Source organism: Marinobacter sp., from assembly GCF_041984545.1.
Classification (GTDB): domain Bacteria; phylum Pseudomonadota; class Gammaproteobacteria; order Pseudomonadales; family Oleiphilaceae; genus Marinobacter.
In genome coordinates this window covers 1-57,485 of sequence record NZ_JBHIXV010000005.1, presented here as the reverse complement: position 1 = coordinate 57,485, position 57,485 = coordinate 1, and the positions used below count along the sequence as shown (strand labels likewise).

Annotated in this window: 49 protein-coding genes and 1 tRNA gene (1 of these 50 running past the window's edge); 37 read left to right on the top strand and 13 right to left on the bottom strand. The window is 59.9% G+C overall.

The window, feature by feature from the left end:
- From ACFC20_RS03625 to ACFC20_RS03530, 20 genes are all read left to right on the top strand, one after another.
- Nucleotides 1–302: the 3' portion of a hypothetical protein gene (locus tag ACFC20_RS03625; protein WP_375191808.1), read on the top strand. It extends 43 nt beyond the left edge of the window; only the last 302 of its 345 coding nucleotides appear in the window; its start codon lies beyond the left edge, outside the window; the stop codon is at nt 300–302.
- Between the two features lie 209 nt (nt 303–511).
- Nucleotides 512–1,012: a DUF1441 family protein gene (locus ACFC20_RS03620; protein WP_375191807.1), complete on the top strand. Its 501-nt coding sequence runs from the start codon at nt 512–514 to the stop codon at nt 1,010–1,012.
- Nucleotides 1,009–3,063, top strand: coding sequence for a phage terminase large subunit family protein (locus ACFC20_RS03615; protein ID WP_375191806.1), 2,055 nt, complete (start codon nt 1,009–1,011; stop codon nt 3,061–3,063). The genes ACFC20_RS03620 and ACFC20_RS03615 overlap by 4 nt, the downstream gene beginning before the upstream one ends.
- Complete coding sequence (locus ACFC20_RS03610) at nt 3,063–3,272, top strand: phage head-tail joining protein (RefSeq protein WP_375191805.1); 210 nt, start codon at nt 3,063–3,065, stop codon at nt 3,270–3,272. The genes ACFC20_RS03615 and ACFC20_RS03610 overlap by 1 nt, the downstream gene beginning before the upstream one ends.
- Before the next feature lies 1 nt (nt 3,273).
- The gene (locus ACFC20_RS03605) at nt 3,274–4,713 is read left to right on the top strand and encodes a phage portal protein (protein WP_375191804.1); all 1,440 of its coding nucleotides are present in this window, start codon (nt 3,274–3,276) and stop codon (nt 4,711–4,713) included.
- A gap of 3 nt (nt 4,714–4,716) precedes the next feature.
- Complete coding sequence (locus ACFC20_RS03600; RefSeq protein WP_375183485.1) at nt 4,717–5,787, top strand: head maturation protease, ClpP-related; 1,071 nt, start codon at nt 4,717–4,719, stop codon at nt 5,785–5,787.
- A gap of 15 nt (nt 5,788–5,802) precedes the next feature.
- The gene (locus tag ACFC20_RS03595; protein WP_375183484.1) at nt 5,803–6,138 is read left to right on the top strand and encodes a head decoration protein; all 336 of its coding nucleotides are present in this window, start codon (nt 5,803–5,805) and stop codon (nt 6,136–6,138) included.
- A gap of 43 nt (nt 6,139–6,181) precedes the next feature.
- Entirely contained in the window at nt 6,182–7,177 is a 996-nt protein-coding gene (locus ACFC20_RS03590) for a major capsid protein (RefSeq protein ID WP_375191803.1), read from the top strand.
- 58 nt (nt 7,178–7,235) lie between these two features.
- Nucleotides 7,236–7,547 (top strand): hypothetical protein, encoded by a 312-nt coding sequence (locus ACFC20_RS03585; protein WP_375183482.1) that lies wholly within the window; start codon nt 7,236–7,238, stop codon nt 7,545–7,547.
- A complete protein-coding gene (locus tag ACFC20_RS03580; RefSeq protein WP_375191802.1) occupies nt 7,544–8,119 on the top strand; it encodes a hypothetical protein in 576 nt (191 codons plus the stop codon). Before ACFC20_RS03585 ends, ACFC20_RS03580 begins: the two co-directional genes overlap by 4 nt.
- Nucleotides 8,119–8,553, top strand: coding sequence for a hypothetical protein (locus ACFC20_RS03575; RefSeq protein ID WP_375191801.1), 435 nt, complete (start codon nt 8,119–8,121; stop codon nt 8,551–8,553). Before ACFC20_RS03580 ends, ACFC20_RS03575 begins: the two co-directional genes overlap by 1 nt.
- Before the next feature lie 105 nt (nt 8,554–8,658).
- The gene (locus ACFC20_RS03570) at nt 8,659–9,642 is read left to right on the top strand and encodes a hypothetical protein (protein WP_375191800.1); all 984 of its coding nucleotides are present in this window, start codon (nt 8,659–8,661) and stop codon (nt 9,640–9,642) included.
- A complete protein-coding gene (locus tag ACFC20_RS03565; protein ID WP_375191799.1) occupies nt 9,642–10,106 on the top strand; it encodes a hypothetical protein in 465 nt (154 codons plus the stop codon). The genes ACFC20_RS03570 and ACFC20_RS03565 overlap by 1 nt, the downstream gene beginning before the upstream one ends.
- A 191-nt stretch (nt 10,107–10,297) precedes the next feature.
- Nucleotides 10,298–10,696 carry a DUF4124 domain-containing protein gene (locus ACFC20_RS03560; RefSeq protein ID WP_375191798.1) on the top strand — a complete coding sequence of 133 codons (399 nt, stop codon included), beginning with the start codon at nt 10,298–10,300 and terminating at the stop codon, nt 10,694–10,696.
- 57 nt (nt 10,697–10,753) lie between these two features.
- Nucleotides 10,754–13,498, top strand: coding sequence for a phage tail tape measure protein (locus ACFC20_RS03555; protein WP_375191797.1), 2,745 nt, complete (start codon nt 10,754–10,756; stop codon nt 13,496–13,498).
- Nucleotides 13,498–13,848 (top strand): hypothetical protein, encoded by a 351-nt coding sequence (locus ACFC20_RS03550; protein WP_375191796.1) that lies wholly within the window; start codon nt 13,498–13,500, stop codon nt 13,846–13,848. Before ACFC20_RS03555 ends, ACFC20_RS03550 begins: the two co-directional genes overlap by 1 nt.
- The gene (locus ACFC20_RS03545) at nt 13,845–14,249 is read left to right on the top strand and encodes a hypothetical protein (protein WP_375191795.1); all 405 of its coding nucleotides are present in this window, start codon (nt 13,845–13,847) and stop codon (nt 14,247–14,249) included. The genes ACFC20_RS03550 and ACFC20_RS03545 overlap by 4 nt, the downstream gene beginning before the upstream one ends.
- Entirely contained in the window at nt 14,249–15,778 is a 1,530-nt protein-coding gene (locus tag ACFC20_RS03540; RefSeq protein ID WP_375191794.1) for an RCC1 domain-containing protein, read from the top strand. Before ACFC20_RS03545 ends, ACFC20_RS03540 begins: the two co-directional genes overlap by 1 nt.
- Nucleotides 15,778–18,531: a hypothetical protein gene (locus ACFC20_RS03535; RefSeq protein WP_375191793.1), complete on the top strand. Its 2,754-nt coding sequence runs from the start codon at nt 15,778–15,780 to the stop codon at nt 18,529–18,531. The genes ACFC20_RS03540 and ACFC20_RS03535 overlap by 1 nt, the downstream gene beginning before the upstream one ends.
- Before the next feature lie 368 nt (nt 18,532–18,899).
- The gene (locus ACFC20_RS03530; RefSeq protein WP_375191792.1) at nt 18,900–19,334 is read left to right on the top strand and encodes a hypothetical protein; all 435 of its coding nucleotides are present in this window, start codon (nt 18,900–18,902) and stop codon (nt 19,332–19,334) included.
- Nucleotides 19,335–19,776: 442 nt separating this feature from the next.
- Here ACFC20_RS03530 and ACFC20_RS03525 read toward each other — a convergent pair.
- From ACFC20_RS03525 to ACFC20_RS03500, 6 genes are all read right to left on the bottom strand, one after another.
- Nucleotides 19,777–19,853 (bottom strand) — tRNA-Val (locus ACFC20_RS03525).
- 55 nt (nt 19,854–19,908) lie between these two features.
- Complete coding sequence (locus ACFC20_RS03520) at nt 19,909–20,859, bottom strand: DMT family transporter (RefSeq protein ID WP_375191791.1); 951 nt, start codon at nt 20,857–20,859, stop codon at nt 19,909–19,911.
- A 136-nt stretch (nt 20,860–20,995) separates the two neighbouring features.
- Nucleotides 20,996–22,084: a hypothetical protein gene (locus tag ACFC20_RS03515; RefSeq protein WP_375191790.1), complete on the bottom strand. Its 1,089-nt coding sequence runs from the start codon at nt 22,082–22,084 to the stop codon at nt 20,996–20,998.
- A 100-nt stretch (nt 22,085–22,184) separates the two neighbouring features.
- Nucleotides 22,185–23,255 (bottom strand): hypothetical protein, encoded by a 1,071-nt coding sequence (locus ACFC20_RS03510; RefSeq protein ID WP_375191789.1) that lies wholly within the window; start codon nt 23,253–23,255, stop codon nt 22,185–22,187.
- Nucleotides 23,256–23,409: 154 nt separating this feature from the next.
- Complete coding sequence (locus ACFC20_RS03505; protein ID WP_375191788.1) at nt 23,410–24,030, bottom strand: YceI family protein; 621 nt, start codon at nt 24,028–24,030, stop codon at nt 23,410–23,412.
- Nucleotides 24,017–24,772, bottom strand: coding sequence for a CDP-alcohol phosphatidyltransferase family protein (locus ACFC20_RS03500; protein ID WP_375191787.1), 756 nt, complete (start codon nt 24,770–24,772; stop codon nt 24,017–24,019). Before ACFC20_RS03500 ends, ACFC20_RS03505 begins: the two co-directional genes overlap by 14 nt.
- 186 nt (nt 24,773–24,958) lie before the next feature.
- Between ACFC20_RS03500 and ACFC20_RS03495 the strand changes: the two genes are divergently transcribed.
- Genes ACFC20_RS03495 through ACFC20_RS03480 form a run of 4 tightly spaced genes read left to right on the top strand, consistent with a single transcriptional unit; the run spans nt 24,959 to nt 29,312 of the window.
- Entirely contained in the window at nt 24,959–25,981 is a 1,023-nt protein-coding gene (locus tag ACFC20_RS03495) for a zinc-binding alcohol dehydrogenase (protein ID WP_375191786.1), read from the top strand.
- A gap of 34 nt (nt 25,982–26,015) precedes the next feature.
- Nucleotides 26,016–26,414: a 6-pyruvoyl tetrahydropterin synthase family protein gene (locus ACFC20_RS03490; RefSeq protein ID WP_375191785.1), complete on the top strand. Its 399-nt coding sequence runs from the start codon at nt 26,016–26,018 to the stop codon at nt 26,412–26,414.
- Complete coding sequence (locus ACFC20_RS03485; RefSeq protein WP_375191784.1) at nt 26,401–28,365, top strand: glycosyltransferase; 1,965 nt, start codon at nt 26,401–26,403, stop codon at nt 28,363–28,365. Before ACFC20_RS03490 ends, ACFC20_RS03485 begins: the two co-directional genes overlap by 14 nt.
- A complete protein-coding gene (locus tag ACFC20_RS03480) occupies nt 28,362–29,312 on the top strand; it encodes a lysylphosphatidylglycerol synthase transmembrane domain-containing protein (protein WP_375191783.1) in 951 nt (316 codons plus the stop codon). Before ACFC20_RS03485 ends, ACFC20_RS03480 begins: the two co-directional genes overlap by 4 nt.
- Here the strand turns inward: ACFC20_RS03480 and ACFC20_RS03475 are convergent.
- Entirely contained in the window at nt 29,301–30,170 is an 870-nt protein-coding gene (locus ACFC20_RS03475) for a RibD family protein (protein ID WP_375191782.1), read from the bottom strand. The two genes, ACFC20_RS03480 and ACFC20_RS03475, sit on opposite strands and share 12 nt — an antisense overlap.
- A gap of 152 nt (nt 30,171–30,322) precedes the next feature.
- Here ACFC20_RS03475 and ACFC20_RS03470 point away from each other — a divergent pair, with 152 nt between their 5' ends.
- On the top strand, nt 30,323–30,559 hold the full coding sequence (locus tag ACFC20_RS03470) for a hypothetical protein (RefSeq protein WP_375191781.1): 237 nt from the start codon (nt 30,323–30,325) through the stop codon (nt 30,557–30,559).
- A 14-nt stretch (nt 30,560–30,573) separates the two neighbouring features.
- Here ACFC20_RS03470 and galU read toward each other — a convergent pair whose 3' ends face one another.
- Nucleotides 30,574–31,413 (bottom strand): UTP--glucose-1-phosphate uridylyltransferase GalU, encoded by an 840-nt coding sequence (gene galU, locus ACFC20_RS03465; protein WP_091985747.1) that lies wholly within the window; start codon nt 31,411–31,413, stop codon nt 30,574–30,576.
- A gap of 348 nt (nt 31,414–31,761) precedes the next feature.
- Between galU and ACFC20_RS03460 the strand changes: the two genes are divergently transcribed.
- The 12 genes from ACFC20_RS03460 to ACFC20_RS03405 all read left to right on the top strand — a co-directional run bounded on the left by ACFC20_RS03460 (nt 31,762) and on the right by ACFC20_RS03405 (nt 47,823).
- Nucleotides 31,762–32,895 carry a ShlB/FhaC/HecB family hemolysin secretion/activation protein gene (locus tag ACFC20_RS03460; RefSeq protein ID WP_375191780.1) on the top strand — a complete coding sequence of 378 codons (1,134 nt, stop codon included), beginning with the start codon at nt 31,762–31,764 and terminating at the stop codon, nt 32,893–32,895.
- A gap of 118 nt (nt 32,896–33,013) precedes the next feature.
- On the top strand, nt 33,014–34,561 hold the full coding sequence (locus ACFC20_RS03455; protein ID WP_375191779.1) for a glucan biosynthesis protein: 1,548 nt from the start codon (nt 33,014–33,016) through the stop codon (nt 34,559–34,561).
- A gap of 19 nt (nt 34,562–34,580) precedes the next feature.
- Nucleotides 34,581–34,865, top strand: coding sequence for a hypothetical protein (locus ACFC20_RS03450; RefSeq protein ID WP_375191778.1), 285 nt, complete (start codon nt 34,581–34,583; stop codon nt 34,863–34,865).
- Nucleotides 34,858–36,999: a glucans biosynthesis glucosyltransferase MdoH gene (mdoH, locus tag ACFC20_RS03445; protein ID WP_375191777.1), complete on the top strand. Its 2,142-nt coding sequence runs from the start codon at nt 34,858–34,860 to the stop codon at nt 36,997–36,999. Before ACFC20_RS03450 ends, mdoH begins: the two co-directional genes overlap by 8 nt.
- Before the next feature lie 32 nt (nt 37,000–37,031).
- Nucleotides 37,032–38,627, top strand: coding sequence for a glucan biosynthesis protein (locus ACFC20_RS03440; protein WP_375191776.1), 1,596 nt, complete (start codon nt 37,032–37,034; stop codon nt 38,625–38,627).
- 110 nt (nt 38,628–38,737) lie between these two features.
- On the top strand, nt 38,738–39,418 hold the full coding sequence (locus tag ACFC20_RS03435; protein WP_091985734.1) for a GntR family transcriptional regulator: 681 nt from the start codon (nt 38,738–38,740) through the stop codon (nt 39,416–39,418).
- A gap of 18 nt (nt 39,419–39,436) precedes the next feature.
- Nucleotides 39,437–40,324 carry a methylisocitrate lyase gene (gene prpB / locus ACFC20_RS03430; RefSeq protein ID WP_375191775.1) on the top strand — a complete coding sequence of 296 codons (888 nt, stop codon included), beginning with the start codon at nt 39,437–39,439 and terminating at the stop codon, nt 40,322–40,324.
- Nucleotides 40,325–40,448: 124 nt separating this feature from the next.
- Complete coding sequence (prpC, locus tag ACFC20_RS03425) at nt 40,449–41,579, top strand: 2-methylcitrate synthase (protein ID WP_375191774.1); 1,131 nt, start codon at nt 40,449–40,451, stop codon at nt 41,577–41,579.
- Between the two features lie 141 nt (nt 41,580–41,720).
- Complete coding sequence (acnD, locus tag ACFC20_RS03420) at nt 41,721–44,318, top strand: Fe/S-dependent 2-methylisocitrate dehydratase AcnD (protein WP_375191773.1); 2,598 nt, start codon at nt 41,721–41,723, stop codon at nt 44,316–44,318.
- Nucleotides 44,315–45,484 carry a 2-methylaconitate cis-trans isomerase PrpF gene (gene prpF / locus ACFC20_RS03415; RefSeq protein ID WP_375191772.1) on the top strand — a complete coding sequence of 390 codons (1,170 nt, stop codon included), beginning with the start codon at nt 44,315–44,317 and terminating at the stop codon, nt 45,482–45,484. The genes acnD and prpF overlap by 4 nt, the downstream gene beginning before the upstream one ends.
- Before the next feature lie 166 nt (nt 45,485–45,650).
- Complete coding sequence (locus tag ACFC20_RS03410) at nt 45,651–46,301, top strand: PEP-CTERM sorting domain-containing protein (protein ID WP_375191771.1); 651 nt, start codon at nt 45,651–45,653, stop codon at nt 46,299–46,301.
- A 268-nt stretch (nt 46,302–46,569) separates the two neighbouring features.
- A complete protein-coding gene (locus tag ACFC20_RS03405) occupies nt 46,570–47,823 on the top strand; it encodes an IS256 family transposase (RefSeq protein ID WP_375191770.1) in 1,254 nt (417 codons plus the stop codon).
- Here ACFC20_RS03405 and ACFC20_RS03400 read toward each other — a convergent pair.
- The 5 genes from ACFC20_RS03400 to ACFC20_RS03380 all read right to left on the bottom strand — a co-directional run bounded on the left by ACFC20_RS03400 (nt 47,738) and on the right by ACFC20_RS03380 (nt 57,315).
- A complete protein-coding gene (locus ACFC20_RS03400; RefSeq protein ID WP_375191769.1) occupies nt 47,738–48,835 on the bottom strand; it encodes a restriction endonuclease subunit S in 1,098 nt (365 codons plus the stop codon). The genes ACFC20_RS03405 and ACFC20_RS03400 overlap by 86 nt on opposite strands.
- Nucleotides 48,832–50,496: an N-6 DNA methylase gene (locus tag ACFC20_RS03395; protein WP_375191768.1), complete on the bottom strand. Its 1,665-nt coding sequence runs from the start codon at nt 50,494–50,496 to the stop codon at nt 48,832–48,834. The genes ACFC20_RS03400 and ACFC20_RS03395 overlap by 4 nt, the downstream gene beginning before the upstream one ends.
- 8 nt (nt 50,497–50,504) lie before the next feature.
- Nucleotides 50,505–51,632 carry a Fic family protein gene (locus ACFC20_RS03390; protein WP_375191767.1) on the bottom strand — a complete coding sequence of 376 codons (1,128 nt, stop codon included), beginning with the start codon at nt 51,630–51,632 and terminating at the stop codon, nt 50,505–50,507.
- Between the two features lie 222 nt (nt 51,633–51,854).
- Complete coding sequence (gene hsdR, locus ACFC20_RS03385; protein WP_375191766.1) at nt 51,855–55,382, bottom strand: type I restriction-modification system endonuclease; 3,528 nt, start codon at nt 55,380–55,382, stop codon at nt 51,855–51,857.
- A 91-nt stretch (nt 55,383–55,473) separates the two neighbouring features.
- Nucleotides 55,474–57,315 (bottom strand): response regulator, encoded by a 1,842-nt coding sequence (locus ACFC20_RS03380; RefSeq protein ID WP_375191765.1) that lies wholly within the window; start codon nt 57,313–57,315, stop codon nt 55,474–55,476.
- Between the last annotated feature and the right edge of the window lie 170 nt (nt 57,316–57,485).

Sequence of the window (57,485 nt, the reverse complement as noted above, 5' to 3'; positions counted from 1 at the left end):
TCAAGGATAACGCTCACGCCCGCCAGCACTACCTCCACAGCGAGACAGTGAACGGTACGGGCGAATGGCTGATCATCCCGGCGGGCCTTGAGGAAGTGTTCGTTTCGGTAGAGCCGAGCGCTGGTTCGGCCCGTGTTGAGTACACCCAGGCGCCGGTCTCTGACCTGGATGCTGGAAGCCCGGCAGCCAAGCCTTGGGATCATGGCGACGTGACAGCTTACAAGGGATCGGTGATGCCGGCCGTGGTAACCGCTATTCGCTGTTTCAGTACGGCTCCCACCACCTTCAAGGTGACAGCGTGATCCACTTTCGATTGGCCGAAATGACGGAACCCCGAAAACAGCCGGGGACCCTGGGCCGGCCGCTAGCCCGCGGGGGCGGCGCATCCACGCGGTTTTTGTAAAATTTTTGGCGCTATATGGGGCCTCACCAGAGCCCCCTTATTCCGCCAGCAAAAACAATTACTTGAATCTGATTCATCTGGTTATTAGAGGCAACGAGAGAGAACGATGTGGCGGGCGAAGTCAACAGCATTGCTGATGCGCACAATTGGTCGATCAGCCAGATTGCTCGTGCGTTCGGCATGGACCGCAAGACCGTCGCTCGCCGTCTCGAAGATGCCCGGATCACACCAGGTGGAAAGCGCAACGGTTACCCGACCTACGCTCTGAAGGATGTAGGGCCAGCCCTTTTCTCAGAGCACGTTCTGTTTGACCCGGAGGATGATCCCTCCACTCTCCCGCCTTCGGATCGGAAGGCCTGGTATCAGTCCGAGAACGAACGGGTGAAGCTCGAGAAGGAGCTTCGCCAGTTGATCGCGGCTGAAGAAGTTCACCTGGAAATGAGCAAGCTGGCCAAGGCGGTGACGACCACGCTGGACAGCCTGCCGGATATTCTCGAAAGGGATTGCGACCTGACACCCGAAGCGATCGCCCGGGTGCAGGACAGCGTTGATGCTCTCCGCGAGCAGATGTACCTGCGAATAGTTCAAGACGAGGACGACGAAGAGTGAGTTCACTGGCCTGCGCATCACAGATCAAGCGCCAGGTCGCCGAGCTCATCAAACCGCCCCGCCGCATCAATGTCAGCGATGCTGCTGTTGAGTACATGAAGGTGGTGGACGGCGGCGGCAAGATCGACCAGTTCCGCAAGGACCTGACCCCGTACATGAACCGGCCGATGGACTGTCTGTCCAGCCGGATGTACGACGCGGTGATCTTCGTCGGCCCGGCCCGGTCCGGCAAAACCAACTGCCTGCTGGATGGCTGGGTTGCCTACGTGGTGAGCTGCGACCCGGGCGACATGCTGATCGTGCAGATCAGTGAGGAAAAGGCCCGGGAGTACAGCAAAAAGCGGATCGACCGGATGCTCCGCAGCTCTCCGAAGCTGGCGGATCTGATGAGCCCTCACGGCCACGACAACAACGTCCACGACAAGACGTTCAAGGCCGGCAACTACCTGGGCATCAAGTGGCCAACGGTCAACGTCCTCTCCAGTTCTGATTACCGGTTCGTGGCGCTGACCGATTACGACCGCCTGGACGAAGACCTCAACGGAGAGGGGGACCCGTTCAGCCTGGCCTCAAAGCGGACCCAGACCTTCATGTCCTCCGGCATGACTCTGGTGGAAACCTCCCCGGGCTGGGAGATTACCGACGCCGACTGGAAGCCGGATCCCGACCGGCCGCACCTGGCGCCACCCACGAAAGGAGCGCTGGCGCTTTACAACCTCGGCACCCGGGAGCGGTTGTACTGGCAGTGCACCAGCTGCGACGAGTGGTTCCAGCCGGTGCTGGAGAACTTCAACCTCGATGCGGCCAAGCCGTTCTGCCCGCACTGCGGGGTTCTCGCCGAGGGCAAGCGCCAGTTGAACGCCACGGCCCAGTGGATTCCGGAAGGGTGCAGCCTGACGGCGGAAGGCGAGCTGATTGGCGAGCCCCGGCAAACCCGGATTGCTTCGTTCTGGATGGAAGGGCCCGCTGCCACGTTCCAAACCTGGGAGAGCCTGGCGGCGAAGCTGCGACAGGCCGAGGAAGTCTACGAGCAGACCCGCTCACAGGAGAAACTGAAAACCACTATCAACACCGACTGGGGCCGACCGTACCAATATCGGAAAGCCGAGAACGTCCGGAGTGTCGAGGCCATCCAGCAGCGTGCTGAAGGTCTTGGTGAAAGGGTTGTCCCGGAGGGTGTTCGCTGCCTGTTCGCCGCGGTGGATGTGCAGGGCGGTAAGAAGCGGCGCTTCGTTATCCAGGTAGTCGGTTACGGCGAGCGCGGTGAGCGGTGGTTGATCGACCGCTTCAGCCTCCGCAAGTCCGACCGGAAGAATGAGGACGGTGAGCTCTGCCGCATTGACCCGGTCGGGCACATCGAAGACTGGGAACTGCTGATCACCCACGTCATCACCCGCAAGTATCCGCTGGCGGACGAAAGCGGCCGCGAGATGCCGGTGCTGCTGACCGCCATCGACTCCGGTGGTGAGGGTGAGAAGGGCGGTGGCGCCAGTGTCACGGAGAACGCCTACCAGTTCTACCGAACCCTGAAGCGTCAGGGCCTGCACCGGAAGGTGATGCTGGTGAAGGGTGGCAGCTCCAGGAGTGCGCCCCGGATGCGGGAGACCTTCCCGGACAACACCGGCCGGAAGGATCGGCACACCAGTGCGAAGGGTGACATTCCGCTGCACGTTCTGAACACCAACTTGATCAAGGACACGATCAGCAACGCCCTGGAGCGTGAAGAGCCTGGACCCAATTACTGCCACTTCCCGGACTGGCTCGGTGATTGGTTCTTCGAGGAGCTGACCTACGAGCAACGGCTCGACAACGGCAAGTGGGAGAAGCCGGGCAAGGGGCCCAACGAGGCCTTCGACCTGTTCGTTTACGTGGATGTGGCCGCCACCAAGAAGGGCTACGACAAGATCAACTGGGCATCGCCCCCGCCGTGGGCCCGGGACTGGGATAGCAACTCCGAGATCCAGGCAGACGGCGAACGCTCAACCTCTCGCAAATCAACAGTGCCTCCGGCTCAACGCCAGAAGCGGCGCTCCCGAATCAGGTTCCAGTGATGGCATTTACCCAAGACGATCTGACTGCGATCAACGACGCGATTGCGACCGGCGAGCTGGAGGTGCAGTTTGCGGACGGCAAGCGTGTGCGGTACCGCTCGATCAATGAGCTGATGAAGGCCAAGCAGCACATCGAGGATTCAATCTCGTCGGCCTCCGGCAAAGCGCCGAAGCGCGGCCTGCGCCTGAACGTGTGCAAGGGGGTTTAAGGTGGAGAAACCGAGAATCCGTGTTCGGGCCGGTGAGGTTCCGAAGTTCAAGGCTCAGGCCTATGAGGGCGCGACCCATGGCCGCCGTGCTACTGGATGGAACGCCCCGGCCACTGGCCCTAACCGGGCGCTGAACAGCTCCCTGTCTACGCTGCGCAATCGGGCCCGGCAGGCTTTCCGCAACAACCCCTGGCTTGAGCGTGGCATCAGCCGGAACGTGGCCAACGAAATCGGCACCGGCATCACGCCCCTGTTCGAGTCCAGCAACGATGCGTTCAACGAATCGCTGGCGGATCTCTGGACACCGTGGACCGGCATGGCCTGCCCGGATGGAACGCTCGACTTCTACGGCATGCTGGCTCAGGCCTGCCGCAGCCGCCGCAGTGCGGGTGAAGTATTCATCCGGCTTCGCTCCCGGCCCGCCTCCTTTGGCATGGCCGTCCCGATCCAGCTGCAGGTGATCGAGCCAGACCACGTTCCGGAAACCCTGAACCGCACCCGGCGCAACGGCAACCGGATAATCGCCGGCATCGAGTTCAACAAGCGTGGCCAGCGGGTGGCGTACTGGATGTACCCGGAGCACCCACAGGACACCGATGGCATGTCCATGGCGACCAAGCCAATCCGGATCCCGGCCAACCAGGTGATTCACCACTACCTGCCACTCCGGCCCGGCCAGGTCCGGGGCGAGCCCGATGTGGTGCAGGCTCTGTTGCGGGCCAAGACCTACGACAGCTACGAAGACAGCGAGCTGGTGCGCAAGGAAACCCGCGCTCCGTTCACCGGCTTCCTGCAGAAGGAATACTCCGGCGATGCCGACTGGAAGTTCGACCCGATCACCGGCGAGCCGGTGGACGAGGACGACCCGCTTCCGGAGATCAACGCCCAACCCGGCACCGTTCTGACCGGTGCGGCCGGTGAGAAGCTGACCCTGTTCGATGGCGACAACACCGGTGCCGGGTATTCCGACTTCCAGCGCCAGCAGCTGCTGGCGGTTGCCGCCGGAACCAAGTCGCTCTACGAGCTGATGACCGGCGACTGGAAGAACATGAACGACCGGGTGTACCGGGCAATGATCAACGAGTATCGCCGCGAGATCGAGATGGCCCAGGACCACCTGGCAATCCATCAGGTGTGCGAGCGGGTTGGCTTCTGGTTCACCGATGCCGCCGTTCTTTCCGGTGCCGTTCGCGCTCCTGGCTACGCCGACCGGTATGACGACTACAACAAACGTGACTGGCGCACCCAGCGCTGGCCGCACATCCACCCAGAGCAGGACGTGAATGCCGTGGTCAAGGAAATCGAGAACGACCTCGAAAGCCTTGATGCCGCCAACGCCAAACGTGGCTACCGAGGCAAGGACATTCAGCAAGCCAACGTCAACGCCCGCAAACGCAAATCAGACATGCTCCGTGAGGCGGAGCTCACCGAAGAGGAATAACCCATGACATGGTTTACAGCACAGGCTTCCGGAGACCGGACGGCCAAGGTGGTTATTGACCGCGCCATCGGTTCGGACTGGGCTCCGGACTGGGTGGCAGACTTCACCGGCGAGCAGCCCGCCCGCGAATTCATCGAAGCCGTGGACGCTCTCGGTGAACTGGATCGGATCGACCTGGAGCTGAACAGCCCCGGCGGTGATGTGGCCTCGGGCGTTCGGATCATGAACTACCTGAAGAACCACCAGGCCGAGGTGCACGTTCGCGTGACCGGCATGGCCGCCAGTATCGCCACCGTGATCATGCTCGGCGGTGACACCCGCACCATGGGTGTCGGTACCAGCATCATGACTCACCGGGCCTCAACCTTGATGCTCGGTTTCTATAACCGCAAAGAGCTGGAGGAGCACGCAACCGGAATCGCTGCGATTGATAACGCCATCGTTGATGCCTACGTGGCCACCACCGGCAAAACTGCCGACGAGATCAACGCTCTGCTTGATCGTGGTGACGTGTACATGGGCGCCGACGAGGCCATCGAGTGGGGCTTCGCCACCGACAAGGACGCCAAGCTCAAGGCCGTTGCCTCTGCCGATCCCGCCCAGTTCCGTCAGCAGATCGAGATGCAGGGCAAGATCCGCGCCGCTGAAGCAGAGGCTGCCAGCTACAAGGCCAAGCTCGAAGCCCAGCAGAAGTCCATGGAAGAGCTGCGAAGCGAACTGGAAGCACTGAAGAATCCAGCCGCTGCCTCCGCCGACGAGGTAATCGCCCTTTGTTCCGAGGCGGGCTTCGATGCCATGGCCGTGGCTCTGGCGAAAGAGAAGCTGCCCATGGCAACCGTTCAATCCCGACTGAAGTTCGCTGCCGAGGTGAAAGATATTGCCGCGGCTGGCGGACTGGATGCCGATGTGCTGATGAAGCACGTCTCCAACCCAACCCAGATGCTTCGGACTGCGATCGCCGAGGTGAAAGCCCTGACCGATCAGGATCTGGAGCATCATCACCAGCCCGGCCCGGGCAACGAAAAACGGCCTGACGGTAAGAAGGCCTATTCGCAACTCAACAATCGAGCGTAACCCTGGAGGTTAACCATGAAAACTGAAGCAACCCGTGCCGGTGAATTTCTGGTCTCAGAAGCCAACGGCAAGCGTTCCCGCGAATCCATCACCGTGACCGGTGGCCCGTACCCGGCCGGCCAGGTGCTGGGCAAGATCACTGCTTCCGGTAAGTACACCGCATATACCCCGGCCGCCACTAATGGCACCGAGGCAGCCGCCGGCGTGCTGTGGGATGCCGCTGACGGCTCAGCAGCCGATGTGAGCGCAGTCGCCATCGTCCGCGATGCAGAAATCGACGCTGCGACCATCACCGGTGCCGATGCCGACGCAATCACCGATCTGGCCGCTCTGGGCATCATCGCCCGGTAATCCCGGCTACCACTGAATTCAACCTGAGATCAGGAGAAACAACATGGCTTCTATGGATATTTTCAACGATGACGCATTCTCGCTGTCCAGCCTGACTGCGGCCATCAACGAGACCCCTTATGTTCCGGGCCGCCTCGGCGCCCTTGGCCTGTTCGAGCAGGAAGGGATTAACACCACTCACCTGAGCATCGAAAAAGACGGTGCCACCCTGGCACTGGTGCCGGCTGCCGACCGTGGCGCACCAGGTCTGCAAGTTGGTCGTGATCGTCGAAAGATGATCCCGTTCGAAACCCTGCACCTGCCTCAGGAATCCACCATCATGGCTGACGAAATCCAGGGCCTGCGCGCCTTTGGTGCGGAGTCAGAGGTGGAGGCGGTGGCCAACTACGTGGCCCTGCGCCAAGCCAAGCACCGGCGCCAGCTCGACGCCACCATGGAGCACCTGAAGGTAGGTGCGGTGAAGGGCATCATCATGGATTCGGATGGCACCACGCCACTGGTAAATACCTTCACGTCCTTCGGCATCAGCCAGACTACCCACAGTCTGGTGCTGGGCACCGCCTCCACCAAGGTGCGCAACAAGGTGCTGGAGCTGCTGGACAAGATCGAAGACCAGCTGGCGGGAGTATCCTTCACTGGCGTTCGTGTTATCTGCGGTCGCACTTACTTCAAAAACCTGGTTGGTCATGACAGCGTGCAGAAGGCCTATGAGCGTTACCAGGATGGTGCAAAAAACCGGGATGATGTTCGTGGTGGCTTTGAATTTGGTGATGTAATTTTCGAGCAATATCGCGGCCAAGTTGGCGGTGTGAAGTATGTTGCTGATGATGAGGCCTACGCCATTCCGGAAGGTGTGCCCGATCTGTTCATCGGTCGCTTTGCACCTGCCAACTACATGGAGACTGTTGGCACCAACGGCCTGCCGTACTACACGAAGATCGAGCCGCTGCCCATGAACAAGGGTGTGATGGCGGAATCGCAGTCCAACCCGATCTTCCTGTGTACCCGCCCCAACGCAGTGGTCAAGCTCACCGGCTGATCTCTGCAAATCCAAGCGGCCCCATCCCGGGGCCGCTTCAGTTTGTGGAGATTGACCTATGAGTGAGCGAACGTTCAAGCGGTCGGCCCGGCGGCTGATCGAAACCCAGGGTGTGCCCTGCACCCTGACTCGCCACGAAGGCGACGAAGTTGTTCCCGATCTCTACGTCCACCTGTCCCGGGACGTGGAATTCGTGTCCGCCGGGGAGACCCAGACCAGCGGTGTGCGCACCGAGGCGGAAATGCTGACCGAGGATGTGGGCACCCTGAAGAAGCGGGATGTGATCGAGGTCGGGGTAGAGCAGTGGCGGGTGGAGAGCAAGCTGGCCAATGACGGTTACACAGTGCGCGTGGTGGTGATCGAGGTATGAGCCAGACCTATGCCCGGGTAGACCCGGCGAGCCTGAAAGACGTTCTCAATCTGCTGCAGGCATACCGTGAAGGTGGCAAGAAAGCGCTCCAGCGATCCGTGAACCATGGCGCCAGGCAGGGCCGGAAGATCTCGGTTGATGAGATGGCCCGGAAAGTGGCCCTCAAGAAGAAGGTCATTCGCGCACACACCTCCATGTACTTCGCCAGCCTGAGCAACCTCAGCGCCAAGCTGGTGATCAAGGGCAAGCCGGTTCCACTGATCGAGTATGGCGCCCGCCAGACCAAGAAGGGCGTTACCTTCAAAATCTGGAAGGACAGTAAGCGGGAGCGTTACCGGCACGCCTTCATTGCCCAGGTCACCGGCGCCCAGGCCAAAGGTGTCTATGAACGTGATATTGGTGCCTCAGACTACAACGGCAGAACGCCCCTTCGGGCCAAACGTGGCCCGGCCGTGCCCAACGTCTACGACAAGACCCCAGGCCTCGCGAAAAAAGCGGAGGAGCTGGCGGCCAACGAAATGCTGAAAGAGCTTGACCGCCAGATCGGGCTGATTGAACGAGGATTCTTCTGATGGACACCATTCGCGAACAGGTGGTGAAGGCCATCGTTGCCCGGCTCGATAGCCTCACCACCGGAGACGTTTACCGCAGGGAGCAGTATGAGGACGAATCCGTCTTTGTGTGCGTCTGGGACGGCGAGCACCAGACGGAGAAAACGCAGTACGGCAAATCCCGCCACACCATGCAGGTGGTTATCGAGTACCTGAAGAGTGAAGCGGCAGAGCCGTATGCGGAGGCCGCGAACGCCATGTATGGCGAAGTGGTTCAGAAGGTCTTCAGAGACCTGTCCAACACCCCGGACCCAACCCTGGGTGGGCTGGCGGTATCCATGATGGAAACCGATACGCTGATCCTGACCCCGGATTCCGGCATGAAGATCATCGGCTGCTCGGTGACCATGGATGTGATTTTCGAAACCGACAATGGCGACCCTTTCAGCCAGTAACCCCAACCACAGACGACAAACCAGCACGCCAATGAGCGGGCTTTTTTGTGCCTGACATTTGAAAACCGCCCTGACTGGGCAACCCATGCCGAAGAGGAATGAACCATGGCAAACGCTGAAAATGCAAAGATCCAATACGAGGGCGGCCAGAGTCAGTCACCAATGGCTGCGCTGACCGATTCCGGAGACGCAACAACCTTCGAGTCCAACGCATCCCTGTGGTCCCGGCGTACCGGCTTTGAGCCTGTTGTCCGCCCGGATGGCCTGATCACTGGTGGCACCATTGTCCCGGCCGCTGCTGGCAGCGACAACACCGTGGACGTGTCCGCCGGTACCGCCTACGTCGGAGGCCAGGCAGTGTCGTTTTCCGCTGAAACCGGTCTGACCTGTGCGCGGGCTGTGTCCAGCAATACCCACATCATCCACTCCATCACCGTGGATGCGACCGGCACCGTGGCCACCACCGCCGGCACCGGCGGCACGTCGTTCAGTGAGACTCGCGGTGGCGCTGGCGGACCGCCCTTGATTGCTGCAACCAAGATCGAGATCGGCCAGGTTCGCCTGCAAGGCACCACAGCAGCCCCGGTCACGGATGCCAACATCTTCCAGGTGGTTGGTGTTCACCAGGAGCGCTACGATTTCCCGATCTACGAAGTGGACTACCGGAATGGCAACGTGGTGTTCAACTCCGCACTGCAGTCGATCCACACTGGAAACGTGCCGAAGAAGGTGTTCGCCAGCTTCGCTGAGCCGATCTTCGCGGACGTTCCTCGGGGTTCCGATTTCGTGCCGTCCGAGACCTCGCACTCTGTGAGCTCCACCCAGATCTACGGCACCACCCTGGGCTCCACCAGTTCCACGCTGAACCAGGCGACCTTTACCGCCTACCTGAACGACGGTATCAGTGATGGCCTGGTGAAACTGAAGAACGAGATCCTGTGGTTCAAGTTCTTCCCCAACAAGTTCCAGGGTGGCTACATCCTGGAGCAGGGCAAGTTCGGCATCAGCCGTACCTTCCCGGCTGGCGACGAGATTCAGGCGGCTTGCACCATCTCGCCGGAATCCGCAGGCGTTGAGGTCACGGCGTAATGCTGGACCTCAAGAAGTTCCAGAATGCAGAGTTTGTCCCGCGTGAAACGGAAGTCACGCTGGAGGCTCTGGCCGAAGCCGGTTTCGGTGATGGTGTCGTGAAAGTGCGCGGGCTCACCGCGCACGAGCTGGCCACCGCGGAAGAGTCGGCGTCCAAGGGTAAGCTGCTGTCGGATCTCGTGGAGCGCCTTTCGGGTGCCGGCAAGGAAAAGGTCGGGGCCCTGATGGACGGCATTGGCTACCATCAGGATGTTCCGGCCGCTCTGGCCAAACGCCTTGAGCACGTCCGCTTGGCCACCGTCGAGCCGAAGCTGGAGCTGGCGGACGTTGCCAAACTGGCCGAGGCTTTCCCGATTGAGTTCAGCATTCTGGCCAACAAAGTCATGGAACTGACCGGGAAAGGCCAGCAGGCCCAGGTAAAGCGAAAGCCCTCTGGCGGCAAAGCGACATCCAAGCCAGCCTAGCCCTGGCCGATCGCAAGGGCCGGTATCTTTACGAGACCCGGCCCGATGTGTTTCCAGAGGGCTATCTCACCGAGGCTGAAATGAATCTGTGGGCCATGTGGTACAGGCGGAAGTGACTTCCCCTGTTATGGGGACGTGTAGTCGCCTCGCTTTGTGCTACATTCGATCAGGTACATGACAAGGAGGTAACCATGCGCCTGATTCTGATTTTTCTCACAGCCCTTTCATTCCCCGCATTCAGCCAGGTCTACAAGTGGACCGACGAAAACGGCGTTACCCATTTCGGCAACCAACCACCCCCAGGTGAGCAGGAAGAGGTACACATTCGGGAGAGCAAGACCGGCCCGATGATTACCGACCGTCAGCGGCTGATGATGGAACAACGTGATGCCCGCCGGACCTACCGCTCGGAACAGAGCAGCTACGACAGTGACGTGGACTATGTGTGTACCGGCGCCCGAAACCGAGTGAAGAACTGGGAAGAGCGCTGGGATATTGCCAAACGGCAGGGCTACAGCGTCAGTGAAAAGCAGTATTTCGACCAGCGCATCCGGGAGGCCGAACGCCACCGAGATAACGTCTGTCGGTAAACAAACGAATTCCACAGAACCCCGCTCCGGCGGGGTTTTTTATTGCCCGGAGAAAACATGGCCGATAAGCAGAAAACGGTTGAGATCATCTTCGGTGGCGTTGACCGCACCGGTGGTGCCATTACCTCAGTCGGTCGCAACCTCGACAGCCTGTCTGGTCGGGTAGGGGATCTCACCGGCCCGCTGGCAAACATCACCGACAGCATCATCAAGCTGGACACGGCCCTGGCCGCGGCCGCCATTGGTGTGACCGGCTACGCGATCAAGATCGCTGATGACTTCGATACGGCCTTCGGTGAAATTGCCACCCTTATCGGGCAGCCCGCGGATAACCTCCGCGACTTCCAAGCCCAGATCCTCGAATACTCGGAACGATCTACCGCTTCGCTGGATCAGATCACCAGCGCCACCTACGGTGCCATCTCTGCGGGGGTGGATTACCGCAACTCCCTTGAGCTGATCGCCGCCGCTGAGCAGCTTTCCCTGGCTGGCCGCGCCGATCTGGGCGCTACCACCACGGCCCTCGTCAGCACGCTCAACGCCTTTGGCGCTGAGGCCAGCCAGGCTGGCGACTACGCTGACGATTTCTTCACCATCGTGCAGCTGGGCCAAACCACCATCCCTGAGCTGTCATCCACCATTGGTCGCCTTGCACCGATCGCAGCCGCCGCCGGGCTCAGCTTTGAGGAGATGGGCGCCGCCATCGCGACCATCACGGCAGAGACCGGTACCAATACGGCCGAGGCCATCACCGGCATTCGCGCTGCAATCAACTCTCTCCTGAAGCCCTCGAAAGAAGCGTCTGATCTGGCCGCCGAACTGGGTATTGAGTTCAACGCCGCCGCCCTTGAAAGTAAGGGTTTCTCCGGCGTCTTGACGGACGTGGCGGAAGCCACTGACGGCAACACCGAGCTGATGGCCAAGCTGTTCGGCTCGGTGGAAGCGCTGGCGCCGGTGCTTGCCCTGACCGGTAACGCCTCCGAAAAATTCGCTCAGAACCTGGACGCCTTTAAGGATAATGCCGGCGCTGCCGAGACTGCATCGAAAGAGCTGACTGAAACGCTGGCTGCCCTTGGCCAGACCCTGCAGAACAACCTGAATTCTGCGTTGATTGGCCTCGGATCCAACCTTACCGACGAAACCCGCTCCATCGTCCAGTCCATCACCAGCATCTTTAATTCCCTTGGTTCCGAGATCCGCCTCGAGGACGGCGTCTTCGCGCCCATCCTGAATGGTCTGGAAGGGCTCGCTCAGAGCATCGACGAAAAGCTCTCGGTCATCGCCGCGAACTTTCCCAAGGCTTTGTCGGGCATTGACCTGAACGAACTGCTTTCTGCCTTTGGCGATCTGGGTGACGAACTGGGCGACCTGTTCACAGGGCTCTTCGGCGACGTGGATCTCTCCACCGTCGAGGGGCTGGAGGATGTGCTGCAGAAAGTGGTTGATGCATTCACCGCGTTGGTGAATGTGTCTGCTGGTATCGCCAATGGTCTGGAGCCGCTGTTCATTGCGATCGGTGAGGGCATTGAGCAGTTCCAGTCGCTGGACGAGGAAACCAAAAAGACCGCCGGCGAAATCCTCGGCCTGGCCAAAACCATCAATACGGTGCTGCCGGCCGTTGGTGGTCTGGCTGGCGGACTGGAATCTATCGGCGGCGGTCTTACGGCACTGGCTGGTGCCCAGGGCTTCAAGGCTGTCATCGGCAACCTGAACACAATTAAGAGCATCGCCTCATCCACGGTAGGAAAGGGCGGCCTGCTCGGCCTGGCACTGACCGGCGGCTACGCCCTTGGCTCCTTCATCAACGACTACTTCGAGGAGGAGCTGAACGCTCTGAATCAGAAGCTGTTCGAGTATTTCAACGCAGACGAACTGCAGGAGATTGCCCAGGCTTTCGCGCCCCTGACCGGTGAGGCGAAGAAGCTGGCGGAGGAAACCAACGAGCTTCGCAAGATCAGCCAGCGCTACCAGGAGATGAATCAAGCCCTTGGTCAGACCATGGGCTACACCACCGAGATTACCGAGGAGCAGCGGCAAGAACTGAACCGGTATGCCCAGCAGCTGGTGGACAACGCCAACAAAACGGAACAGTTCACCGGCGCCCAGCGGGAAGTAACCAACGCGCTGGACGAACTGAACCAGAGCGTAGAGGCCAGCGGCGGCGCCCTGGGTAACGTCTCGAAAACCACCGAGCAGCTGGCGGCCAACAACAAGTCACTGCAACTGGGCTACGACGAGACCACCGGGAAGATCAACAGCTTCTCCGGCACCATCGTCAACAGCAACAAGGCCCTGGACGAGGCTGCGAAGAAAACCGAGGAAGTCGTCAAGCAAACCGAGGAGTACCAGCTGAAACTGCTGGAGCTCAACAGCAACGAGCGCATCAAGCTCATTGAGGCGAAGGTCTCGCTCGACATTGCCGAGGTGGAGGCTGGGGCTGACCGTATCGAGGCCATCGCCAAGACGATCAGCGAGACGTTCAGCAACTCCGGTGACGTGATTGCAGACCTGTTCGGCGGCTTCGATGACGCTTCCCGATCTACCCAGATTGAACTTTCCAAGCAGATCCGAGAGGAAAGGGAGCTTCGCCAGCAGGCCCTGGACGACCAGAGCAAGCTCACCCAGGCCGAGGTCGATTACATCAAGGAGAAAACCAGGCAGTTGGCCCGGGGCGATGCCCTGATCAAGGTGGACGGCGCCGGTCTTCAGCCCCACCTGGAGGCATTCATGTTCGAGATTCTGAGAGAGATTCAGGTTCGCATGAGTGCGAATGGTGAAGAAATGCTACTGAGGCTGAACTGATGCTGACCATCAATGCCCCGATCTTTGATATCGACGGTCACGAAACCATCGACTCTCCAGAGTTGCCCGGCCTCTCAGACTTCAGTCGGCGAGTGACGCGGACCCCCACCCTCGATGGTGGGGCAGCCATTAACGATTTCGGGTACTCGGATGCTGACCGGGTCCTCGACATTGAATGGGTGCCGCGCAGCCAGCGACAGACAGACAACCTCGCCCGCATGGTCAGGACCTACGGCCGACTCATTGTCTCCTGCAAGGAGGGCTGCTTCCTCGGAGCGCCCGAATCCTTCTCCCCCGGTGATGACACCACCCAGATCCGCATTCTTGTTGAGAGGCGATTGGACCAATGAAGATTCAAACCGCTCTGCGTTCAACCATGGCGCAGGCCATGATTGCTGCCATGGCCAACGGCACCTTGGCCAGCCCGAAACTGGAAATCTACTCCGGATCGATCCCGGCCACGATGGGTGGATCGATCACGGACACGCTGCTCACCGAGCACACACTGACCAACACCGTCGCCACAGAATCAAACGGCCTCATTACCTTCGAGGCCATTGGTGAGGATCTGTCGGTTAATGCCACCGGCACGGCCGGCTGGGCACGGATCATTGATCGGGATGGCGCGGAAGTTATCTACCTCACCGTGAGCGCCACCGGCGGATCCGGGGAGTTGAGACTTAATACGGTGAACCTTGATGCCGGCAGTTCGGTGACTATTACCAGTGGCGTAATCACAGCGGGTGCCTGATGGCTGAACTCAGCGGTTTTAAATCAGCGACCCTCACAGCAAACGGAGGAGCTTGCGCAGCGGTAAGCACCGCCAATGAGGTTGTCACCTGGGGCGACCCTCCGTCAGGTCAGCCGGCCCTGACAGACGCAGTATCCATCCAGACCAACTACTTTGCGATGGTCGCGCTGAAGTCAGACCGCACCGTGGTTGCCTGGGGTAGTAGTAGCTATGGGCTGCTCACGATCCCAGCTGGGCTCTCGGACGTTGTCCAGATTGCGCTGGGAGATAACCACTGCCTGGCACTGAAGGCAGATGGGACAGTTGTCGGGTGGGGGCGTGACGACAGCGGCCAGGCAAGCCCACCCGGCGGACTTACTGATGTTGTCCAGGTCGTTGCCGCCGGCAACGCCTCGATGGCGCTGAAGTCTGACGGCTCGATCGTTACCTGGGGGTCAAATTCAAACTTCCAGCTGATTGTGCCCTCTGGCATCGGCCCCGCGAAACAGATCGCCCTTGGCAATGAGCATGGGATGGCGCTGCTGGTCGATGGTACTGTCGAGGTGTGGGGCATCGGCAGTCAGGGCCAGAACTCTGTGCCGGCGTCTGTATCGTCTCCGGATGCTATTGCCGCAGGGCGCTACTACTGCATGGCGCTGCAGAACGGCGGAGTCATCTACTGGGGCAGCACATCCTATGGCCTGAATTCGCCGCCGGCTTCTACCACCTCTGGTGTGGTCGCAATCGCCAACTGCCCGAACGCCAGCCAGGCGATGTGCCTTCTGGATGATGGTACACCGGTTGTTTGGGGGCAGGATATTGCTGGTGAAACGTCGCCGCCCGCCGGGCTGACTGCACTCGCCCCCGGCGTTCCTCCAACCGAAGGCACCATCACCGCCTCCGTTCCGTTCTCGGCCTTATTTCAGGGTGAGCAGGTACAGAACCCCGGGGAGATTACAGCAAGTGTAGACTTCACGGCCTCCTTCACCGGGTTCGACAACTGGATTGATCGCCTCGACCCGATACAGTTGCAGGAGCTGTACTTGCTCACCATCACCGGGGCAGCCAACGGGCTGAACGACCTGGATCTGAGCATCTCCAGCTGGCAGGCCACGAACCAGGCAGGCACTCGGCAATCCTATTTGCAGGCGGTTATTCCGGCAGCGGTGGATCTCATAGACGAGATTGAGGCCCGGCAGGACGGTGAGCTCATCCTGAAGAAAGGCTTTCGGTTCTCTGACGGAACGGTCCGGGCCGAGGAGATCCTGCGTTCCAACTTCGACACCTTTCGATACGATCGGGGCCCCAGCTCCTTCTCTGTGACGGTATCTGGATACCTGGGCGGCAAGCAGTCGCAGAACGCTTCCCGCACTCTGAAAGGCGTTCGCTCCATCAATCTCACCAACGGCAAATACCGGGTAAGGGCTGACATTGATCTGTTCCTGCAGCCGGGCATGACCGTGACGGCGGACAACGTCACTTTAAAAGCCGACTTCATCAATTACTACGTGAGTGATGCGGACAAATTCTGTGAGGTAAGTGAGCGGTAATGGCCAAGGGAGAGATCGTTGAACACATCGGCGATGGCCAGTACCGGGTCTCGTTGAAGTATGGCACTGAGCGAATCCAGCAGGAACTGGAGCAGATCGACGAGCGCATTGCCGAGCTGGCGGTCATTGTTCCACAGAAGAAACTGGCCCTCTTGCAAGCCGATGCGGCGGTGGACGATGTGGCGGATGCCATTGATTCGCTGATCCCGGACTACCAGGCAGGCGTAAATGGCGCCGCCGATCAGATCCGGCTACTTCAGATCGACCTCATGGAACTGCAGGGCGAACGGGCAAAGGCGAACCGGGCCGCCAAGGATGCGATTGCCGAAGACCTGGCGCTGAAAAAGCGCAGGACGCAGATTGAGCGCGTGCCCACGGAAAAGGAAATCACCGCCTGGTGCGCCGACTTTGTGACCGACGCCACCGGTGAGGTTGGTCTGATTGAAGTGAACGACGAGAGCGACAACAACCTCATCATTCACCCGTCGTTCGATGGCAGTGGCAAGTACAATCCCAGCCGTGATGGTCAGTTGGTTCCCCGGGCGGCACAGACCGGTGCCCAGCTTTGGTTCAATGCTGCAATCCTTCCCGCTGTCCAGAAGTGGCAGCCGGGCTACCGCGTTGGAACAATCACCCGGATTGAGGGTGAGACCTGCAACCTGTCACTGGACCCAGCCCAGAGTTCGGAGCAGGGGCTCGATATCAACCAGACCCTTGTGCTCGAGAAGGTTCCTGTCCAGTACATGGATTGCGACGTAGTTGCCTTCGAGTTGGGTGACCGGGTACTGGTGCGCTGGTTTCAATCCGGTCCGCAGGTGATCGGCTTTGAGAGCAACCCGAAGCCCTGCACCCAATCCGGATTCTACTTTCTCCCGACCCTGGCCCTGGGCAACAACAGCTTCACCCAGTATGGCGAACCGTTCCTGGATGGAGCCGGTACCGAAATCAACCCTCCACTTGGAACTGAGGGCGGCATCAACCCTGCATGGACTCTGGTGCCTGCATTCCGGGAGGAGCCGTACACGATCGCCAAGGGCATCGAGAACTACCTGACGGGTAACCGCAATTATCTTGGCCCGACTCCGGAGCTGATTGTGTCGTGGGACGGCCCGCCATCTCGGTTCTTTGATCCGAAAAACGAAGTGAACCTCGGCACCGGCTGGCGGAGCAGCTGGGTGCGCGGGTCCGTGGTTTACCACAAGCTCAACGTTCTGGTGGATCTCGGCGACTACACGGAGACGGATGGATTTCAGAAGGTGGCCGGCGCGGCCATCCGAAGAGTGTCCGGCGGCCTCGAGCTGCTGGTTATGGGCAAGACTCCGCAGAGCCAGGGCGAGGCGTACAAACTCTTCAAGTTCAACCTGGCACAGGACAAGACCGTCAATGGGCTGCCCGACGTAGGCCCGGAGATCGATCTGGCCGACGACCTTGCGGGCGTGACCGACTGGTACTTCAACCACGACGCCAACAGGGCGGTGCTGACCGTTCGCCATTACGCCACGGAGCTGGAGCCAGATCCGGATGGCTCTCGTGTTTATCTGTATGAGTGGTCCGAGGTTGGCGGATTCACCAGCCAGCTTATCTACGACAAGGATGCCGAGCCCCGGCCATATCGTGTTGACCAGGTGAACGAATACCTCATGAAGGACCCGGGAGTGGTTGGACTCACGAGGAAGTACACCCGCGATGCCACGAACCAGGGCGCCTCGGACGAGGTTGATATTCCGATCTACGTTGAATACGTGGGCAACCAGAAGGTTACCGCCTACCACCGCATCCCCGCCAAGACGTTCGGCACCTCCCTCCAATACGACCAGAGCTTCTACGACCAGGAGTACCCGCACCCGTGCGCCGGAGAACCCATCCCGAATGGAGGAGGCGCCACGTATCCAGCTACCTTTGTGGATGAGGGCGATCAAGACCAGACGATCGACTACGTGATTTCTGAGGGCTCCAGCAGTTTCGAGAGAATCGTGGACAGCAACGGCGTGACCCTGGCTGAGATCCCGGTCATCGAATACAACAACCGCACGAGCAATACCTTTCAGCACAATCGCAATGTGAGCCTGGAGCTGGCGTGTGGCAGCCTCATCATCGAGGAGAACAACTACACTGTGACGCTCTCGCAAGAGGAAGTGTGGCGGTCGGACCTTGGCCGGTTTGATGAGTTCTCAATCGACCTGCGTTCTCGGTTCGTTGTTGCCGGCTATGAGGTTTCAACGCTGCGGCGAGAGGGCGTGAGGACTGGGCAGAACACTGGCGACGATATCCAGTTTGATCCCGGCGCCCCACCGTTTGACCCTGGGTACCTGGAGGTTACCTGTAGCCTGGCGGAAACCAGGGTGCAGAAGTTCGTGTCGGTCTTCCTTAATGGCACGCTGAAGAAGTCTGTGCAGCTCGAGGATACCACCGACGCACTCAGCCCCCAATTCAGGCTTCAGGGCGATGCTGTCGTCATCCCAGGCACGGACCTCGATTCCCAGATTTCCTCGGGCACCATTACGGACCAGGAAGGGCCGACCACCATCTACTTCAGCTATCCGACTGCCACCACAATGATTGCGGGCCTGCGGCTGGCGGACTGTGCCGCGGTCACGATCGGCAACCGAACGGCGGTATCGACGCTGCTCGTCTCCAATCTGTACCCGATGTTCTCCTACCAGACCCTGGACGAGCTGGGTGATGTGGTGACGGAGCTGTTCCAGCGACCGGCCGATTCCCTCTATTCAATGCACAGACTCTCAGCCTTCTGAATGTTGCACCTGCCGTAAGCTCCAGGTCCGGGGCGCTGGCAGGACTTTGCACTTTCAGAATTCGTGATAATTTGGCTGTGAATGAGGGTTCGTTGCGCGCTGGCGGATCTGGCGGTGGTAAGCTGATTTGGTGGATTTCAGAAAGAGGGTAAGCTGATTTGAAAAAAAGTTTTCAAAAAGACTTTAAAAGCTCGCATTTCTGGTTATTGCTTCAAACAAGTGGGGGCAAGAAGGGATGTAAACAGTGTATCTAAATTACGATTTCGGGAAAGCGAACTATAATCCGGAAGGAGCAGGCGACCCCACTGCCATGGGGCCGCCTGTGGAATGCACTTTAATCGACGGGTATCAACTAAAGGAGGTCCTACATGACCCTACCTAAGCCTATCACAGAAATTACACCTTGCAAGGTGTACGAACCCTTTGACATTGGCCTGGGTGATTTCGGTTTACCGAAGCTTGTACCTGAGTCATCAATGATCCGCTGCCGAGCTGATCTCTCGTTTACCGGATATGTGCCCGGTGAAGAGCGCCTGGTCGGCTGGTTGCCGGTCAGAGTTCCGGACCAATCCGGTAGCTGGTTAAAGGAATCTCAGTACGGCGAAGCCCATGGTCACGAGCTTGTAAGGCTTGCGGCCAACGACGAGGAAGAGTGCTTCAGAGCTATTGTGCATGCAATAACCAGTGAAAACTGGGACGGTTCGAGGGGCGCAGAAGCGGGTGTTGCCAGAGTGATTGCGACGTTCGCGGTGTTGGGAATCATATCATCTATCCGGAACAAGCATCGTGATGAAGACTTGTAGAGCCCGCCGGATCGTTTGAGAAGAGAGCAGGGGGCCAGGAGTAAACGCCCCCTGCTATCAACCCCGGTTGGATTGGCCGGGCATTTCCGCTCGCTTCCTTGCTGGCGGAGTCAGGTGCATTCTACCGATTGGCCTGGCCCCGTATGTCAGATAAGGCTCACACCCCTGTGCGATATGGATTAGGGAAGCGTGAGACTGCAGGGCCGATAGGCGGAAAATCAGAATTGGGACAAAGTTGGGACACAAAAAAATCAGCGACCCGTAGGTGGCTGATTCTGTTGCTGCGAATTGGTCGGGACGGCAGGATTTGAACCTGCGCCAGACACGAAAAAGCCGCCCGGAGGCGGCTCATTCTGGATACTGTATAGCCTGATTATTTTGCCAATTTATTGCCAAAATTTTGCCAAGGCTTTTGCAGGATCAGCGTAAGATGCTGATTTATTGGTAGGACCACGCGGATTCGAACCGCGGACCTCTACCATGTCAAGGTAGCGCTCTAACCAACTGAGCTATGGTCCTGTGTCCTGCAACGGGGACGCAATATACTGATTCCCTGGGGGCTGGTCAACCTCTTTTAAGCGGTTTTCCGGTTCCTCAACTGCGCTTTGAGCGCCTTGCTCAGCACCGCCCAGCGGTTGACGATCAGTGCCGCAAAAATGAGTCCGCAGCCGCCCAGCTGTATGGCTGTCATGGACTCGCCGAACCAGGCAGCAGCGAACAGCGCCACCCACACCGGTTCCAGCACCAGGATCACTACACCGTGGCTGTTGGCCGAGAGGCTCTGAGCCAGGGTTTGCAGCAGAAAGCGACCGGCGGTACCGATCACGGCGCTGGCGGCCACCCACCACACCAGTATCGGAGTAAGGTTGCCCAGTGTGGGCTGCCAGGGTTCCAGCAACAGGGATTCCACGAGTGTCAGCACGCCCACGGTCAGCAGGGCAATGGCGGTCAGGGGCAGGGCTGGTACCCGGTGTTTTTCCACGGTTTTGCCCAGGCGGTTCACGACGGTTCGCTGGTTTGCGGCCCGGGTATTGAGGTTGAAGTAAAGGGCAAAAATGCTGGCCGCAAGCACAAAGAAAATCTGACCGGCTTCAGGCCGGAAGCCGTTCTCCAGCGATAGCAGGGCCAGGCCCGCAACCGCAATGGGGATTGCCAGCCAGGTGCTTGGTGGCTGGGCTTCGCGGAAAACAAGGCGGGCAATGATGGGCACAATCACCACGCCGAGGCTGGTGAGAAAGGCGCCTTCGCCAAGGCTGGTGCCATGAACCAGCCCCATGACCCAGCAGGTCATGGCGGTGCCGAATACCAGGCCAACGCCAACACTGCGGCGGAGCTGATCCAGGCTGAGTTTCATCAGCGAACGCCGTGCAAAGAAGGCCAGTACCGCACCGGCAATCAGGAAGCGGGCGGCCATGAACATGAGCGGGGGCATCAGCAGCACTGCTTCCTTGGAAAACATCCAGCTGATGGCTGCAAACAGGGTAACCACCAGCAACAGAAGATCGGATTTGTGGGAGTCAGACATGGTATTGCGCCCGCCGGCATTGGCTCAGTCAATCGGGAAAGCGCACCAATGTATAGTTTGCGAACTAAAAAGAAAAGATGGGTAGAACTACCGAGGAGTGGGTGGGCTCGTCCCTGAGCCGCACTTGCGCAGAGCTTCAGTTGTTGAGGGTGGTGTAAACCAGGCTGGACATGTCGGTCTGGTCGGAGCCCGGTACTTCAATGTACTGATCACCGGAACCCCACCACTGCCACCAGGCCCGCTGGTTGTAGGTGCGGCTGGCGAAGTCGACCCGCAAACCGCCCAGGGTGGTGTTGTTGACCACGGGCACCGAAATATTGCCGGTTTCCGAGCCAAGCACCCCGCTGTGGCTTGCGCCCTCGTTCATCAGGATCGGGTAGTGGTTGTAGTAAAGGGCATCCGGGCCGTTCTGGCTGGTGACCTTACCCGCAAGGCTGATGCTGTTGGAGCACGAATCGATGCCCGCAGCCGATGTGGCGCCGCAGGCCGAGTGGGTGGGCACCACGCCGTCATCGGTGCCTTCGATGAATGGCTTGGTGATGCCGCCGTAAGAGGAACCGCCGGCCACGAACCGTAGTCTGGGGATGTTGTTGGGGCTGACGGCAAGGTTGCGGGCGGCGTTGGTTTGCAGGTCGTTCACCACGCCGAGTTTGCCCGGTTCCGGCTCAATGCCGGTAAACGCCTCCACCGCGGCGCGCAAGGGCCAGTTGTACCAGCTGTCGTTGTAGGCCAGGCTCATGGCGAGGTTGGCGAGCTCGGTTCCGCCACCGGCGCCGGAGTAGTCCAGGGCCGCCAGGATCTTCAGCGGCGGCAGGCCTTCGGCCTGAAGCCAGCGCGCCTGGTTTTCCAGCAGGTAGCGCGTTACCAGGTCGCCCGTGGAGTGGGACACCACCAGGCACCAGTTATTGCACAGGCCCTGCTGGCTGATCTGGCGCAACTGCTGGTAGGCCTGCTGGGCGATACCGCCCTCGACCCGACCGTTACTGCCCCAGTCGATACGCGCTTCGGAGCGCGATAGCCAGAAGGTTCGCCAATAGTCTTCACCGGCACTCTTTACTTCCTGCAGGTTGGCGGGTGGATTGGCCAGGTCTTCCTGCTGGAAGCCGTGTACCAGGATGACATTATGCCCGGCCAGCTGGGCCTGGGCGGTACCGGCAAACAGGCTGCCGGTGATGGCGACCGCCAGGGCGGTCTTACAGGCACTTCCGATTGTTGTTGATTTCATGCTTGCTCCGTCTTCGCTGATTATTGTTGTTTCAAGACGTTTCACCGCCTTCATGGCGGTACTTCCCGGCGTCAGCCGGCTCAGGGCCGGAGCCCTGTTATCAGAACTTGTCGGCCAGCTGCCTGAGCAGCGCTGCCCGTTGTTCCGATTCGGGATTCGCCGCCGGCGTATCGGTAAGCCGGTCCAGATCCGGCGGCGTGAAGGTGTAGCCCTCGTCGGGCCCGTAAGCGTAATGGGTGCGGTCGCCGGGTTTTGCCGGTAACTGGCGAATCTGAAGGTGCCTGAGCTGGAGCTGTCCATTGAAATTACGGTTGGCCAGCACCGTGCCGTGGGCCCGGAGCTCGATAACATCGCTGGTGCTGTCCAGGCGTTTCTCGGCCTGGAGTTGCGCAACCGGTTGTTGTCCCGCCCAGAGCTGGGCAGAAAGAGCGTAATAGCCGGGTTCCTCTGGTGCGAAATTGACCGGTATCACCAGGTTGTTATTGCTCAGGTAAGAATCGCCCAGACCCTCGAAATCACCCAGGTCAGGCTCAATGGTAAGTGCAGAGGCGTGGCGCACCGGCCGGCCGTCCACGCTGGCCTCCACAATAAGACGGTATTCGCCGGGCTCGGCATTGGCGGTCAGGATCCCCTCGTAATAGCCGGGGGAGCCGGCTTCCTCCAGGCGCGTACTGACAACCGCATCCCGGCTTTGTGGTGTTTCCAGGGTTGCTTCCATGGTATTTCCGACCACCTGGGAGCCCTCAATGGCGGCGGCCACCAGGATGGTGTCTCCACGGGTGTAGCGAAACTTTTCAAGGGTGACCGTGAATCGTCCATCACCCGGCAGTGGCAGGGTTATGGGTTCATAGTGGTTAGCCCGGTAGCCACGGGCCTGGGCCGGGCTGAGGGGGATCGACCAGTCCGGATAACGGCTGGCCTGTTCGTACTGATCGGCGACGCTCGCGAGCATGAAGACCAGGGCATTGTCGGAGGGCGGCTTGGGTGAGGTCGCTTCGGGCGACTTCCGGCTTTCTGCCGTCGTGGTGGAATCAGGCGTGGGCGCCGGTGAGCTGCCAGCCAGGCTGCGCAGCCATTGGAATTCAGAGCGGTTCTCGGCAGACAGAAAATAACCGGTGCCAATAACCGTCGTCAGTATGAGGACTGGAATCAGTAGTGCCTTACCGGGCATGCGGCAGGTCCCTGTCTTGTTCTTGTTTCCTTAACCATAACGGGAATACTGCCGCACCCCAAAAATCCGGGCCGCTTTTGTAACAAAATGTTTCCAGGGTGTGCGCTGGGTCACATCGCAGACATCAAGAGACTCTGTTGATCTGAACGCCTGTTCAGAAAAGACCGCCGGATTCGCGAATGGCCTCGAACCCGAATCTCAGCGTCACCTCATCGCCCACCATGGCCTGGTCAATCCCGTAGGTCATACCCCATTCGCTGCGCTTGAGTGTCGTGGAGGCGCTGATGCCCAGGGTGTACTCCTCATGCCCGAAGGGATAGACAGCGCTCTTGTTGAGGGTCACGTCCAGCACCACGGGTCGGGTCTGGCCGAGCATTTCGAGGTCGCCGGTCACCTTGCCGGTATTTTCTCCGGTAGTTTCAAACCCGGTCACCGTGTAAGTGATTTCCGGGTACTCCTCACTGTTGAGGAAGTCTTCATTGCGCACGTGTTCGTCCCGCTTCTTGTGATTGGTGAACACGCTGTCGCTCTGGAACACCAGTTGACCAGACTTCAGCTCCCGGGCTTCCTCGTCGTAAACGAACTGGCCTTCAACCTCACGAAACATGCCCATCACCGGCGCGTAACCGATGTGCATGATTTCGAACACAATGGAGAAGTGTTCGTCGTCCACGATAAATTTTCGGGGTTCGGCCATCGCCCCGGTGCTGATCGCCAGCGCGGCGGGCAGGGCAACGAGGGTTCTGGTCAGCGTTCCGGTGTTAACAGCTGTCATGGCAATGTCTCCTTTGGTAGAGCCAGCGAATGTCCAGGGAAAAGGACCACGCCAGCAGTGCCAGGGCAGTGGCCAGTGTGGTGCTGGCAAACAGGGGTGTGGCCGGTGGCAGGATCGCCACAAGCAGGGTGACGATCTGCCAAACGCAGATCGTTTTGCGTCGGAAACTCTCGGGCAGGGGCTGGTTCATCCAGGGCAGTACCAGGCTGGCGGCGACGAAACCATAGCGCATCAGGCCGAGAGCCAGGACCCAGACGCCGGCTTTTCCGAGCGCCAGAACCGCAACGCATAGCCCGAGAATGAACAGCGCATCCAGCTCCATGTCAAAACGGGCGCCGAACTCGCTTTGCGAACCGGTAGCTCTGGCCACCTTGCCGTCCACGCCGTCCAGCAGCAAAGCCAGCAATGCCACCACGGAGTACAGCCAGAGCCCGCCTGTACTCCCGTTTTCGCCGTTCAGGTTTCCTGCGTAGGGAGCCAGCGCAACCAGCGTTATTACCAGTGTGCTCCGCAGAAGGGTTGCGCGATTGGCCCAACCGAAATCCCGGCCCCGGGGCCACGCGAAGCCGGCGCAGGCGCAAACGAGCAGATACAGAATGGCGGCCAGGGCGATAAACGTCAGCGGCGGCTGGGCCAGCCAGCCAGTCAGAAGGCATAGCAACGCCAGCAATCCGCCTGCCCAGGCAAGATCGAACCCCAGCGAAAGGCGGCCTGGGGAGGTGTGCCCATTAGAATCCATCATCAGGCTCCAGCGTATACATTGGCAGCCAGCGCGGCCTTGAGCCGCGCTGCCACGCCCCGAATACAAAGACTATAGTAGTCGGGAGGGTGTGAACATTTACGAGAAAAGACCGCGTTCAGACCGTCGGCTTCGACGCCCTTTCCCAGGCGCCGCGGAGCGAACAGGGAGCGGGTAGCAAACAAGGAGATGGCAGTGCCAAAGGAAGCCGGAGCAACGAGTTCGCCATGTGAGGCCAGGGCCTGGTGGGTGACCAGTCCCGGAAAGGGCGAAATTCTGGAAACGTCATTGGCCGGAGGCAGTCGTGAGAGCCGCGGCGACTGGGTAACGGTCCAGGCACTGTATTCCGGGATCAGTCGGGGCACTGAATCGCTGGTATTCCATGGGCGCGTGCCGAAAACCGAGCATGAGCGTATGCGGGCGCCTTTTCAGGAAGGTGAGTTCCCGGGACCCGTCAAATACGGCTATGCAAGCGTTGGAAATGTGATTGAAGGACCGGCAGAACTGGTGGGGAAGACGGTTTTCTGCCTGCACCCCCACCAGGACCGTTACCAGGTTCCAGAGTCAGCGGTGACGCCTCTGCCCGAGGATCTGCCGCCGGGGCGGGCGGTGCTCGCGGCCAACATGGAGACTGCCGTGAATGGTCTCTGGGACGGTCTGCCAGGAGTGGGGGACAGGGTTGCCGTCGTTGGCCTGGGCGTTGTCGGGCTCCTGGTGGCCTGGCTGGCCAGCCGGATTCCCGGCACCCGGGTAATCGCTATCGACACCAACCCCTCCCGGGCGTGGGTGGCGGAGCAACTCGGCCTCGACTTCAGCGACGGCACAGAACCACTGCCGGACGATCACGATCTGGTCATCCACGCCAGCGGCCATCCCTCCGGCCTGGAGACTTCTCTGGCGCTTGCCGGCGCGGAGGCAACCATCGTGGAGATGAGCTGGTACGGCGATCAGCCGGTCCCGGCGCCCCTGGGCGCGGCCTTTCATCCCCGGCGCCTGACACTCAAATCCAGCCAGGTGGGGCAGTTGGCAGCGGCCCGACGGCCCCGCTGGGATCATGGCAAACGGCTGGCCCTGGCCTTGAGCCTGCTGCGTGACGAATCCCTGGATTGCCTGATCACCGGTGAAACCCCGTTTGAAGATTTGCCCCAGGCCATGAACCGCATTCTGATTGATGGCAGGGATACGCTCTGCCATCGCATTGTCTACGCCTAGACAACCAACCACTGCTCACTGCTAAGGAGAGACCATGTTCGGCCTGACCGTCCGTGACCACATGATGATTGCTCACAGCTTCAACGGCGAGGTCTTCGGGCCCGCGCAGAAACTTCATGGGGCAACCTACGTAGTCGACGTAACCTTTGAGCGGCATCAACTGGACGAGGACGACCTGATCGTGGATATCGGGCTGGCATCGGAAGTGCTTAAAGACATTCTCTCGGAATTCAATATGAAGAATCTCGATGAGATTCCGGAGCTGGCGGGGCGCAATACCACCACGGAATTCATGGCCAGGATGGTGTTCGATCGCGTGGCCCGGGCCATTCACGAGGGTCGTCTTGGCGAAACCGGCCGCGGCATCGCGAGTCTCAAGGTAACCCTTTCGGAGTCGCATATTGCCTGGGCAAGCTACCATGCCGGAATCTGAGGCGCCGCGCGTCATCGAATTTCTGGTGCCGGGCGATCCGGACCAGAACACCGGCGGGTATCGCTACGTCCGAAAACTGGTGCAGGCCCTGAATGAACAGGGCCAGCTGGCCCGGGTAACCGGGCTGGACGGGCAGTTTCCTCGGCCGGACAAAAAGGCGTTCGAAGAACTCGACCAGCGCCTGGCGGCCCTGCCGGAAGGCACCTGCGTGATTCTGGACGGTTTGGCCATGGGTGGGTTGCCAGACGTTGTGGCAAAACACCACGGGCGGCTTCTGTTACTGGCGCTGGTGCACCACCCCCTGGCGGATGAGACCGGGCTGAGCGAACCCGACCGGCAATGGTTTCTCGATTCGGAACGGCGGGCCCTGGCGTTTGTGTCGGGCGTTGTCACCACCAGCCGATACACGGCAGCACGGCTGGCGGACTACAACGTTCCGGAGGCATTGGTCCGGGTCGCGGAACCCGGACTCAGCGTGTTGGCCGGCAAAATCAAGCCTACACTTGCAGAAGATCCTTTGGATGCTCCGCACTTGCTCTGTGTCGCGCATCTGTCCCCTCGCAAGGCCCAGCACCAGCTGGTGGCGGCGCTGGCAGCTCTCAAGTCCTTACCCTGGCACTGCACGCTGGCGGGTTCAGACACACGGAATCCAGGGTACGCTTGCCAGTTGCGCAAACAGATTGCCGAGGCTGGCCTGTCGGACCGTGTTGTCCTGACCGGAGAGCTGGACGAAGACGGTTTGAGAGACGTGTACCGTCGGGCCGACCTGTTTGTGTTTCCCTCGCTCTACGAAGGCTACGGCATGGTGATCGACGAGGCGCTGGCTGCCGGTCTGCCGATCATATCTTCCGACGGCGGCGCGTTGGCAAACACCGCGGAAAGACCCGGCGTAGTGCAATACAGTGCCGGTGATGTTCAGGCCCTGACGGCACGAATCGAACAATGGCTGACCCATCCGGAAGAGCTTGCTCACGCCCGTAAACTGGCGGTTCGGGAATCGCGGCAGGTGCGGTCCTGGCAGGCTGCGGCAGATGATTTCCTTAGCGCAGTTGAGCAATTCCGGTACGGAGAGTCCGGATGGCATCAGCACTCTGCCTTTGACAGCCAATGGCTCTCTGCCCGTGAGCCAGCCGATCACAGGGCTCGCTCCAGGGAACTGACGGCGGCTCTCAATCAGTGGCTAGCCGATCGTTACGAGCGCCAAACCGGAGCTCAGGCGCGGCCCTGCCGGATTGTCGACATTGGTACCGGCCGAGGCTCCAACGTTGTGTACCTGGCGCCGGCCCTGCAGGTACCCCAGGCCTGGCTGGCAGTCGATCAGGACCTGGCACTGCTGCGCGAGGCCCGGGAGCGCGCCCGTGGTCTGGACGTGCCCTTTGAAACGGCACCGGTGCAGCTGACACCGGAAAACATCGAGCAGATGTTGCCCCGGGAAACGGCGCTGGTAACGGCATCGGCCCTCATTGACCTGGTGTCCCGCCCCTGGCTGGCGGCACTGGGCCGGGCGGTGGCGAACAGAAACGCCGCGGTTCTGATTGTGCTGAGTTACGCCGGCCGGTTCGAGCTCAGCCCGGAGCATCCTGACGATGCGCTGCTCCGGGATCTGGTTAATCGGCATCAACACGGTGACAAGGGCACCGGTGCCGCCCTGGGGCCAGACGCATCGGACGTTCTGGCAACCTTGATGGCCGAGGCGGGCTATACGGTTCAAACCGCCGAGTCCTCCTGGGTCCTCGGTGGCCCGGCCCGTCCTGGCGAGAGCTCTGACACCGCCCTCATACGAATGCTGATGCAGGGCTGGGTGGAGGCTGCGACAGAACAGTCGCCGGAAAGCCGTCCGCAACTGGAACGCTGGCTGTCCGCCCGGGAAGCTCTGTTAGCCGGGGGAGCGCTTCAGATCGTGGTGCACCACACCGACTTGCTGGCTGTGCCACCGGAGCCGGCCGTTTGACCGGGCTGCAACGCCGGCGAGTTGGTCTGGCCGGTCGCTGGCTGGTTACCGGCCTGGTGATTGGTCTGGTCGTCCAGGCCGTAGACGGGCCGGCACTGTGGCGGGAACTCTCCGGCATTGCCCTGTGGGTGCTGGTGCCGGCCTTGCTGTTGTCTGTCTTGCAGGTAGTGATCTCCGCGTGGCGATGGCGGTATACGGCACAGAGGTTGGGCGTCCCCCTGAGACTCGGCCTCGCCGTACAGGAATATTATCTGGCGACCTTCCTTAACCAGGTGTTGCCCGGCGGGGTGCTGGGTGATGTCCACCGCGCCTGGCGTCATGGCACCAGCGCCGGTGAACGGCTGGCGGCGGCCCATGCGGTTGCCATTGAGAGGTTGTCGGGGCAGGTGGCGTTGCTTCTGGTTGTGCTGGCTTCGGTCATCGGGCTTGTTCAGGCCGGCCATCTCCATGTCGGGGCGCCCGGTGGAGGCTGGTGGCCGGTGGTGGCGATTGCCATTCCCGGGCTCGCCGTCTGGCTGGCGGCCCGATTGGGTGCTGGCGACTATCTTGTGCGCCTCAGGCGCGACCTTCACCGTGCGCTTCTGAGCGGGGCTGCGTTGCCCGTGCAGATGGCCTCCTCCCTGCTGGTCCTGGCCAGTTATCTCGGTGTCTTCCTGCTGCTGGCCGCTGGCGCCGGCTATCTCGCCGGGCTGGCACCATCGCTGGTGTTGGTCGGCCTGTGCAGTGTTCTGCTGCTGAGCATGGTGATTCCGCTGACAGTTGCAGGTTGGGGTGTTCGGGAAGGCACGGCCGCCGTGCTGTGGCCTCTGGCGGGTTTGCCAGCAGAGCAGGGCGTGGCCCTGAGTGTCGGGTACGGGGCCCTGGTTCTCATCTCGAGTTTGCCAGGCGCAGCGATGATCTTCATGGGGCGGGGCACGGCCAGGAACGTCCGCCGATCAGGTGCCTGAGAAATCCAGGTCGAACAGCATGTCACTACCGAGATTGACCAGTTGGGCCCGTGGGCGCAGCGCGTCGTCCAGCAGATCAATCTCTGGCAGTGAAAAGGCCGGGCGACCGCTGCCAATGATCATGGGCGCCACCATCACGTGCAGGCGGTTCAGAAGGCCGGCGTTCAGGAAAGCGGAAACGGTAACGCCACCGCCTTCCACGAAAATCTTTCTCAGCCCGTAGTCCGCCAGAACTTCCAGGATGTGCGCGGGATCTGCCGGTGCGTCATCTCCGGGCCGCCCGAGGCAGGGCACTTCGGTCACGCCCGGCGGTACTTCCGCATGGGCCGGCTTGCTGTAGGTGCCACTGATCAGGCGCAGGGTTGGTGCCTCGCCATCGGTAAACAGGTGGTGGCTGTCGGGAACCCGGCGATGCCGGTCGATCACCACCCGTACCGGGTTCCGGCCATGGGTGCGTCGCACCGTGAGTCTCGGGTTGTCGGTCAAGGCGGTGCCCGCGCCCACGATCACCGCGTCGGACACCGCCCGTATCCGGTGCAGATGGGTTATGCCGTCGTCGCCATTTATGAATCGTGACCGGCCGGTTACCGTGGCTATCCGGCCATCCAGGCTCTGGCCAAGCTGGCCGATCACGTTCAATTGAGCGTTGTCTGGCAAGGGCCGGCACAAGGGCAGGAATACCGATAGCAGGCTTTGGGCCTCACGGGTGGCGGGTTGCACGAGTTTCCAGCTGCCCTGACCATTGATCCTGACAGCGGGCGTCTCGGTGCCCGGAAACGGCAGTGTCACATTGTTGCGGTCTACTGCACTGAGGACCAGTTCCCAAGCCGTATCGATATCCAGAGGTCTCGCTGCCATAGTCCTTCCGTCAGGTTTCATTCGCCCTTTATGCACCCGAGGTAACGGTCGATTGTGTTTCTGGCTATATGTACGTTACATTTTCGGTTTGTTTCACTTCTCAGGGCATTTTCCGGCCAGTGTGCGCCGGATTCAATGACGAGGTCAGGGCCATGCAGGACATGCACCCCATTCAGCACTGGGATCCGGAAGCGCCCGGAGACGATGGGCAACTGGAACTCCCGGGCATTGCCCTGGACCGCAGTGACGAGCTTCTGGAATCTCTGGAGGAACTGGAAGATGTGCTGGACAAGGTCCAGCTGACAGCGGAGGAAGTGGAATTGCTACGCCGGTTTCGCCGAACAACGGCGGAGAACCGGCGCATGATCCTGCAGTTACTGGCCCGCTGAGGCGGGCCCGGACCTTACTTCTTGCCCTTCTTGTAGATATTCTCGTACACGTAATTGGTGGCTTCCACAAAGCCATCGATGCTGCCGCAATCAAACCGCCGACCCTTGAACTGATAGGCCAGTACGCAGCCGTTGCGTGCCTGCTCAAGCAGGGCATCGGTAATCTGAACCTCGCCGTTCTTCCCGGCGGGCGTGCGCTCGATGATCTCAAAGATATCCGGCGTGAGGATGTACCGGCCAATAATCGCCAGGTTGCTGGGTGCATCCTCGGGCGCCGGCTTCTCCACCATGTCGGTAATGCGGTACAGGCCATCTTTCATGGATTCACCGGCAATCACACCGTACTTGTGGGTCTCGTCGGCCGGTACTTCCTCAATGGCGACAATCGAGCAGCGGAACTGGTTGTAGAGCTTGACCATCTGAGCCAGCACGCCGTCTTCACCCTCTGGGCCAATGCAGAAGTCGTCTGCAAGAACCACGGCGAAGGGGCTGTCACCCACCAGGTTGCGACCAGTGAGGATGGCATGGCCGAGGCCTTTCATCTCGTTCTGGCGGGTGAACGCGAAGCTGTTGTTGTCGATCAGCTCGCGGATGGAGGTCAGCAGATCCTCTTTCCCGGAACCGGCAATCTGGTGCTCCAGTTCGTAGCTGATGTCGAAATGGTCCTCAATGGCGCGCTTGCCGCGACCGGTCACAAAGCCGAATTCATGAATGCCGGCTTCTGCCGCTTCCTCAACCCCGTACTGGACCAGGGGTTTGTTCACCACTGGCAGGATTTCCTTGGGCATGGCCTTGGTTGCGGGCAGGAATCGGGTGCCGTAGCCGGCAACGGGGAACAGGCATTTCTTGATCATGGGTTTCGTCCTTTGATGTTCGGTTTCACGGCCTGTGGCTTCGCAGTGACGACGCTGTAGTGGGGCCTTTTCAGCTGTTAAATCACAAAGTGTGCCGAGTTTACCCAAGTTGTTGCCACAAATGCAGGGGGGAGGCTGGTTTTGTAACCGGGCGTATCATCGGGTGTTCCTGGGCAACGCCGGTATACATTCAGATACAACTTTCATATTCGATTGTAAGTAACTGGTTTTCAAAAACATTAAAATTGTAAGTTTTGGAAATATGGGATGGTCTGAGGCCTGTCCGTCTTTTAAAGTGTCGGTAATCTTTCTTCCGGCCCCGAGACATTTGCGTTGCGTAAGTACGGTTTGTTTGCACTAATTTGGTGCGCTCCCGCCAGTGCGGTCTCACTGGCGGACGCGGTACCCGAGAATCTGGCAGTCTGGACACAGTATCCGGAAAGCCTGCTTCGATCCGTTACCCACTATCTCGCCTCCACACTACAGTTCTCGGGCGATTCCGTTCACACCGATGAGTCGGCCAACGGAAGGCTGCGCATGGCCGGCAATGACATGATCCTCTCCCGCCACGATATTGCCCTGGACTTCGAGGATTCGGTGTCCCGGACCGAAGGCGGCGAATGGCAGTCGCTGGCGTTACGCTACGGATTTCCGGTGGGCGGCGTCGATTTTGATCTGACTGTGAAAGAAACCGACCAGCACCTCGTGACTACCCGTTCGGGCCAGCAGCTGGATACCCGGGTTGATTACCGGGGCCTTGATCTTTCCGGCAGTCGGGCGCTGTGGTCCTGGGAGGGTTTTGAAGTGGACGGCGTGTTCAGCCATGCCACCGGCACCAGTGACTGGTTTGAGGAGTCTTCCTGGACATCGGAAACAGAACACCAGCTTTCCAGCCTTGCGCTGAAGTGTTCAGGGCAGCGGGAACTGGCGGGCGGCTTCCGGGCGGGCTCCATGGCGTTCGCACTGGCGGGATTCGAGAGGCTCGAAACCACAACGTCGACCGACCTCAGCGAACAGTCCGCCGGGTTCTACCGGGTAACACTCGGGGCATCGCTCAATCGCTCGTGGCGTGCCTGGGATCTGGGCGTTCAGGGCCGTTACCAGATAGCGCCGCCGCAACTGGCTTCGTCACAGTACCTCCAGATTGCAGGGCCCGCCATGATGCACGGGTTCAACGGCCAGTCGATGCACGTGGCCGAGGGCGGGTGGCTGCGCATGAATGCCCGGAGCCCGGGTTATTCCATCCCCTTCACATCGGCGCTCTATTCCCGTGTCACGTTTTCTGTGCTGAGAGGGTGGGCGCCGGCCCGGACGACAGACCTGAGAAGGTTCGAGGCCAGCTCCGGAGAAATCGCCCTGCAGCTCGAGGGCCGGGGCTTTAACGCCAGCATGAGTGTTGGCCAGATTCTCGACCTCTCCGGTGAAGCGATGGAGCGCCCGGACACTCCCGACGTCTCCCTGTCCCTGTCCATGGTCATGTAAGCCTACCCGCAGCTACCCACCACAGAACAATCCTTTCAAGGCGTTACGAAGATGTCACTTGAGGCGATGCCAACACCAGGTGCTACATTCTTCTCATGGCACGGAAGGGATTTTCTGCATGAAAGGTTCAGGATTACCGAAACCCCACCTGGTGGTGCTTTTGCTTTTGGCGCTGCCTTCGATGGTGAGCGCATTCAGCTATGACGATGTGCTCAGCAAGGCGGAGAAGCTGGCGGGCAGTGACTACCAGGCACCCTCGCGGGCACCGGAGTTTCTCCGGACAATCGACTTTGCCACTTACCAGGCCATTGGCTTCAAACCGGAAGCTCGCCTCTGGCAGGGCGGGCGCTCCCGGTTTCAGGTGGCGATGGTCGCCCAGGGTGCTCATTACCGGCACCCGGTGACCATCAACCAGATTGACAGCGAGGGCGTGAGGCCGGTCAATTTTGATCGCACAGATTTTACCTACCCCAACCCCGAGCTCGCCAAGCGCATTCCCGCAGACCTTGGTTACGCCGGGTTCCGGCTGTTTTTTACGCCCGAGAAGGCATCCGCCGGCGAGCCGTTCATGGTGTTTGCCGGCAACAGTTACTTTCGCGCCGTCGGCAAGGACCAGCGGTTTGGCCTGTCCGCTCGGGGTATCTCGGTGGATACCGGTCTGCCATCGGGCGAGGAGTTTCCGTCGTTCAAGGAGTTCTGGATTGAACGTCCGGCTGCCGGAAGCGAAACGCTGGTGGTGTACGGACTGCTTGATGGCCCCAGCCTTACTGGTGCCTACCGATTTGTGATCCGGCCAGGTGAGAGCACGCGGGTGGATGTGACGGCCGAGCTTTTCTTCCGGGAAAACATTGAACAGCTGGGCCTTGCACCGCTGACATCCATGTTCTATTTCGGCGAAAACTCCGTGCCGCCACGGGGAGAATGGCGTCCCCAGGCGCACGATTCAGACGGCCTGCTGATTCATGACGGCAAGTCCGGTGAGTGGCTCTGGCGGCCGCTGGTTAATCCTGCTCAGTTGCATCTGAGCTTTCATCAGGTTGAGGAGCTGGCAGGGTTCGGGCTGATGCAACGGGATCGCGCCTTTCATCAGTTTCAGGATAGCGAAGCCCGCTACGATCTGCGTCCCAGCGCCTGGGTCCGGCCCAGCGAATCCTGGGGAGCCGGGTCGGTGGTCCTGGTGGAGATCCCTTCAGGCGCGGAAACCAACGACAACATCGTTGCCTTCTGGCGACCCGACGAACAAATAAAGGCCGACGGTAGCAAACGCTTCGAGTACGAACTGAAGTTTGGTGCCCCGGATATTGCGGGCCATCCCTCCGGCCGCGCCGTTCATACATTTCTGGGCCGGGAGTCACCCGGAAGTGGACCGGAAGATCTGGGCGCCTACCGGTTTATCGTTGATTTCCGGGGCCGGGAGCTCAGTGCCCTGAAAGCGGGGGCGCCCGTAGTCAGTGAGGTGAGCGCCAACGAGGGCGCAGAGGTGGTTGAGCACTTTGTGGAGTACGTGCCCGCCAGTGATGTCTGGAGGTTGTCGGTGTTGGTCCGCCCGCCCGCTGGCAAGGCGTTGTCGTTACGGGGCTTCCTCAGTCTTGAGGGCAAGCCATTAACCGAAACCTGGACCTATTCCCCGGGGCCGTCTTCGGGAATATCCGGCATTCCAGACTGAGCGGTAACAAGGAGTCTCGATGAACGTTAACGTGCTGCATCTGACCCTGATCCGGACATCCGGTTACCTGGTGGCCTCCGGGGTTCCGATGACCACGGCCAATTGCCGAGCCTTGCTGGCCATGATTGACCGCCTTCTCTCCGAACTGGAGGCGGCCGGTGTTGCGGGAGAGGAGCTCGAGAACCAACTGCTCCGCATGGCCATGGATCGTCTTCCGTGTGAGTTTCCTTTCCCCGAAAACCAGTCGCCTGAAGTGACACCTGCGCTTTCACGCGGCAGCATCGGGTACGCTGCCCATGGCTGACGTTGCTGTTGAGATGCCAGGGCGGGTCCATCGCTGGCGCCATATCGCCTTTTTTCGCCGCGCCCTGCTGATTGTCTTCGTACTTGGGCAAACGGCGGTGGCCAGCTACTACCTGCTCTGGGTGCTGCCGTATCACGGCGGAACCTGGGTAGAGATTGGCATGACCGCGCTTTTCGCCATTCTCTACGCATGGATTGCCGTTGGCTTCTGGACAGCGGTGTTCGGGTTTTTTCTGCGTCTTACTGGTGGGGACAGGCACGCGCTGTTACGGCGCCACTCGGAGGACGCCCTGGCAGCCACGCCGCTGGCGAAAACTGCCATTGCCCTGCCGATCTACCATGAGCCCGTGCAGTGGACCCTGAGCGGTCTCAGAGCCGTGTACCGGGACATTGAGCGTACCGGGCTGATCGAACACTTCGAGTTCTATATTCTCTCCGACAGTCGCGATCCGGATGTCTGGCTCGAGGAGCAGCGGGTATGGGCGGAGATGGTCAGTGAACTGGGGGCAGAAGGGCGCCTGTTCTATCGGCGACGATCAGTAAATCTCAACTACAAGAGTGGCAATGTTGCGGATTTCCTGCGCCGCTGGGGGCGCCGCTGCCGGTATATGGTGGTGCTGGACGCCGACAGCCTGCTTGCCGGTGACACCATCGTGCGCATGGTGCGGCTGATGGAGCGGGAGCCGGGCGTGGGCATTCTGCAGACCAATCCCACGATCATCAATGCCGAGTCTTTTTTCGCGCGTATCCAGCAGTTTGCCAATCGGTTCTATTCCACCCTGTTCGCCACGGGGCTTGCGGCCATCCAGATGGGCGATGCGGCCTTCTGGGGCCATAACGCCATCCTGAGAATCGAGCCCTTCATGAAACATTGCGGCCTCCCCAAACTTCGCGGGCCCGGAATCTTTGGCGGCCCGATCATGAGCCATGACTTTGTGGAAGCGGCCTTCATGGGAAGGGCCGGGTACGAGGTGTGGCTGGAAACCGGGCTGGGTAACAGCTTTGAGGAGTCGCCGCCCACCCTGGAAGACGAGCTGACGCGCGACTTCCGCTGGGCCAAGGGCAATCTTCAACACCTCTGGGTGATGCTGCGGGAACCGGGCCTGCGGTTTGCCCATCGAATGGCCTTCCTCAACGGCGCCATGGCATACCTGGCTTCGCCGCTGTGGCTTGGGTTTCTGGTGCTGACCACACTCGAAGCTGCGCGCATGACACTGGCGCCGATTGAATATTTTCCCGAGGGCCATCAGGGGCCGTTCCCACTCTGGCCCGAGTGGCGGCCAGGCTGGGCGCTGATCCTGGCCCTGAGTACCTTTGCGCTGCTGTTCCTGCCAAAGTTCCTGGCCCTGCTGGATGCCCTGTGCCACCGCTACGCCCGTGATTTCGGCGGGTTCCTGAAGTTGTTCGGGAGCGTATTGCTGGAAATTGTGATCTCGATTCTGCTGGCGCCGGTAAGAATGTGGGCACACAGCCGGCACGTACTGGTGGCCCTGTTCAGCCTTTCCCTGTCCTGGGCCGGCCAGAACCGTACCGAGGAAACCACCTGGCGCAAAGCGCTGGCGGCCCAGTTCCCTGGAATGCTGGTGGGCGGCTGCTGGTCGGCGTTTGCCTGGAGCCTCGACACCATGTTCTTCCTGTGGTCCCTGCCGGTGGCCATTCCGCTGCTTCTGGCCGCGCCCACGGCGGTTTTTATCAGCCGCAAGGGGCCTGGCGATGCACTCCGGGGGCTCGATCTGTTGCGAGTGCCCGAAGAGAAAGAGCCTCTTAGGCCCATACTCGCCGATGCGCGCAGGTTCCGCCAGGCGAGAGCACCCAGTGAGGTCTGGCGCCCGTTTGAGCAGGCGGTGCTGGATCCTCGGTTGAATCGCCTGCATCAGGCGCTGGCGCGCGATCATCGCAGGGGGCCAAGGCGCAGGCATCTTGAAGCCGCAGTTGTCCGGTGTCTCGTGGACGGACCCTATGCGCTCAACCGCGGCGAACGGAGCGACCTTGCCCGCGACAGGCAATCCCTCGCAGCCTTGCACGAAGGCGCCTGGCGCGCGCCAGACAACAGTTACTGGGGGCAGTGTCTGCGAAGGAAATCACTCCAGGGAAGTGCTGGAACATTGGCGCAACCGGAAAGTGGGGCGACATGAATCTGTTGAGCAGAAGAGACGGAGGAGCCGGAATGGACAAGATCGAAAGGCGACGTGTGTTGAAGGTTCTGGCTGCGCTGGTGGGCAGCAGTGCGGTGCCGCTGGCGCCAACGGTGTTCGGGGCGAGGGTCAAATCGGTTGCCGGCGGCGAGGCCCAGCCTTTCAGTTATGCCTGGCTGAAGGGCCGCGCCCGGGAACTGGCCGGGAAGGAGTACGTTTCTCACAAGGGTGAATTGCCACCGTCTCTGAAAACACTGTCGTGGGACGATTACCAGGCCATTCGCTTTCGCGAGGATCAGGCACTCTGGCGTGACAGTGACAGCGCTTTTCAGGTTCAGCTCTTCCATCTGGGGCTTTATTTTCAGGAACCGGTGAAAATCCATGAAGTGGAGGAAGGGCAGGCCCGCCAGTTGGCCTATCAACCCGACCTTTTCGACTACGAAGGCGTGCAGCCGCTCGGCGACCTCCCGGAAGATCTGGGCTATGCCGGCTTCCGCGTCCACTATCACAACAACTTTTCGCTCGATCTGGCGGCGTTCCTGGGCGCCAGTTACTTTCGTGCGGTGGGCTCTGAAATGCAGTACGGCATGTCGGCCCGCGGGCTTGCCATTGATACCGGCATGAACCGGGAGGAGGAATTTCCCCGGTTCTCGGAGTTCTGGCTCGAAAAACCGGCTCCGGGGAGCCAGGTGATGCGGGTATGGGCCCTGCTGGACTCGCCGAGCGTCACCGGCGCCTATGCCTTTGTGCTGGACCCCGGGCGCAATATGGTGATGGACGTGGATGCTGCACTCTACCCGCGTCGGGAGATTACCCGTGCGGGCATTGCGCCGCTGACCAGCATGTATCAGGTGGGCGAGAACAGCCAGCGCATGGATTACGACTGGCGCCCAGAAATCCACGATTCCGATGGCCTGTCGATGCTCACCGGCGCAGGGGAATGGCTCTGGCGGCCCCTGGTGAATCCGGCCAGCCTGCGCTTCAACAGCTTTCAGGACAACAATCCGGGTGGCTTCGGCCTGTTGCAGCGTGATCGCAACTTCGACCACTACCAGGACGACGGCGTATTCTACGATCGCAGGCCGAGTGTCTGGGTGCAGCCCAAAGGCGACTGGGGCAAGGGCAGTGTGGATCTCGTGGAGATTCCGACGGTGGATGAAACCTTCGACAACATCGTTGCCTTCTGGCATCCCCAGAACCCTATGCAGCCAGGCCAGGAATATCGGTACAGCTATCGCCTCCACTGGGGCGCCGAGCCCCCCGTTCGTCCGAGGGAGCTGGCAACGGTGCAGGCCACGCGCACCGGACTGGGCGGGGTTGTCGGCCAGAAACGCGAGTACTTTTCCTGGCGTTTTGCCGTGGACTTTGCCGGCGGGGCGCTGGAGATGCTGAGCAAAGAGGCGGAGGTAGAGCCCGTGATTAGCGTCAGCCGTGGCGATGTGGAAATCACCTCGGCCCGGCCATTGTCAGCAATCAATGGCTACCGGGCCATGTTCGACCTGGTGCCCGATGACTCGCAGGAGCCCATTAATATCCGCCTTTACCTGCGTCTGGGCGACGAGGCGCTTTCGGAAACCTGGCTTTACCAGTATTCGCCGCCTCCGGCTTCGGAGCGCCGGCTCTACTGAGTGAACCCCCGGATGTTTACAATTCCGGGGTTCGCTTCCTTCGCATTGTTGACAATCCATGGATCCAGGCGTAGATTTGCGCAAAATAACCTGGGTTTTGTTGACAAACTATGCCTGAAATCCTGTCTCCTACCTACACGCGTGCTGACGAAGCCTTCGATTGTCTGCAAACGGCCATCGTAAAGGGCGATCTGGCTCCCGGTGAGAAAATCGGTGAGCTGGAGCTGTGTTCCCGCTTCAACCTTACCCGTGGCCCCCTGAGGGAAGCTCTGGGACGCCTTGAATCCCGGGGCCTTCTGGTGCGGCGACCCCATGCGGGTGTAAAGGTGGTTTCCGTCAGTGCGTCCGAGTTGATGGAGCTGTACCGCATCCGGGAGGTAATGGAGGGCCTTGCCGCGCGCCAGGCGGCCGAGCGCATGACCGATCAGGAGATTGCCGATCTCCAGGCCACCCTCGACAGCCACGAGCGAATGATTGACGAAGCCCAGGGGCAAGCCTACTACCAGGCGGAGGGCGACTACGACTTTCACCATCGCATTGCCACCGGCAGCCGCAACGCCAAGCTGGCCCAGATGCTCCTGGGCGACCTGTATTACATGGTGCGCATGTACCGCTACCGGCTAAGCACCTCCACCGGGCGCCCCCAGCGGGCGCTCGGTGAACACCGCCGTATCGTCGAGGCCATCGCCCAGCGCGACGGTGAGCTCGCCGAATTTCTGATGAAACGCCATATCAACGCCGCTCGACAGAATATCGAGAAAAAGATCCAGGAAGGCGAAATCTCCATTTAAATGAAAGAGGCCAACACCATGACCAGCAAACTCAGCCCGGGCGCCCGTTTCCGTAAGGCGCTGAAAGAGAATCAGCCCCTTCAGATTGTCGGCACCATCAATGCCTACGCCGCGATGATGGCCGAGAAAGTCGGCCACCAGGCCATCTACCTCTCCGGCGGTGGTGTAGCCAACGCCTCCTACGGCCTGCCGGACCTGGGCATGACCACCATGAACGACGTGGTGGAAGACGTTCGCCGGATTACCGCAGCCACCGACGTGCCGCTGCTGGTAGACATCGACACCGGATGGGGTGGCGCTTTCAACATCGCCCGCACCATCCGCGAGATGGAACGTGCCGGCGCTGCCGCTGTCCATATTGAGGATCAGGTTGCCCAGAAGCGCTGTGGTCACCGTCCGAACAAGGAAATTGTCTCCCAGGAGGAAATGGTCGACCGCATCAAGGCCGCCGTCGATGCCCGTGAAGACGACGATTTCTTCATCATGGCCCGTACCGATGCGTTCCAGAAGGAGGGCCTCGAAGCCGCCATCGAACGCGCCAAGGCCTGCATCGACGCCGGCGCCGACGGCATCTTCGCCGAGGCGGTCACCGAACTGGAGCACTACAAGGCGTTTTCAGAAGCCCTGGACGTGCCCATCCTGGCCAACATCACCGAATTTGGTGCCACACCGCTGTACAACCGGAAGGAGCTGGCCGAAGCCGGCGCCGACATGGTCCTGTACCCGCTCAGCGCCTTCCGTGCCATGAACAAGGCGGCCCTGACCGTTTACCAGAACATCCTGGAAAAGGGCGACCAGAAAGACGTGGTAGACCTGATGCAGACCCGCATGGAGCTGTACGATTTTCTGAACTACCACGAGTTCGAGCAGAAGCTGGACGAGCTTTTCAAGCAAAGTAAAGGCTGATCAGGTTTGTTGGATTACGCCCTTGGCTAATCCAACCTACAAAAATTCGGCATCAATGATGTAGGTCGGATTAGGCAAAGCCGTAATCCGACACACCAGACAAGATACAAATGGGGGAACAACCATGGCTGAAGCAAAACAACTGAGCGGCGCGGGCCTTCGTGGCCAGGTGGCCGGCGAAACGGCCCTGTGTACAGTCGGCAAGAGCGGCGCAGGCCTGACCTATCGCGGCTATGACATCGCCGACCTGGCGGAGAAAGCCCAATTCGAGGAAATCGCTTATCTCCTGCTGCGCGGCAAGCTGCCAAACCGCCAGGAGCTGGATGCTTACAAAAAAAAGCTTCAGAGCCTGCGTGGCCTGCCCGCGGCCCTGAAAACCGTACTGGAGCAGATTCCCAAGAACGCCCACCCCATGGACGTGATGCGCACCGGCTGCTCCATGCTGGGCAACCTGGAAACCGAAGAAGACTTCAGCGAGCAGGACGACAAGATCGACCGCATGCTGGCGGTGTTCCCGTCCATCATCACCTACTGGTACCGGTTCGCGCACGAGGGCGTGCGCATTGAAACCGAGAGCGACGTGGATTCCATCGGCGGCCATTTTCTGGAGCTGCTGCACGGCAAGAAGCCCAGCGAGCTGCATGAGCGGGTAATGAACGTCTCACTGATCCTGTACGCGGAGCACGAGTTCAACGCCTCCACCTTTACCGCTCGCGTGTGCGCATCGACGCTGTCTGACATCCACAGCTGCGTGACCGGCGCCATCGGCTCGCTGCGCGGCCCGCTGCATGGTGGTGCCAACGAAGCGGCCATGGCCCTGATCCAGAAGTTCAAGACCCCGGACGAGGCCGAGCAGGGCCTGCTGGGCATGCTGGAGCGCAAGGAAAAGATCATGGGCTTCGGCCACGCGATCTACAAGGAATCCGACCCACGCAACGCCATCATCAAGCAGTGGTCGAAGAAGCTGGCGGAAGAAGTAGGGGACACCGTGCTGTACCCGGTATCCGAGCGCTGCGAGGCAGTGATGTGGCGCGAGAAGAAGCTGTTCTGCAACGCCGACTTCTTCCACGCATCGGCCTATCATTTCATGGGCATCCCCACTGAACTGTTTACGCCCATCTTCGTGATGTCTCGCGTATCCGGCTGGACCGCCCACGTGAAAGAGCAGCGGGCCAACAATCGCATCATCCGCCCGAGCGCCGATTACACCGGCCCGGCGGATTCGAAGTGGGTGCCGATCGACGAGCGCCCGTGAATAAAGCTCCCCTCTCCCCTGGCGGGAGAGGGGCTGGGGGAGAGGGGATGCAAACTCCGAAATGCTCGGTTTCCCCCCTCTCCCTGACCCTCTCCCACCAGGGGAGAGGGGATCAACTCATTCAATTTCCGAGTACCGCCCATGAACACCGACTACCGCAAACCCCTACCGGGCACCGACCTGGATTATTTTGACACCCGCCAGGCCGTGGAGGACATCCAGGCTGGCGCCTATGACAAACTGCCGTACACCTCCAAGATCCTGGCCGAGCAGCTAGTGCGCCGCTGCGATCCGGCCATGCTGACCGATTCCCTGAAACAGCTGATCGAGCGCCGTCGCGACCTGGACTTCCCCTGGTACCCGGCGCGAGTTGTGTGTCACGACATCCTGGGCCAGACCGCGCTGGTGGACCTGGCCGGCCTTCGGGACGCCATCGCCGAGAAGGGCGGTGACCCGGCCAAGGTCAATCCGGTGGTACCCACCCAGCTGATCGTGGACCACTCCCTGGCCGTGGAGCATGCCGGCTTCGAGAAGGACGCGTTCGAGAAGAACCGCCAGATTGAAGACCGCCGTAACGACGACCGCTTCCACTTCATCAACTGGACCAAGACCGCGTTCAAGAACGTGGACGTGATTCCCCCGGGCAACGGCATCATGCACCAGATCAACCTGGAGAAGATGTCGCCGGTGGTGCAGAGCCGTAATGGCGTTGCCTTCCCGGATACCTGCGTGGGCACCGACAGCCACACCCCCATGGTGGACGCCCTGGGCGTTATTTCCGTGGGCGTGGGCGGCCTGGAAGCCGAGAGCGTGATGCTGGGCCGTGCCTCCATGATGCGCCTGCCGGACATCGTGGGCGTTGAGCTCACTGGCAAACTTCGGCCGGGCATTACCGGTACCGACATGGTGCTGGCGATCACCGAGTTCCTGCGCAAGGAGCGCGTGGTGGGCGCCTATCTGGAGTTCTACGGTGAAGGGGCCGACAGCCTCTCCGTGGGCGACCGGGCTACCATCTCGAACATGACACCGGAATACGGTGCCACCGCCGCCATGTTCTACATCGACGGCCAGACCATCGATTACCTGAAGCTGACCGGCCGCGAAGACGATCAGGTGGCTCTGGTTGAGAAGTACGCCAAGGAAACCGGTCTCTGGGCCGACAGCATGAAGAACGCCGAGTACGAGCGCGTGCTGAAGTTTGATCTTTCCAAGGTGACCCGCACCCTGGCGGGCCCCTCCAACCCGCACGCGCACCTGCCCACCGCCGAGCTGGCCGAGCGCGGCATTGCTGGTGAATGGGAACAGGAAGAGGGCAAGATGCCGGACGGCGCCTGCATCATCGCGGCCATCACGAGCTGTACCAACACCAGTAACCCCCGCAACATGGTGGCGGCCGGCCTGATTGCCCGGAACGCCAACAAGCTGGGCCTGACCCGCAAGCCCTGGGTGAAGACCTCCCTGGCGCCGGGCTCCAAGACCGTCAAGATGTACCTGGAAGAGGCCAACCTGCTGCCGGAACTGGAGCAGCTGGGCTTTGGTGTGGTGGCCTTTGCTTGCACCACCTGTAACGGCATGAGCGGTGCACTGGATCCGAAAATTCAGCAGGAGATCATCGACCGGGACCTGTATTCCGTGGCAGTACTCTCGGGTAACCGGAACTTCGATGGCCGCATCCACCCCTACGCCAAGCAGGCGTTCCTCGCGTCACCGCCGCTGGTGGTTGCCTATGCGATTGCGGGCACCATCCGCTTTGATATCGAGAAAGATGCCCTGGGCTACGACAAGGACGGTAACCCCGTTACCCTGAAGGACATCTGGCCGGACGATGCGGAAATCGATGACATCGTGAAATCCAGCGTCAAGCCGGAGCAGTTCCGCAGCACCTACATCCCGATGTTCGACATTACCCGGGATGCCCAGGCCAACACCAACCCGCTTTACGAGTGGCGGCCCCAGAGCACCTACATTCGCCGCCCGCCGTACTGGGAAGGCGCGCTGGCCGGTGAAAAGACCCTCAAGGGTATGCGCCCGCTGGCGGTGTTGCCGGACAACATCACCACGGACCATCTCTCGCCGTCGAACGCGATCCTGATGAACAGCGCGGCCGGTGAATACCTGCACAAGATGGGCGTGCCGGAGGAGGACTTCAACTCCTATGCTACCCACCGGGGCGATCACCTGACTGCCCAGCGGGCCACGTTTGCCAACCCGAAACTGTTCAACGAAATGGTTCGGGACGAGAACGGCAACGTGAAGCAGGGCTCCCTGGCGCGCATCGAGCCGGAAGGCAAGGTAACCCGCATGTGGGAAGCCATCGAGACCTACATGGAGCGCAAGCAGCCGCTGATCATCATTGCCGGCGCCGACTACGGCCAGGGTTCCTCCCGTGACTGGGCCGCCAAGGGCGTGGCGCTGGCCGGCGTGGAAGCCATTGTGGCCGAGGGCTTCGAGCGCATTCACCGCACCAACCTGGTGGGTATGGGCGTGATGCCGCTGCAGTTTGAGGAAGGCACCACCCGCAACACCCTTGCCATCGACGGTACTGAAACCTACGACGTGGAAGGCACACCGGCGCCGCGCGCCGAGCTGACGCTGGTTATCCATCGCAAGAACGGCAGCACCGAGCGGGTGCCCGTGATCTGCCGACTGGATACCGCCGAGGAAGTGTCCATCTACAAGGCCGGTGGTGTGCTGCAACGCTTCGCCCAGGACTTCCTGGAATCCGAGGGGGCCGCATGACACACGCGCCGCAAATCAAAATCCCCGCCACCTACATGCGTGGCGGCACCTCCAAAGGCGTGTTCTTCCGGCTGCAGGATCTGCCGGAAGCCGCCCGGGTGCCGGGCGAAGCCCGCGATAAACTGCTGCTGCGCGTGATTGGCAGCCCGGACCCCTACCAGAAGCAGATCGACGGTATGGGCGGGGCCACCTCCAGCACCAGCAAAACCGTGATCCTGGCGGAACCTACCGTGCCGGATCACGACGTGGACTACCTGTTTGGCCAGGTCTCCATCGACAAGCCGTTCGTGGACTGGAGCGGCAACTGCGGCAACCTCACCGCAGCCGTGGGGGCCTTTGCCATTAATAGCGGCTTCGTGGCCGAAGACCGGATCCCCGAGAACGGCACCTGCACCGTGCGCATCTGGCAGGCCAACATCAAGAAGACCATCGTTGCCCACATTCCCATCACCAACGGCGAAGTGCAGGAAACCGGCGACTTCGAGCTGGACGGCGTGACCTTCCCGGCCGCCGAGGTGCAGGTGGAATTCATGGACCCGGCCGACGGCGAGGGCGCCATGTTCCCCACCGGCAACCTGGTGGACGACCTCGAGGTGCCGGGCATCGGCATCCTGAAAGCCACGATGATCAACGCCGGCATCCCCACCATCTTCGTGAACGCCGAAGACATCGGCTACACAGGCACCGAGCTGCAGGATCACATCAACTCCGATCCCCAGGCCCTGGCCCGGTTCGAAACCATCCGCGCTCACGGTGCGGTGAAAATGGGGCTGATCCAGAACATCGAAGAGGCCGCCAATCGCCAGCACACTCCAAAGGTGGCCTTCGTGGCGAAGCCGTCCGATTACGTATCCTCAAGCGGCAAGCACATCGGCGCCGGAGACGTGGATGTACTGGTGCGGGCGCTGTCCATGGGCAAGCTGCATCACGCCATGATGGGTACGGCTGCGGTGGCCATTGCCACGGCGTCGGCGGTTCCCGGAACCCTGGTGAACCTGGCGGCCGGCGGCGGTGACCGAACCCATGTGACCTTTGGGCATCCCTCCGGCACCTTGCGTGTGGGCGCGGAGGCCAAGCAGGTCGACGGGCAGTGGACGGCAACCAAGGCGATTATGAGCCGGAGTGCCCGGGTGTTGATGGAAGGTTGGGTGAGGGTGCCCCAGTAATCCGGGAGTGTCGGGTTGCTTTACACTTCGCTCTGGAATCCCACATTGCTGTTTTGTAACGCGCTGTTTTCTGGTGACACTGTCGAAGGTGGCACGAAACGCGCGTTATGACCTCGCGATTCCCATTTTCGGGAATTCTGACAAACAGGAATAGTGGGGTCACAACATGAAGTATGGAAAACTAATCGCCGCTGCGGCAACGGCGGGCTTGTTGGCAAGTGGCAGTGCGAATGCCCTGTTGATCACCGTTGAAGCTGGAGGCGTATACAACAGCAGCGTGTCCGGCATTACTGAAATTGATTTCAGCAGTGGGTGTAGTTACGCGGGTGGTTGCTCCGGCAGCTTCGACGTCGTTACTGGCAGCGTAAGTGGCCAGTACGCAGCACCGTTTAACCTGGGCTCTGATAACCCGTACCTGACGGTGCCGGAACCCTACACCAGCGCACTGTCCGCAACTCTGGACCCGGGCGGCAGCTACAATTATTTCGGTCTTTTCTGGGGCTCGATTGATAACTACAACTCAATCAAGTTTTCCAATTCCGTGACCGGAGACGACTGGCTGGTAACGGGGCTGGATCTCCAGACCGTGGATCCCAATATCCTTGTAGAGGGTAACCAGGTAAGCCTGAACGACAACCGGTATGTCAATTTCTTCTTTGGCGCGATGTCTTTCGACACCATTGAACTGATCAGCACCAGCAAGGCGTTCGAGACCGATAATCATGCCTTTGCGCAGGTTCCGGAGCCGGCCACCTTCGCGCTGCTCGGCCTGGGCCTGATGGGTATGGGGCTCAGGGGCCGCAAGCGTAAAGCCTGATTGCTCTATTTGCTCCCAAAGTAAAGAAGCCATTCAGATCCTGTCTGAATGGCTTTTTTGGTGCGCCCGGCACGGGCGCACTCCTGGAGGTGCAAGTCCTCCCGTGAGCTGGCCACAGCGAACGAAGTGAAGCGCAACTGCGGAAGGGTGACCGACCGTGGGGAGGAGAGTTATGGTGATTTCTGGTGTATGGAAGCAGGTTGAAGGGGTGGCGTATCCTGTTGGTTGATCACCGCGACGATCACAACCAACAGAGGAATGATACGCCATGTCCAAGTCTAACCTGCATGCTCTTTCACAACCAGAGGTGACCGACAACGACCCGCTGCACGAGCTGATTCGTCAGGGTGCCCGCGACCTGATCGCACAGGCCGTCGAAACAGAGTTGGATACCTTGTTGAAGCAATACGCGGACGTCAAAACGCCAAATGGCCGTCGTGCTGTAGTGCGTAATGGGCACCTTCCCAAGCGTACGATCCAGACCGGCGTTGGCGACGTCGAAGTCCAGGTTCCCAAGGTCCGGGACCGCAGTGGTTCCGGCATCCGATTCAACAGTCAGTTGCTGCCGCCGTATCTGAAGCGGGCCAAGAGTCTGGAAGAACTGATTCCCTGGCTCTACCTGCGGGGCGTCTCCTCCGGTGACTTCCAGGAGGCCCTGAGCGCGCTGGTCGGCGAGCAAGCCAATGGCCTGTCGGCTAACACGGTCTCCCGGCTCAAGGCGAAGTGGCTTGATGAGCACAAGGACTGGCAGCGCCGGGACCTGAGCCAGAAGCGCTATGTGTACTGGTGGGCCGACGGCGTGTACAGCAACGTCCGCCTGGACGACCGGCTCTGCCTGCTGGTGATCATCGGCGTGACGGAACATGGCCACAAGGAGCTGGTCGCGGTTGAGGATGGCCACCGGGAGTCCGAAGCCAGTTGGCGAGAGCTGCTCTTGGACTTGCGGGAACGTGGCCTGGAGCCCTCACCCAAGCTGGCGGTTGGCGATGGTGCATTGGGCTTCTGGAAGGCCCTGAGCAAGGTGTTCCCGGATACCCGGCACCAGCGGTGCTGGGTTCATAAGACCGCCAACGTGCTGGACAAGCTGCCGAAGTCGGTGCAGCCGAAGGTGAAGTCAGCCTTGCATGAGATCTACCTGGCGGAGACCCGTGACAGCGCCCACAAGGCGTTCGACAGCACCTTGAAGCGGTTCCGGGACAAGTACCCGAAGGCCATGGAAAACCTGGAGAAGGACCGGGATGAGCTGCTGGCCTTCTACGATTTCCCGGCGATTCACTGGATTCACTTGAGGACCACCAATCCCATTGAATCCACCTTCGCCACAGTACGACTGAGAACCAAGCGGAGCCGCTCCTGCGGCAACCGCGACACCACGTTATCGATGGTGTTCAAGTTGCTCCAATCCGCCCAGAAACGCTGGAAGCGGATCAAGGGGTTCAACCAACTGAAGCTGGTCGTGGACAACGTGCAGTTTCAGGATGGAATACCGGTGGAGGATCAATCTGACAGGAGCGCTGCCTGATGGTCATACACCAGATTTGACAATAACTCTTCTGGGCTGTGGCAGGGGCAAAAGATTCAAGATCCTGTTTGTTCGCGTCGATCAGATACTTAACGAAATAGGCTAGCGCTTCGGAATCTTTCGGCGTGAACCCGACAACGCTATCCGGAAAGCAAGCATCGATGCCAAGAATGGCAGTATCAGCGATATTGGCCGCGATAGTTATGCACAGGGTTCCAGCAGGGAACAGACGACTCTGTTCAAGGCCAAACGCACTATAGAACCGAGTAGCTGACGTAATCTCACCAGTGGCGTTTGCCACCTCACCGGTCTGAATGAAGGGGTATTCTTCTCCGAATAGCCTGGGATCATTCCTCGGACGATGTTTTGATTTTCCCCTGGCGAGTTGCCCCACTTCGGAAAGGCGATTAAATGTCCAGGAGTCCGGATAGCCCTCGCCATTGTATGTCGAGTCCCCCCGCCACTCCTCCGTCAACCGCCCACTCACCGCCGCAGCCAGAACGGACTGGCGGAAGCGTTTGAGGATTTGCGGGATGCGTTCGAGGCGGGCTTTGGTGTTCTCCACCTGGGCCAGCAGCGTGTCGAGTTTGTCGGCGATGACTTTTTGTTCGGCGAGGGGGGGGAGCGCTATCTCTTGAGAATATGCATCCTCCCTGTTTAAGCCGGGAATTGCAGTAGCCCTATTCAGCTGATTTAGTGGCAAAAACCGGAGCTGATAAAACCAATAACGAATTGGCTGTCCATGGAAATTATCGACGTAGTATGTAGTGTCGATAGGAAAAAAAGGTTCCTCAGAAACATGTACTTCGCCGAATGAGCCCTTTCTCCCGACAATGAGCCCAGGCCTCAGTACTAGCGGAATACTGTGTTTGCCGACCACGCCATTTGAGCCAAAAACGGGAAACGAAACGCCGTCTCTTACTTTGGCGGGTAGAGATTTACCATAGACAAGTTCGATAACTGACCCGAGGGTCGTGGTGTGCCAGCATTCTGGGGAACAACTGCTGCTCATTGTAGTTCCCTGCCGAAATAATCATCTAACAAAACCCGAGCCCCATCAGCCTCCTCTTCAGCGCCCAACTCCCGCATCAACGCATCCAGTTCACCCAGCGCCTGCACCAGTTCCCCCATCGCCTCACCCGCCAACACACTCGGCTCCGGCAGATTGGCCGCATCCACACTGTCGCTGTCCTTCAGCCAGGCAATATCCAGCGAGTCGCCCTTGTGCTCGGCAATCCACTGGCGGCTGAAGCGGCGCCAGCGGCTGTGGGCCAGGCGGGGGTCGATGCCTTCGTTTTCGTCGCTGTGTTCGGGCAGTTCGATGGTTTCGGAGTGGAAGCTGTATTCGCCTTCTTTTCGGTTGGTTGGGTGGGCGATGGGTTTCTCACCCTCTCCCCCGGCCCCTCTCCCGTCGAGGGAGAGGGGGGCATAGACGGCTTCGAAGGGTTTCAGGTGCTGGTCGCCGAAAGGGGTGCGTTTGCCGAAGCTGGGCATGTTGGTGCGCAGGTCGTAGACCCAGACGTGTTCGGTGCAGTTCTCTTCCTGGTACTTGTCCGCCGCGCTGCCTTTGGTAAAGAACAGCACATTCGTCTTCACGCCCTGGGCGTAGAAGATGCCGGTGGGCAGGCGCAGGATGGTGTGCAGATTGCACTTGTTCATCAGGTCCCGGCGCACGTCGGTGCCCACACCGGCTTCGAACAGCACGTTATCCGGCAACACCACGGCGGCGCGGCCACCGGGTTTGAGGTTGCGGTAGATGTGCTGCAGGAAGGCGAGCTGTTTGTTGCTGGTTTTGTAGGTCAGGTCGTCCCGGGTGATGCTGGCGTCGCCGCCCTTGCTGGTGCCGAAGGGCGGGTTGGCGAGGATCACATCGGCCTTTTCCAGCCCGGCGCCGGTCTGGCCCAGGGCGTTGCCCAGGTGCACCACGCCTTCGGCGTCCCCTTCCATGCCGTGGAGCAGGCAGTTCATCAGGGCCAGGCGGCGGGTGCCGGGCACCAGTTCGATGCCCACGTAGGCCTGGGTAGTCTGGAAGGTTTTGTCTTTGTCGCTCAGTTCGTACAGGTCGTCGGTCTGGCTTTTGATGTATTCATGAGCGGCAATCAGAAAGCCCGCCGTGCCCGCTGCCGGATCCTGAATATGTTCGCCAGGTTGGGGTTTCAGGCAGCGCACCATGGCGTTGATCAGGGCGCGGGGCGTGAAGTACTGGCCGGCGCCGGACTTGGTTTCGTTGGCGTTCTTCTCCAGCAGGCCTTCGTACAGGTCGCCCAGGCCGTCTTTCTGGGCGCTGAACCAGTCGATCTGGTCCAGGGTTTTGATCATCTGCTCCAGGTGGCGAGGCTCCCGCAGGCGGGTCTGGGCATCGGCGTAGATGGCGCTGATCAGCGGGTCGTCGTGCACGCGATTGCCCTCGCCGTCCCGCCCGGTGGACAGGCTGAGCAGAATGCGTTTGTAGTCGTTCAGCAGGTTGATGCCGGATTTGCTGTTCAGGTCGCTCCAGCGGCAGCCCTCCGGCAGCGGGTGTTTTTTCAGGGTGCCGGCCTCGGTGTTTTCGTGGACCATTTTGATGAACAGCAACAGCACCAGTTCGGTGACGTAGTCCGAGTAGTTGATGCCGTCGTCCCGCAGAACGTCGCAGAGGTTCCAGAGTTTCTGGACGATGTCGTTGTTGGTCATGGGTACGTTCAGCCGTTGTTGGTGGTGGGGAAAATTTCTCTTCCCTCACAGATGTTAAGAAGTTGTGGGAAGGCGTAGATGGAAGGTCTGCGGCCTTGCCCCTCTTGCAGGATAATCAGCGGGCCATCGTCTTTTACCAGTTGGCGTAGCAAACCGTGGAGTGTTTGCCGGTGGATACCTGTCCATTTGGCAAAATCACTGGTACTGAAAATGGGCCGGTCAAAAATTCCGTCCAGAAGAAGAGGTGTGTGCTGGGAATGAGTTGTTTCCCGAATCCACGTCTTGGTGTCTTCGTAAAGTGCCATGATTTGTCGAACCCGCCGAAGGTTAACCTCTGCCTGCTGGACGATGGCTCCGAGGAAGAACTTGATCCACCCGGTCCAGTCCCCTTGTTGAGAAATGGCGGACAGCCGCTGGTAGTACTCTTCTCTGTGAGATTCCAAATAGTCAGAGAGGTAGAACATCGGGCTTGAGAGCCGCTTTTTCGAGTACAGGAAAAGCGGAATCAATAGCCTGCCAATACGACCGTTACCATCTTTGAATGGATGCAGTAATTCGAACTGCGCATGAACAATTGCGGTCTGTGCCAACACGTCAAAATCGTCCACCTGCAGGTACTGTTCCCAATGCTCCAGATAATTCGGCAGCTGCAGTGGGTTGGGTGGCACAAAAGTCGCCTGCTCAATGGCACATCCGGCACGTCCTATCCAGTTCTGTTCCTTTCTGAATTGGCCAGGGGATTTGTGTTGCCCCCGAACACTGTCCAGCAAAATGCTGTGAAGCTGCAGCAGCAAGCTCAATGTTATTGGTCTGCCATCCCTCAGGTGATCCTGGGAAAGGAGTAATGCCTTGCGATAATTGAGTATTTCGTTGATGTCTTCGTTCTTGCGGTCATCGAACTTTTGTCCGGCTTCTCGCTCCAGAACCTCCTCAACGGTTGCCTGTGTTCCCTCTATTTTGGAGGAAAGCACAGCTTCCTGCTGGGTAAGGGGGGAGAGCATAACTGCCGGATTTACAATGCCTTGCAGGAGGCCACTGTACTCAGCCAGCTTTGAATTGGCTTCCCCAACCAGTGTGATGATCTGGACGTAATCCAGTTTTTTGAGAGGCAGTGTGTCAGGGATATAGGGTTCCAAGGGGCAAGCATCCTTTTGTATGAAATTTCCGATTATCCAATACGCAAATCAATTTGTGTCGAATCTACCATACAAAAACCTCTTTGTGTATTGAGATTATGGAAGTGCCATACACAAACCTTTTACTGTACTAGCGGTCATACATAAGGATGCTTGTGTATGATCTGTTAAAAAATATCGGATACAAGTCGGACCAATGTCGATGCTGTAAACATAGTTTGATCAAGCACTCCGCTCCGGCCACATTGCCTCGTTCAACTCCTCCAGCACCGTATCCAGCTGCGCCCCCAGTACCTTGTCCATCTGCTTTGCACCGCCATCATCGGCAAAGCGGTGGTTCACAAACGCCCGGTCGATGATCACTTCGTGCACCAGTTGCTTGGCCAGGCGTTCGAGCCATTTGCGCTGGTTCGGGGTCCAGTTGTGCTGGGTGAGGATGCGGTCCATGGCGTTGGCGACACGCTGCTCGAAGGGAATCAGCGGCTCGCCCAGGGCGGCGCGACGAATGTAGCCGATGATGCTGGCGGCGATGTCCTTGTTGGTCTGGTTGCGCACGGCACTTTGCAGGCGGGCTTCGGAGTAGCCGTGGTTGTCCAGCAGCAGCTTTACTTCTCTCAGCTGTTCCCGGGTGAGGTCCCGGGGTTTGTTGACCACCACCGCCAGGGCGGCAGACTGGTTGAGCTGTTGTTTGATGAACTCGTTGAAGCTGTCCAGGTAGTCTTCGGGCTTGCTGTGCACGCCGTAGGTCTGGGTGCGCTCCTGGATCTGGTCGTCGTGGTCGGAGATCAGCGGCATGTACTCGCTGCCGACCAGCGCCTTCACCTCCGCCAGCTGGTTCAGCAGCCCGCTGTGCTGTTTGATGAATTCGGACGCCTGCCGTGGGCCGAGTTTATGCAGGTGGGTATGCAGGGATTTCGGCTCCACGCCCCAGCTTCGCTGCAGTTCGTTCAGTTTCTGTTTCAGCTCCGGGCGGTTCTCGGCTTTGTTGTCGGCTTTGCGCAGCACCCGCATGAGTTTCTGGCTGAGCTGGCTGAGTACCACATCGGCGTGGCTTTCGTTCGGGGTGTCGCCGGGGCTTGCGAGGGCCTTTTCCAACTGCTCGTTGTCGGTGAGTTCGCCCACCAGTTGCTCCAGGGTGATGTTGGGGTCTTTCACCAGGGGCTTCATGGTGTTCACATCCTGCAGCGCGGCATAGATGTCCACCGGATCGTAGATGCGGAACACGGTTTTGCCGATCTCGTCGCAGCGGCGGGTGGCGCGGCCGATCATCTGCTCGTAAAGAATGCGTGAGCGCACCCGGCGCATGAACACCAGGTTAGAGATTCTGGGAACATCAATGCCGGTGGTGAGCAGATCCACGGTGATGGCGATGTTGGGGTAGCGTTCGTTCTTGTAGCGGCGGATGAGCTGCGCCACCTTGTCGCTCTGGCCGGTGATCTTGGCCACGGCGGCTTCGTTGTACTGGCCGTTGTAGAGATCCTTGAAGGCTTTATCGAGCTGGCTTTTCACCATATCCGCGTGCAGGTCGGTGGCGCAGAAGATCATGGTTTTCTCGTCGCCGAATGGGTCCAGCTCCTGCACCAGCTGTTCGCAGATCACTCGGTTGAAGTTCTCGTTGATCACCCGGCGGTTGAAGGTGTCCACTTCAAAGGTGAGTTCGTCTTCCAGCTCGGTGGTGTCCACTTCCCCGGTCTGGGTGTTGATCACTTCGACCGGTTTTCCCTTCTCGAAGGTGATGCCGTTTTTGGTGAGCAGGGTTTCGTAGCGGATGGGCGGTTCGTGGTCGATCAGCCAGTCATCCGCCACGGCTTCCCGGTAGGAGTAGGTGTACACCGGTTTGCCGAAGATCTCGCTGGTGTGCTTGGCCGGGGTGGCGGTGAGGCCGATCTTCACCGCATCGAAATAGTCCAGCACGCGGCGGTAGCTGGACAGGTACTGGCTGGTGTCCCGCAGGGCCAGTTCGCCTTCGGTCATTTCCTGGTCCAGGGTGTAGCCGCGGTGGGCTTCGTCGATGATGATGCAGTCGAACTGGTCGACGGGCGGCCGGTTGTCGCTCATGAAGATGCGTTTGACCATGGCCTGCACGGTGGCCACCTGAATGCGGGTTTCCGCTTCGGCGGCCATGTCGCCCAGCTCGGCGACGTTGTAGATCTTGCTGAGGGTGTGGTTCTGCTCCAGCGGCGCTTCGTTGAAGGCGTCGATGGCTTGCTGGCCCAGGGCGGTGCGGTCTACCAGAAACAGGATGCGGTGAAAGCGCTCGGCTTTCAGAAACCGGTACATCAAGCCGATGATGGTGCGGGTTTTCCCGGTGCCGGTGGCCATGGCCAGCAGGGCGGTGCGAACGCCTCGGGCCAGAGCGTGTTCGGTGGCGACAATGGCCTGCTGCTGGTAATCCCGCAGTTTCAGGTAGCCGAAAGGCTCTTCCTTTAGCAGCTTCTCGGCGTTTTCCTTATCCCGTTCCAGCAAGTCCAGCAGGCCGCCGGGGGTGTGGAACTGTGGCAGTGCGCGGCGCAAGTTGCTGGGCTCGCGGACATCCCGGAACCAGGTGCCGGACTGCTCCGCCAGTTGTGGAACGTAGGGCCGGCCGTTGCAGGAATACACGAAGGGCACGTGGTAGTGGCCGCTTTCGTCGGCGGGCCAGGCAATGGTGCGCCCCATCAGTTCCCAGGCGCCGACCAGTGGCGCTTCCACTTTCAGGCCCTTGCTGTAACGCTCGGCCTGGCGGATTTTGCCGGCCACGTTGGTGTTTTCTTTCTTGGCTTCCACCACGGCGATGGGTGTCAGCCCGACAAACAGCACGTAATCGGCCCGGCCCTTCTCACCGTTATGGTTGGTGGGCCATTCGGCAATCGCGCGGTAGGTGCCTTTCTCCGGGCGGGCGCCTTTCTGGAAGGTGAGGTCCTGGCTGTCCGCTTCCCAACCGGCTTCCTGCAATTGCTGGTCGATGAGAATGCGGGTGAGTTCTTCGTTCAGGACCAGGGTGTCGGTGGCGGCTTTGGTCTGTTTGGCCACCTGCTGGCGCTGCTGATTGACGGTTTGCTCGCCCTGTCCGGTGAGCTGCTGTTGCAGGGCTTTGATCTTCTGCTCATAGGCCTGTTGCTGTTGGCTCAGGGCCTGTTCGTGCTGGCGGGCCTGCTCGGCAAGTGCCCGGGATTCTTCGTCCATGGCCACGGCCAGGGCTTCGTACTCGGACTTCTCTTTCTCGATCAGTTGGCTGAGCTGCTGGCTGTCGTCCAGCGCCATATTGGCGTGTTGCAGATCGTGGCGCAGCTTTTCGATGTCGCTCTGGAGCTGGCGTAACTGGGCGCTGGGGTCCACGGGCGGTACGAAGGGGCCGGGTTTAAAGTTGGCGCCAGCCTTGCTGAAGGAACGGTGAAACCAGATGGCCAGGGCGCGCGCCACCTTCAGGCCGTCCATCGCCTCTTTGTGCTGTGTGCGGAACTGGTGAGTGGCCTTGTTGCCTTCAATCCGCAGGATATGGAACAACTCTCTGATCTGCGGTTCCAGCCGCAATTCCCGGTTCAGGCGGTAAAGCAGTTCGGACTGACTGGTCTGGTCGTCAAACTCGATGCCGGAGAGCGCGGCCAGGTGCTGGGCCAGGGCTTCGCCAAGCTGGCGGAGTTTGATCAGGGTGGTGTTGGGGTCACTGGCGAAGGCACGCTCGGCGGATTCGGCCAGTTCCACGAACAGGGCGTCGTGTTCTGACAGAAATGAGAAGTTGCCGGATGCGAATTCCGTTGCCTTGTTCAATGTATCCCTCCAAAACAGCCGTACTGCTGAACATTAGCAGACTTGTGGAAGCGACAGAAACGCGCCACGGCGTCCGACAGGCATCGGCTCTTCAGGAATCTACCATCGAATCCCGCATGCCGCGGTGCTCGCGAGTGCGCCGAACACGGTGGCTTTCCGCGTAACGGGTGATGAGTTGTCGCAATGCGTCCATCCTGAGTGGCTTGGTGCAATAGTCATCCACCCCGGCTTCAAGGCACTGAAGCCGATAGCTTTCACTGGCGTTGGCAGTAACCGCGATGATGGGCGTATCCAGATTGGCTGGGGCTTTCAATCTGATCTCACGGGTTGCTTCAATACCGTCCATGACGGGCATCTGGCAATCCATGATAATCATGTCCCAGGGTTCATTGATGGCCGCTTGTACGGCTTCGACGCCATTCTGAACCCCTTCTGAAACCACCCCCATGTGCTCCAGTTGTTTGCGAAGAATCATCCGGTTGCCAGCGTCGTCTTCCACCACAAGAACTCTGGGCACATGATTCACGGCCCCAAGGCTTAACAGGTCTGGATCATGGAATTCTGACTGGTGAACGTCGCCATAGGGCACTGTGACTTCCAACGTAGTGCCCTTATCGGATGTCTCCAGGACTCTCATCTGGCCGCCAAGGGCATTGGCCAGAGAGCTGGCAAGCGGTAAACCAAGGCCCACACCGCCATAACGTCGGGTGAGACCCGCCTCACCCTGTTTGAACGCCTGGAACACTTTTTCTCTCTGGGAGTCCGGGATGCCCGGCCCCGTGTCTGACACCAGAATCCGCAAAACCGAATCGTCCGCAAGTCGGCTTGCCTGAACCAGTACCTCTCCTCCGGCAGGCGTGAACTTCACAGCATTGTCGATGAGCTGATAAAGCACCTTCTCCAGCATCAGTCCATCCATGAAGACCTTCCCAGGCACCGAGTCATCCACGCCGAAGGCCAGCGCAAGCGGTTTCGCTCTTGCGGCTTCCCGGAACTCGTACTCAAGAAGATCAAACAGGGATTGAGGCTCGAAGACCTGGGGCGAGCTGAGCAGGTTCTCGTCCTGGGCATCCACAAAGTCCAGAATGCCGCCGACCTGTCGGGTCATGCGCAGATTGGCGTACTCGATCAGACGGAATGCGTCGTTCTGCTCCCGGTTTAGCGGTGCTTCCCGAAGCAGATCCAGCTGGCCCTGAATGGTGTGTAGAGGTGTGCGCAGTTCGTGGCTGACCGCATTCAGGAAATCATCTTTTATCCGGTTACTGCGCTCGAGGGCTTTACGGGCTTTTTCACTGACTTCGATCTGCTGGGCCTGCAGCGTGTCCCGCTCATCGCGGAGGATTTTAATGCGAGATGCCAGGGCCAGGGAGAACAGGGCCATTTCCCATGACATGGCGCCGGGGATGTAGTACATCACCCATTGGCCACCTTTAATAACACCCAGCGATTCTAAAGCCGTTACATTTTGAGCGACGATCAGTGGAATCCAGCCAATGAGAAAATACAGAGCGGGTTGATACTTTCTCTTTGCCTGAATGAAAGCGAAAGGAAGGAATGAAAGGTATGCAGCCACCCCAATTGTTGCGCCAAGGAACGCAACAGTCTTGAATGACAAAAAAGGCATTGCAATCAAGAGGCCCAGATAGATGAGCGACAGCAAGCCGTACATCTGATTAACCCATGGAGCGAGCGCACCCAGTTGAAGAATTCTTGAGACGAATTGGATAGTAATAAGGGGAGTGAGGATCAAAAGAGCTTTAAACCAATTAAAGTGTTCCTCACTGATTCCCAGATAGGCTTGCAGGTTTGTCAGGCTCGAAGAGTAGATGAAAACAAGCGATGCGATTGCTACGTAGAAAAGGTAGATGGGGTCTCTGATACTGAAAAACAGGAAAAGGTTATAAATCGTTAGTGCAAAGATAATTGACGCCAAACTAACGCTGAGTGCGGTATGAAAAACCGCCTCGCTGAACAGGGCGGTTTGATCAAGAATTTTAACGGGCGTACTGATAGGGAGTTATGGTGATTTCTGGTGTATGGAAGCAGGTTGAAGGGGTGGCGTATCCTGTTGGTTGATCACCGCGACGATCACAACCAACAGAG

What these genes read in the sequence shown, in the direction of transcription:
- ACFC20_RS03610 (WP_375191805.1), top strand. Translation starts at nt 3,063, where the DNA reads ATGGCATTTACCCAAGACGATCTGACTGCGATCAACGACGCGATTGCG.
- ACFC20_RS03600 (WP_375183485.1), top strand. Translation starts at nt 4,717, where the DNA reads ATGACATGGTTTACAGCACAGGCTTCCGGAGACCGGACGGCCAAGGTG.
- ACFC20_RS03595 (WP_375183484.1), top strand. Translation starts at nt 5,803, where the DNA reads ATGAAAACTGAAGCAACCCGTGCCGGTGAATTTCTGGTCTCAGAAGCC.
- ACFC20_RS03590 (WP_375191803.1), top strand. Translation starts at nt 6,182, where the DNA reads ATGGCTTCTATGGATATTTTCAACGATGACGCATTCTCGCTGTCCAGC.
- ACFC20_RS03585 (WP_375183482.1), top strand. Translation starts at nt 7,236, where the DNA reads ATGAGTGAGCGAACGTTCAAGCGGTCGGCCCGGCGGCTGATCGAAACC.
- ACFC20_RS03580 (WP_375191802.1), top strand. Translation starts at nt 7,544, where the DNA reads ATGAGCCAGACCTATGCCCGGGTAGACCCGGCGAGCCTGAAAGACGTT.
- ACFC20_RS03575 (WP_375191801.1), top strand. Translation starts at nt 8,119, where the DNA reads ATGGACACCATTCGCGAACAGGTGGTGAAGGCCATCGTTGCCCGGCTC.
- ACFC20_RS03570 (WP_375191800.1), top strand. Translation starts at nt 8,659, where the DNA reads ATGGCAAACGCTGAAAATGCAAAGATCCAATACGAGGGCGGCCAGAGT.
- ACFC20_RS03565 (WP_375191799.1), top strand. Translation starts at nt 9,642, where the DNA reads ATGCTGGACCTCAAGAAGTTCCAGAATGCAGAGTTTGTCCCGCGTGAA.
- ACFC20_RS03560 (WP_375191798.1), top strand. Translation starts at nt 10,298, where the DNA reads ATGCGCCTGATTCTGATTTTTCTCACAGCCCTTTCATTCCCCGCATTC.
- ACFC20_RS03555 (WP_375191797.1), top strand. Translation starts at nt 10,754, where the DNA reads ATGGCCGATAAGCAGAAAACGGTTGAGATCATCTTCGGTGGCGTTGAC.
- ACFC20_RS03550 (WP_375191796.1), top strand. Translation starts at nt 13,498, where the DNA reads ATGCTGACCATCAATGCCCCGATCTTTGATATCGACGGTCACGAAACC.
- ACFC20_RS03545 (WP_375191795.1), top strand. Translation starts at nt 13,845, where the DNA reads ATGAAGATTCAAACCGCTCTGCGTTCAACCATGGCGCAGGCCATGATT.
- ACFC20_RS03540 (WP_375191794.1), top strand. Translation starts at nt 14,249, where the DNA reads ATGGCTGAACTCAGCGGTTTTAAATCAGCGACCCTCACAGCAAACGGA.
- ACFC20_RS03535 (WP_375191793.1), top strand. Translation starts at nt 15,778, where the DNA reads ATGGCCAAGGGAGAGATCGTTGAACACATCGGCGATGGCCAGTACCGG.
- ACFC20_RS03530 (WP_375191792.1), top strand. Translation starts at nt 18,900, where the DNA reads ATGACCCTACCTAAGCCTATCACAGAAATTACACCTTGCAAGGTGTAC.
- ACFC20_RS03520 (WP_375191791.1), bottom strand. Translation starts at nt 20,859, where the DNA reads ATGTCTGACTCCCACAAATCCGATCTTCTGTTGCTGGTGGTTACCCTG.
- ACFC20_RS03515 (WP_375191790.1), bottom strand. Translation starts at nt 22,084, where the DNA reads ATGAAATCAACAACAATCGGAAGTGCCTGTAAGACCGCCCTGGCGGTC.
- ACFC20_RS03510 (WP_375191789.1), bottom strand. Translation starts at nt 23,255, where the DNA reads ATGCCCGGTAAGGCACTACTGATTCCAGTCCTCATACTGACGACGGTT.
- ACFC20_RS03505 (WP_375191788.1), bottom strand. Translation starts at nt 24,030, where the DNA reads ATGACAGCTGTTAACACCGGAACGCTGACCAGAACCCTCGTTGCCCTG.
- ACFC20_RS03500 (WP_375191787.1), bottom strand. Translation starts at nt 24,772, where the DNA reads ATGATGGATTCTAATGGGCACACCTCCCCAGGCCGCCTTTCGCTGGGG.
- ACFC20_RS03495 (WP_375191786.1), top strand. Translation starts at nt 24,959, where the DNA reads ATGGCAGTGCCAAAGGAAGCCGGAGCAACGAGTTCGCCATGTGAGGCC.
- ACFC20_RS03490 (WP_375191785.1), top strand. Translation starts at nt 26,016, where the DNA reads ATGTTCGGCCTGACCGTCCGTGACCACATGATGATTGCTCACAGCTTC.
- ACFC20_RS03485 (WP_375191784.1), top strand. Translation starts at nt 26,401, where the DNA reads ATGCCGGAATCTGAGGCGCCGCGCGTCATCGAATTTCTGGTGCCGGGC.
- ACFC20_RS03475 (WP_375191782.1), bottom strand. Translation starts at nt 30,170, where the DNA reads ATGGCAGCGAGACCTCTGGATATCGATACGGCTTGGGAACTGGTCCTC.
- ACFC20_RS03470 (WP_375191781.1), top strand. Translation starts at nt 30,323, where the DNA reads ATGCAGGACATGCACCCCATTCAGCACTGGGATCCGGAAGCGCCCGGA.
- galU (WP_091985747.1), bottom strand. Translation starts at nt 31,413, where the DNA reads ATGATCAAGAAATGCCTGTTCCCCGTTGCCGGCTACGGCACCCGATTC.
- ACFC20_RS03455 (WP_375191779.1), top strand. Translation starts at nt 33,014, where the DNA reads ATGAAAGGTTCAGGATTACCGAAACCCCACCTGGTGGTGCTTTTGCTT.
- ACFC20_RS03450 (WP_375191778.1), top strand. Translation starts at nt 34,581, where the DNA reads ATGAACGTTAACGTGCTGCATCTGACCCTGATCCGGACATCCGGTTAC.
- mdoH (WP_375191777.1), top strand. Translation starts at nt 34,858, where the DNA reads ATGGCTGACGTTGCTGTTGAGATGCCAGGGCGGGTCCATCGCTGGCGC.
- ACFC20_RS03440 (WP_375191776.1), top strand. Translation starts at nt 37,032, where the DNA reads ATGGACAAGATCGAAAGGCGACGTGTGTTGAAGGTTCTGGCTGCGCTG.
- ACFC20_RS03435 (WP_091985734.1), top strand. Translation starts at nt 38,738, where the DNA reads ATGCCTGAAATCCTGTCTCCTACCTACACGCGTGCTGACGAAGCCTTC.
- prpB (WP_375191775.1), top strand. Translation starts at nt 39,437, where the DNA reads ATGACCAGCAAACTCAGCCCGGGCGCCCGTTTCCGTAAGGCGCTGAAA.
- prpC (WP_375191774.1), top strand. Translation starts at nt 40,449, where the DNA reads ATGGCTGAAGCAAAACAACTGAGCGGCGCGGGCCTTCGTGGCCAGGTG.
- acnD (WP_375191773.1), top strand. Translation starts at nt 41,721, where the DNA reads ATGAACACCGACTACCGCAAACCCCTACCGGGCACCGACCTGGATTAT.
- prpF (WP_375191772.1), top strand. Translation starts at nt 44,315, where the DNA reads ATGACACACGCGCCGCAAATCAAAATCCCCGCCACCTACATGCGTGGC.
- ACFC20_RS03410 (WP_375191771.1), top strand. Translation starts at nt 45,651, where the DNA reads ATGAAGTATGGAAAACTAATCGCCGCTGCGGCAACGGCGGGCTTGTTG.
- ACFC20_RS03405 (WP_375191770.1), top strand. Translation starts at nt 46,570, where the DNA reads ATGTCCAAGTCTAACCTGCATGCTCTTTCACAACCAGAGGTGACCGAC.
- ACFC20_RS03400 (WP_375191769.1), bottom strand. Translation starts at nt 48,835, where the DNA reads ATGAGCAGCAGTTGTTCCCCAGAATGCTGGCACACCACGACCCTCGGG.
- ACFC20_RS03395 (WP_375191768.1), bottom strand. Translation starts at nt 50,496, where the DNA reads ATGACCAACAACGACATCGTCCAGAAACTCTGGAACCTCTGCGACGTT.